General features: G+C 74.6%; 55 protein-coding genes and 2 pseudogenes (1 of these 57 cut by a window edge). 30 read left to right on the forward strand and 27 right to left on the reverse strand.

Annotation, left to right across the window (positions count from 1 at the left end; all coding sequences use genetic code 11):
• On the forward strand, window positions 1-451 hold a 451-nt coding region (locus AB0B76_RS37595), incomplete at its 5' end, for a hypothetical protein (protein ID WP_360384613.1).
• 48 nt (window positions 452-499) lie between these two features.
• On the opposite strand, the gene AB0B76_RS37600 is transcribed toward AB0B76_RS37595, so the two are convergent.
• From AB0B76_RS37600 to AB0B76_RS37610, 3 genes are all read right to left on the reverse strand, one after another.
• Complete coding sequence (locus AB0B76_RS37600; protein WP_360384615.1) at window positions 500-745, reverse strand: hypothetical protein; 246 nt, start codon at window positions 743-745, stop codon at window positions 500-502.
• The gene (locus AB0B76_RS37605) at window positions 742-1,401 is read right to left on the reverse strand and encodes a 2OG-Fe(II) oxygenase (RefSeq protein ID WP_360384617.1); all 660 of its coding nucleotides are present in this window, start codon (window positions 1,399-1,401) and stop codon (window positions 742-744) included. The genes AB0B76_RS37600 and AB0B76_RS37605 overlap by 4 nt, the downstream gene beginning before the upstream one ends.
• A gap of 124 nt (window positions 1,402-1,525) precedes the next feature.
• The gene (locus AB0B76_RS37610) at window positions 1,526-2,440 is read right to left on the reverse strand and encodes an MBL fold metallo-hydrolase (RefSeq protein ID WP_360384619.1); all 915 of its coding nucleotides are present in this window, start codon (window positions 2,438-2,440) and stop codon (window positions 1,526-1,528) included.
• A 141-nt stretch (window positions 2,441-2,581) separates the two neighbouring features.
• Between AB0B76_RS37610 and AB0B76_RS37615 the strand changes: the two genes are divergently transcribed.
• Window positions 2,582-3,487 (forward strand): helix-turn-helix transcriptional regulator, encoded by a 906-nt coding sequence (locus tag AB0B76_RS37615; protein WP_360384620.1) that lies wholly within the window; start codon window positions 2,582-2,584, stop codon window positions 3,485-3,487.
• A 50-nt stretch (window positions 3,488-3,537) separates the two neighbouring features.
• Here AB0B76_RS37615 and AB0B76_RS37620 read toward each other — a convergent pair whose 3' ends face one another.
• On the reverse strand, window positions 3,538-5,160 hold the full coding sequence (locus tag AB0B76_RS37620; protein WP_360384622.1) for a carboxylesterase family protein: 1,623 nt from the start codon (window positions 5,158-5,160) through the stop codon (window positions 3,538-3,540).
• A gap of 728 nt (window positions 5,161-5,888) precedes the next feature.
• On the opposite strand from AB0B76_RS37620, the gene AB0B76_RS37625 reads away from it, so the two are divergent.
• Window positions 5,889-7,904, forward strand: a complete 2,016-nt coding sequence (locus tag AB0B76_RS37625) for an alpha-L-rhamnosidase C-terminal domain-containing protein (protein ID WP_360384624.1) — start codon at window positions 5,889-5,891, stop codon at window positions 7,902-7,904.
• A 19-nt stretch (window positions 7,905-7,923) separates the two neighbouring features.
• Here AB0B76_RS37625 and AB0B76_RS37630 read toward each other — a convergent pair whose 3' ends face one another.
• The gene (locus AB0B76_RS37630) at window positions 7,924-8,664 is read right to left on the reverse strand and encodes an AraC family transcriptional regulator (protein ID WP_360384626.1); all 741 of its coding nucleotides are present in this window, start codon (window positions 8,662-8,664) and stop codon (window positions 7,924-7,926) included.
• 54 nt (window positions 8,665-8,718) lie between these two features.
• On the opposite strand from AB0B76_RS37630, the gene AB0B76_RS37635 reads away from it, so the two are divergent.
• Window positions 8,719-9,828, forward strand: coding sequence for an MFS transporter (locus tag AB0B76_RS37635; RefSeq protein WP_360384628.1), 1,110 nt, complete (start codon window positions 8,719-8,721; stop codon window positions 9,826-9,828).
• 7 nt (window positions 9,829-9,835) lie between these two features.
• On the opposite strand, the gene AB0B76_RS37640 is transcribed toward AB0B76_RS37635, so the two are convergent.
• A complete protein-coding gene (locus tag AB0B76_RS37640) occupies window positions 9,836-10,750 on the reverse strand; it encodes a LysR family transcriptional regulator (RefSeq protein ID WP_360384630.1) in 915 nt (304 codons plus the stop codon).
• Between the two features lie 72 nt (window positions 10,751-10,822).
• Between AB0B76_RS37640 and AB0B76_RS37645 the strand changes: the two genes are divergently transcribed.
• The 4 genes from AB0B76_RS37645 to tsaD all read left to right on the forward strand — a co-directional run bounded on the left by AB0B76_RS37645 (window position 10,823) and on the right by tsaD (window position 16,652).
• Entirely contained in the window at window positions 10,823-11,725 is a 903-nt protein-coding gene (locus tag AB0B76_RS37645; protein ID WP_360384632.1) for a DMT family transporter, read from the forward strand.
• Between the two features lie 538 nt (window positions 11,726-12,263).
• Window positions 12,264-13,022: a hypothetical protein gene (locus AB0B76_RS37650; protein ID WP_360384634.1), complete on the forward strand. Its 759-nt coding sequence runs from the start codon at window positions 12,264-12,266 to the stop codon at window positions 13,020-13,022.
• Between the two features lie 25 nt (window positions 13,023-13,047).
• Window positions 13,048-15,672 carry an FxSxx-COOH system tetratricopeptide repeat protein gene (gene fxsT / locus AB0B76_RS37655; RefSeq protein ID WP_360384635.1) on the forward strand — a complete coding sequence of 875 codons (2,625 nt, stop codon included), beginning with the start codon at window positions 13,048-13,050 and terminating at the stop codon, window positions 15,670-15,672.
• Between the two features lie 8 nt (window positions 15,673-15,680).
• Window positions 15,681-16,652, forward strand: a complete 972-nt coding sequence (gene tsaD, locus AB0B76_RS37660; RefSeq protein ID WP_360384637.1) for a tRNA (adenosine(37)-N6)-threonylcarbamoyltransferase complex transferase subunit TsaD — start codon at window positions 15,681-15,683, stop codon at window positions 16,650-16,652.
• A gap of 15 nt (window positions 16,653-16,667) precedes the next feature.
• Here the strand turns inward: tsaD and AB0B76_RS37665 are convergent, their stop codons facing one another.
• Window positions 16,668-17,648 carry a zinc-binding dehydrogenase gene (locus tag AB0B76_RS37665; protein ID WP_360384639.1) on the reverse strand — a complete coding sequence of 327 codons (981 nt, stop codon included), beginning with the start codon at window positions 17,646-17,648 and terminating at the stop codon, window positions 16,668-16,670.
• Between the two features lie 107 nt (window positions 17,649-17,755).
• Here AB0B76_RS37665 and AB0B76_RS37670 point away from each other — a divergent pair, with 107 nt between their 5' ends.
• From AB0B76_RS37670 to AB0B76_RS37690, 5 genes are all read left to right on the forward strand, one after another.
• Window positions 17,756-18,367, forward strand: coding sequence for a TetR/AcrR family transcriptional regulator (locus AB0B76_RS37670; protein ID WP_360384641.1), 612 nt, complete (start codon window positions 17,756-17,758; stop codon window positions 18,365-18,367).
• Between the two features lie 45 nt (window positions 18,368-18,412).
• Entirely contained in the window at window positions 18,413-19,186 is a 774-nt protein-coding gene (locus tag AB0B76_RS37675) for a phosphotransferase (RefSeq protein ID WP_360384643.1), read from the forward strand.
• A 96-nt stretch (window positions 19,187-19,282) separates the two neighbouring features.
• Complete coding sequence (locus AB0B76_RS37680; RefSeq protein WP_360384645.1) at window positions 19,283-19,630, forward strand: hypothetical protein; 348 nt, start codon at window positions 19,283-19,285, stop codon at window positions 19,628-19,630.
• Complete coding sequence (locus AB0B76_RS37685) at window positions 19,627-19,980, forward strand: hypothetical protein (protein WP_360384647.1); 354 nt, start codon at window positions 19,627-19,629, stop codon at window positions 19,978-19,980. The genes AB0B76_RS37680 and AB0B76_RS37685 overlap by 4 nt, the downstream gene beginning before the upstream one ends.
• The gene (locus AB0B76_RS37690; RefSeq protein WP_360384649.1) at window positions 19,977-20,609 is read left to right on the forward strand and encodes a DUF2306 domain-containing protein; all 633 of its coding nucleotides are present in this window, start codon (window positions 19,977-19,979) and stop codon (window positions 20,607-20,609) included. The genes AB0B76_RS37685 and AB0B76_RS37690 overlap by 4 nt, the downstream gene beginning before the upstream one ends.
• Here AB0B76_RS37690 and AB0B76_RS37695 read toward each other — a convergent pair.
• Entirely contained in the window at window positions 20,548-21,693 is a 1,146-nt protein-coding gene (locus AB0B76_RS37695; RefSeq protein WP_360384651.1) for a hypothetical protein, read from the reverse strand. The genes AB0B76_RS37690 and AB0B76_RS37695 overlap by 62 nt on opposite strands.
• A 671-nt stretch (window positions 21,694-22,364) precedes the next feature.
• On the opposite strand from AB0B76_RS37695, the gene AB0B76_RS37700 reads away from it, so the two are divergent.
• Window positions 22,365-22,634 carry a hypothetical protein gene (locus tag AB0B76_RS37700; RefSeq protein ID WP_360384653.1) on the forward strand — a complete coding sequence of 90 codons (270 nt, stop codon included), beginning with the start codon at window positions 22,365-22,367 and terminating at the stop codon, window positions 22,632-22,634.
• Between the two features lie 99 nt (window positions 22,635-22,733).
• Here the strand turns inward: AB0B76_RS37700 and AB0B76_RS37705 are convergent, their stop codons facing one another.
• Window positions 22,734-23,999: an FtsX-like permease family protein gene (locus AB0B76_RS37705; protein ID WP_360384655.1), complete on the reverse strand. Its 1,266-nt coding sequence runs from the start codon at window positions 23,997-23,999 to the stop codon at window positions 22,734-22,736.
• 422 nt (window positions 24,000-24,421) lie between these two features.
• Here AB0B76_RS37705 and AB0B76_RS37710 point away from each other — a divergent pair, with 422 nt between their 5' ends.
• Complete coding sequence (locus AB0B76_RS37710) at window positions 24,422-24,940, forward strand: hypothetical protein (protein WP_360384657.1); 519 nt, start codon at window positions 24,422-24,424, stop codon at window positions 24,938-24,940.
• 78 nt (window positions 24,941-25,018) lie between these two features.
• Window positions 25,019-25,582, forward strand: coding sequence for a hypothetical protein (locus tag AB0B76_RS37715; protein ID WP_360384659.1), 564 nt, complete (start codon window positions 25,019-25,021; stop codon window positions 25,580-25,582).
• Between the two features lie 50 nt (window positions 25,583-25,632).
• Here AB0B76_RS37715 and AB0B76_RS37720 read toward each other — a convergent pair whose 3' ends face one another.
• Window positions 25,633-26,499, reverse strand: coding sequence for an RNA polymerase sigma-70 factor (locus AB0B76_RS37720; RefSeq protein WP_360384661.1), 867 nt, complete (start codon window positions 26,497-26,499; stop codon window positions 25,633-25,635).
• Window positions 26,500-26,636: 137 nt separating this feature from the next.
• Here AB0B76_RS37720 and AB0B76_RS37725 point away from each other — a divergent pair, with 137 nt between their 5' ends.
• Window positions 26,637-27,110 (forward strand): carboxymuconolactone decarboxylase family protein, encoded by a 474-nt coding sequence (locus tag AB0B76_RS37725; protein WP_360384663.1) that lies wholly within the window; start codon window positions 26,637-26,639, stop codon window positions 27,108-27,110.
• Window positions 27,111-27,129: 19 nt separating this feature from the next.
• Here AB0B76_RS37725 and AB0B76_RS37730 read toward each other — a convergent pair whose 3' ends face one another.
• Window positions 27,130-27,555 (reverse strand): MarR family transcriptional regulator, encoded by a 426-nt coding sequence (locus AB0B76_RS37730; RefSeq protein WP_360384664.1) that lies wholly within the window; start codon window positions 27,553-27,555, stop codon window positions 27,130-27,132.
• Window positions 27,556-27,639: 84 nt separating this feature from the next.
• Here AB0B76_RS37730 and AB0B76_RS37735 point away from each other — a divergent pair, with 84 nt between their 5' ends.
• The gene (locus AB0B76_RS37735; protein WP_360384666.1) at window positions 27,640-28,479 is read left to right on the forward strand and encodes an NAD(P)H-binding protein; all 840 of its coding nucleotides are present in this window, start codon (window positions 27,640-27,642) and stop codon (window positions 28,477-28,479) included.
• On the opposite strand, the gene AB0B76_RS37740 is transcribed toward AB0B76_RS37735, so the two are convergent.
• Window positions 28,476-29,342 carry an aldo/keto reductase family oxidoreductase gene (locus tag AB0B76_RS37740; protein WP_360384668.1) on the reverse strand — a complete coding sequence of 289 codons (867 nt, stop codon included), beginning with the start codon at window positions 29,340-29,342 and terminating at the stop codon, window positions 28,476-28,478. The two genes, AB0B76_RS37735 and AB0B76_RS37740, sit on opposite strands and share 4 nt — an antisense overlap.
• A gap of 66 nt (window positions 29,343-29,408) precedes the next feature.
• Here AB0B76_RS37740 and AB0B76_RS37745 point away from each other — a divergent pair, with 66 nt between their 5' ends.
• Entirely contained in the window at window positions 29,409-29,783 is a 375-nt protein-coding gene (locus tag AB0B76_RS37745) for a helix-turn-helix domain-containing protein (protein ID WP_360384670.1), read from the forward strand.
• Between the two features lie 41 nt (window positions 29,784-29,824).
• Here AB0B76_RS37745 and AB0B76_RS37750 read toward each other — a convergent pair.
• Window positions 29,825-30,094: pseudogene (locus tag AB0B76_RS37750) on the reverse strand (helix-turn-helix transcriptional regulator); the annotation flags it as partial.
• Window positions 30,095-30,407: 313 nt separating this feature from the next.
• Here AB0B76_RS37750 and AB0B76_RS37755 point away from each other — a divergent pair.
• Window positions 30,408-31,688, forward strand: a complete 1,281-nt coding sequence (locus AB0B76_RS37755; protein WP_360384672.1) for an MMPL family transporter — start codon at window positions 30,408-30,410, stop codon at window positions 31,686-31,688.
• Here the strand turns inward: AB0B76_RS37755 and AB0B76_RS37760 are convergent.
• A complete protein-coding gene (locus AB0B76_RS37760; RefSeq protein ID WP_360384674.1) occupies window positions 31,679-34,810 on the reverse strand; it encodes a PH domain-containing protein in 3,132 nt (1,043 codons plus the stop codon). The genes AB0B76_RS37755 and AB0B76_RS37760 overlap by 10 nt on opposite strands.
• 94 nt (window positions 34,811-34,904) lie before the next feature.
• On the opposite strand from AB0B76_RS37760, the gene AB0B76_RS37765 reads away from it, so the two are divergent.
• A complete protein-coding gene (locus AB0B76_RS37765) occupies window positions 34,905-36,077 on the forward strand; it encodes a serine hydrolase domain-containing protein (protein ID WP_360384676.1) in 1,173 nt (390 codons plus the stop codon).
• Here the strand turns inward: AB0B76_RS37765 and AB0B76_RS37770 are convergent.
• Window positions 36,070-36,903, reverse strand: coding sequence for a M15 family metallopeptidase (locus AB0B76_RS37770; protein ID WP_360384678.1), 834 nt, complete (start codon window positions 36,901-36,903; stop codon window positions 36,070-36,072). The two genes, AB0B76_RS37765 and AB0B76_RS37770, sit on opposite strands and share 8 nt — an antisense overlap.
• A gap of 98 nt (window positions 36,904-37,001) precedes the next feature.
• On the opposite strand from AB0B76_RS37770, the gene AB0B76_RS37775 reads away from it, so the two are divergent.
• A complete protein-coding gene (locus AB0B76_RS37775) occupies window positions 37,002-37,568 on the forward strand; it encodes a hypothetical protein (protein ID WP_360384680.1) in 567 nt (188 codons plus the stop codon).
• A gap of 85 nt (window positions 37,569-37,653) precedes the next feature.
• On the opposite strand, the gene AB0B76_RS37780 is transcribed toward AB0B76_RS37775, so the two are convergent.
• A complete protein-coding gene (locus AB0B76_RS37780) occupies window positions 37,654-37,968 on the reverse strand; it encodes a helix-turn-helix transcriptional regulator (RefSeq protein ID WP_360384682.1) in 315 nt (104 codons plus the stop codon).
• 51 nt (window positions 37,969-38,019) lie between these two features.
• On the opposite strand from AB0B76_RS37780, the gene AB0B76_RS37785 reads away from it, so the two are divergent.
• Genes AB0B76_RS37785 through AB0B76_RS37800 form a run of 4 tightly spaced genes read left to right on the forward strand, consistent with a single transcriptional unit; the run spans window position 38,020 to window position 43,629 of the window.
• Window positions 38,020-39,303 carry an enoyl-CoA hydratase/isomerase family protein gene (locus tag AB0B76_RS37785; RefSeq protein WP_360384684.1) on the forward strand — a complete coding sequence of 428 codons (1,284 nt, stop codon included), beginning with the start codon at window positions 38,020-38,022 and terminating at the stop codon, window positions 39,301-39,303.
• A gap of 10 nt (window positions 39,304-39,313) precedes the next feature.
• Window positions 39,314-39,493 (forward strand): hypothetical protein, encoded by a 180-nt coding sequence (locus AB0B76_RS37790; RefSeq protein WP_360384686.1) that lies wholly within the window; start codon window positions 39,314-39,316, stop codon window positions 39,491-39,493.
• Window positions 39,490-39,948, forward strand: a complete 459-nt coding sequence (locus AB0B76_RS37795; protein ID WP_360384688.1) for a metallophosphoesterase — start codon at window positions 39,490-39,492, stop codon at window positions 39,946-39,948. Before AB0B76_RS37790 ends, AB0B76_RS37795 begins: the two co-directional genes overlap by 4 nt.
• Complete coding sequence (locus AB0B76_RS37800) at window positions 39,949-43,629, forward strand: NB-ARC domain-containing protein (RefSeq protein WP_360384690.1); 3,681 nt, start codon at window positions 39,949-39,951, stop codon at window positions 43,627-43,629.
• A 1-nt stretch (window position 43,630) separates the two neighbouring features.
• Here AB0B76_RS37800 and AB0B76_RS37805 read toward each other — a convergent pair whose 3' ends face one another.
• The 6 genes and pseudogenes from AB0B76_RS37805 to AB0B76_RS37830 form a co-directional block, all read right to left on the reverse strand.
• The gene (locus AB0B76_RS37805; RefSeq protein ID WP_360384692.1) at window positions 43,631-44,278 is read right to left on the reverse strand and encodes a DUF4253 domain-containing protein; all 648 of its coding nucleotides are present in this window, start codon (window positions 44,276-44,278) and stop codon (window positions 43,631-43,633) included.
• Between the two features lie 17 nt (window positions 44,279-44,295).
• Complete coding sequence (locus AB0B76_RS37810; protein ID WP_360384694.1) at window positions 44,296-45,132, reverse strand: hypothetical protein; 837 nt, start codon at window positions 45,130-45,132, stop codon at window positions 44,296-44,298.
• A complete protein-coding gene (locus AB0B76_RS37815; RefSeq protein ID WP_360384696.1) occupies window positions 45,129-45,854 on the reverse strand; it encodes a VTC domain-containing protein in 726 nt (241 codons plus the stop codon). The genes AB0B76_RS37810 and AB0B76_RS37815 overlap by 4 nt, the downstream gene beginning before the upstream one ends.
• Window positions 45,851-46,410: pseudogene (locus AB0B76_RS37820) on the reverse strand (DUF4956 domain-containing protein). Before AB0B76_RS37820 ends, AB0B76_RS37815 begins: the two are co-directional and overlap by 4 nt.
• A gap of 35 nt (window positions 46,411-46,445) precedes the next feature.
• On the reverse strand, window positions 46,446-46,874 hold the full coding sequence (locus tag AB0B76_RS37825) for a carboxymuconolactone decarboxylase family protein (RefSeq protein ID WP_360384698.1): 429 nt from the start codon (window positions 46,872-46,874) through the stop codon (window positions 46,446-46,448).
• A complete protein-coding gene (locus AB0B76_RS37830; RefSeq protein WP_360384700.1) occupies window positions 46,871-47,731 on the reverse strand; it encodes a dienelactone hydrolase family protein in 861 nt (286 codons plus the stop codon). The genes AB0B76_RS37825 and AB0B76_RS37830 overlap by 4 nt, the downstream gene beginning before the upstream one ends.
• Between AB0B76_RS37830 and AB0B76_RS37835 the strand changes: the two genes are divergently transcribed.
• The 3 genes from AB0B76_RS37835 to AB0B76_RS37845 all read left to right on the forward strand — a co-directional run bounded on the left by AB0B76_RS37835 (window position 47,730) and on the right by AB0B76_RS37845 (window position 51,165).
• Entirely contained in the window at window positions 47,730-48,557 is an 828-nt protein-coding gene (locus tag AB0B76_RS37835) for a helix-turn-helix transcriptional regulator (protein ID WP_360384702.1), read from the forward strand. The genes AB0B76_RS37830 and AB0B76_RS37835 overlap by 2 nt on opposite strands.
• A 179-nt stretch (window positions 48,558-48,736) precedes the next feature.
• The gene (locus tag AB0B76_RS37840) at window positions 48,737-49,945 is read left to right on the forward strand and encodes an alpha-amylase family glycosyl hydrolase (protein WP_360384704.1); all 1,209 of its coding nucleotides are present in this window, start codon (window positions 48,737-48,739) and stop codon (window positions 49,943-49,945) included.
• An 11-nt stretch (window positions 49,946-49,956) separates the two neighbouring features.
• Window positions 49,957-51,165 (forward strand): PP2C family protein-serine/threonine phosphatase, encoded by a 1,209-nt coding sequence (locus AB0B76_RS37845; protein WP_360384706.1) that lies wholly within the window; start codon window positions 49,957-49,959, stop codon window positions 51,163-51,165.
• Between the two features lie 10 nt (window positions 51,166-51,175).
• Here AB0B76_RS37845 and AB0B76_RS37850 read toward each other — a convergent pair whose 3' ends face one another.
• Window positions 51,176-51,925 (reverse strand): helix-turn-helix transcriptional regulator, encoded by a 750-nt coding sequence (locus AB0B76_RS37850; RefSeq protein WP_360384708.1) that lies wholly within the window; start codon window positions 51,923-51,925, stop codon window positions 51,176-51,178.
• 54 nt (window positions 51,926-51,979) lie between these two features.
• On the opposite strand from AB0B76_RS37850, the gene AB0B76_RS37855 reads away from it, so the two are divergent.
• Window positions 51,980-52,948, forward strand: a complete 969-nt coding sequence (locus AB0B76_RS37855; protein WP_360384710.1) for a zinc-binding dehydrogenase — start codon at window positions 51,980-51,982, stop codon at window positions 52,946-52,948.
• On the opposite strand, the gene AB0B76_RS37860 is transcribed toward AB0B76_RS37855, so the two are convergent.
• From AB0B76_RS37860 to AB0B76_RS37875, 4 genes are all read right to left on the reverse strand, one after another.
• Window positions 52,915-53,412 (reverse strand): carboxymuconolactone decarboxylase family protein, encoded by a 498-nt coding sequence (locus AB0B76_RS37860; protein ID WP_360384712.1) that lies wholly within the window; start codon window positions 53,410-53,412, stop codon window positions 52,915-52,917. The genes AB0B76_RS37855 and AB0B76_RS37860 overlap by 34 nt on opposite strands.
• A 66-nt stretch (window positions 53,413-53,478) precedes the next feature.
• Window positions 53,479-53,691, reverse strand: coding sequence for a tautomerase family protein (locus tag AB0B76_RS37865; RefSeq protein ID WP_360384714.1), 213 nt, complete (start codon window positions 53,689-53,691; stop codon window positions 53,479-53,481).
• 18 nt (window positions 53,692-53,709) lie between these two features.
• Complete coding sequence (locus AB0B76_RS37870; RefSeq protein ID WP_360384716.1) at window positions 53,710-54,552, reverse strand: SDR family oxidoreductase; 843 nt, start codon at window positions 54,550-54,552, stop codon at window positions 53,710-53,712.
• A protein-coding gene (locus AB0B76_RS37875) for an SDR family oxidoreductase (protein WP_360384718.1) crosses the window boundary here: on the reverse strand, window positions 54,552-54,853 show its 3' portion. 442 nt of this gene lie beyond the right edge of the window; the window shows 302 of its 744 coding nt (coding positions 443-744); its start codon lies beyond the right edge, outside the window — the gene reads right to left on this strand; its stop codon occupies window positions 54,552-54,554. The genes AB0B76_RS37870 and AB0B76_RS37875 overlap by 1 nt, the downstream gene beginning before the upstream one ends.

The following is a 54,853-nucleotide window of genomic DNA, read 5'->3' on the forward strand; positions in this document are numbered from 1 at the left end:
CAACTCGTCCATGGGGCTCCTCCCGGATGCCGGTTGGCCACACGAACAAGCCACGGATGACCCGGCCCCTTCGCTCCGACCCCACCGCGCCCAGCTGGGCGAGACCCGGACGCACCAGCGCCGCGACGGGCTGGAGGGCGTGCTCGTCGACGCCCGTGCGCAAGGGTTCGCGGAGTTCGACCCCGCACAGACCGTCTGGATGGAGGTGCAGTACGACCTGGACGGCCACTGGGGAAATGTGGACGACCTCGACCTGCGCAATGCCATCATGGCCCACCTGGATGAGGTGCTCGGCTGGACCGGGCTCGGCCGCTGCGACGGTGGCAGCATCGGATCGGGAGCGATGGAGGTCGCCTGCGTCGTGGTGGACGCCGACATCGCCCAGCGGGTCGTCGGAGCCGCACTCGACGGCTCCCGGTTTCCCCGATTCTCGCGAATCAACGTGAGGTGAGGGCGCGGCGGGCGGCTCTGCTGCACGTCGAACGACGGGGCGGGAAATTCAGTGGTCGCGGGGTCGGATCATGCCCCGGAGAGCCTTGACGACCAGCCGGCCCGCTCCGAGCAGCGGGAGTGCCGCGCCGGCGAGTAGGACCGCGGCGCCCTGTCGTGGGACATCCAGGCGTACGGCGCGCACACCGCCCGGCGCGCTGCTGGAGCTCATCGACGGGGGCCGCGCGACCTCGCTGCAGGAGCCGGCGGCGACGCTCGTGGTCCGCAGCAGCACCGCGGCCGCCCCGCGCCTCACTCGGCGTCGTGGAGGACCAGACCCAGGGCGTGGCGGACCCCCGAGCGGACCACGCTGACCCCGTGGCGCACCGGCGCCGCCGTCCACCCGCGGGCCGAGCGCACCGGCCGGTCCCGCGTCGTGAAGGCCAGGCCGTGGCCCCGCTCGAGCGGCATCGCCGTGCCCCGCGACTGGGCCCGCGGGCGCTGCTCCACGAGGAGGAACTCGCCGCCGGTGTAGTCGCGGCCGTACTCGTCGAGGCCGACGACGACCTGGAGCGGGAAGACGAGCTCCCCGTACAGGTCGCGGTGCAGCGCGTTCCAGTCCCCGGCCCCGTAGCGCAGCAGGATCGCGGTGGACCTGCGCTGCCCGGCGGCGTGGCACATCGCCGTCCACTCGTCGAGCGTGTCGGGCCAGGGCGCCGGGCGGCGCAGGCGGCCGGCCCACTCGCGGGCGATCGGGAGCAGCTGGGGGTACACCTTCTGGCGCAGTTGTTCGATGAACTCGGGATACGGTCGCTCGAAGTAGCGGTAGCGGCCGGAGCCGAAGCGGTGCCGCGCCATGTCGACGGTCGAGCGGAACAGCTCCTCCCGGTCGAACAGCGCGGCGAGCTCGCGGCACTCGGCGTCGTCGAGCAGCCGGCCGATCGGCGCGCAGCCCAGGTCGTCGATGGTCACCGCCCCATCGTGACCCGGGCGGGGTCGCCGGGCTTGCGGGAATCGGACCTCTATTTGTGGTACCGCAAGGCCTGCCACCGCGTACGGCGTCGCCCGGCGACCGGTGTGCGACGCCGCGGCGGCATCATCCGGCGACCGAACTCGTCAGGATCGGCTCCCAGCCGTCGATGGCCGGACGGCCGTCACGGCGGGTGATCCGGGCCACGCCGGTGCCCCGGAAGTGCGCCGGCAGGATCAGGCAACCGCGGTCGGCCGCATCGGCGAGCAGGCGTTCACGGCTTGCGGCAGCACGTGCCGGATCCTCGCAGAAGCAGCTTGCGAGGTGCGGCTGAGTGACCTGCAGCGGGCTGTGCAGCAGGTCACCGGCGAACAGCGCCGACTCTTGCGCGGAGTGCAGTGCCACGACCGCGGAGCCCGGGGTATGCCCCTCGGCGAGGTGCAGCGTGAGCGAGCCGTCCAGACGGTGGCTGTCGCCCTCCCACAGCTGCAGCTGCCCCGCGGCGGCCAGCGGCGCGACACTGTCCTCGAACGCGTTCTGGTTGCCGCGGCCGAAGCCCGGGGTGTGCGGCCCCTGCGGGTCCCAGAAGTCGTGCTCGATGCGGTGGACGAGGTACGTCGCATTGGGAAACGTGGGCACCCATTCCCGCCCGTTCAGCCGGGTGTTCCAGCCGACGTGGTCGAGGTGCAGATGGGTGTTGATGACAACGTCGACGTCCTGCGGCGCGATCCCGAGTGATGCGAGCCCGCCGAGGAAGTCGCTGGAGTAGTGCGACCAGACCGGCACGTACGGGCGTTCCTTGTCATTGCCGAGACCGGTGTCGATGAGGACGACCTTGCCCTCGCTGCGCACCACCCAGGTCTGCACTGCGGTACGCACCTGACCGTCCGGCCCGACGAACTCCGGCACCAGCCAGTCGCTGGCCTCCTGCCACAGCGCCGGGTCGGAGCCCGGGAAGAAGTCCGTGGTGCTCAGCCCCACGGGGGCGGAGAATTCGACCACACGGGCCACCAGCGCTTCGCCGATCTGCAACTCGTCCATCTGTCCTACCTCCGATGCGGCCGCCGCAGTGCGCGGCGGCGCTACCGAGGCTGCCCGGCACCCGGGCCGACGGCCACGCCCCGCTGTGGCTACCCCTGACCGGGGTTGGCTTCGGCCCGCGGCATGCCACACACTCGCAGCATGAGTGATCCCGGGCCCCTCGGCGCCTTCCTGGCCAGCCGCCGTGCGCAGCTGCGGCCGTCGGACGTCGGGCTGGTCGACTACAGCGAGCGCCGCCGGGTGCCCGGGTTGCGGCGAGAGGAGGTCGCGCAGCTGGCCGGGGTCGGGTTCTCGTACTATTCGCGCCTGGAGCAGGGCCAGTCGCTGAACGCCTCGCCCGACGTGCTGGACGCGATCGCCCGCGCGTTGCGGTTCACGGACGTGGAGCGGCGTCATCTGCACACGCTCGCCCGGTCACCGCGGCGCGGGCCGGCGCGCGTTCGCAGCGCGCCGGAGCGCATGGCGCAGGAGACGGTGCACCTGCTCGCCGCGATGGGCGACGCACCGGCACTCGTGCTGGGCCGCCGCAACGACGTGCTGGCCTGGAACCGGTGCGGCCATGCCCTCTTCGCGGGGCATCTGCCGCTCGAGGCACCCCGCCGCGCCGACACTCGCCCCAACATGGCCCGCCTCGTGTTCGGCGATCCGCATGTGCGCGACCTGTACGCCGACTGGCCGGCCAAGGCCCGCGCCGTCGTCGGCAACCTCCGCCTGCTGGTGGGTGACGACCCGGAGGACCCGGCCCTGCGTGAGCTCGTGGGCGCCCTGTCCATCGAGAGTGCCCAGTTCGCCCAGCTGTGGGCCGACCACCGCGTCCGCGACTGCGACATCGCCGAGTACACCATGCGCCACCCGCTCGTCGGCGAGCTGACCGTCACCCAGCAGACCCTGGCCGTCCCGCTCGCGCCGGGCCAACGGCTCGTTGTCGCTACCGCGGCGACCGGCAGCGACGCCGCCGTGAGCCTGGCGTTGCTCGCGCACCTGGTGTCCGCAGCGCCGGGCGGACCTGCCGCACTGGACGAGCTGGCGGGCCTCGGCGGGTTCTGAACCGAGGCTCCGGGACGTATCCTCCGTGGCCTACCGGCCCCTTGGGCCGATCAGGCGCGGTTCAACCAGTACAACCTCTCGTCCTTGTCCGGATCGGCGACGATCCGGCACTCGGCGTCGATCCACATCGTGGCACGGTCCTTCAGGGTGTAGGCGGGCCATCTCGGCACGTGCGCCGCGGTCGGACGGCCCGTGCGGGCGAAGCCCGCCCACAGTTCGCTCATGTGCCGCGCGGTCGCCAGCCGCCCCGGCGATTGATCCGCGTAGAGGAAGAAGTCGAGATTCTTGTCCGTGTTGGCGAACTTGAGGTTGATGTCCGACGCGTGCGGCGAGCCGAGCGGGAAGTCGGTGCCCGGCACGAGGGTCGGGTTCTTGTAGGCGAGCTGGTACATGTACACGGGCGCGGCGCGCTGCGCCACCTTCGCCTCGGCGATCTTGATCGCGTCGCGCCAGATGGGCGAGGTGGTGATCGCGAAGTAGAGCTGAGCCGGCGTCGCGCCGGGCCGCGACGTGCGGAAGGTCCGGATGATCCGGTCGAGCTCGGCGCCCGGGTAGGTGCTGCTCAGCTCCCGGCGCAGGCCGGCCTCGTCGATCCGGAAGATGTCGGGCGGCCCGAAGAGACTGAAGAACACCGTTTCGTCGCGGCAGGTGCCGCACATCAGTGGTTTACCGGCCGAGAAGGGCGCGACGCCGTCGGCGAAGGGGTGCCGCGGGATGACGCTGCCGTCGACGAACGCGCCGAAGCCGGGGAGCGGGTCGGGGTCGCCCCAGGGCGCGACGCCGTTCGCGGCTTCGGACTGCTGGATCTCCAGCAGTCTCGCGGCGGGAATTTCGTGCAGCCGGGGAATGTCGGCCGTCGTCAGTCCCAGGAGCTCCAGCGTCCGCCTGGCCCGGGCGGTGGCGCCTTCGCGGGTGGGGAACCGCAGCGGCGCGGCGCTTTCGATCGAGGCCTTGTGGAACAACGGCGTGGCGCCCGGCATGGTGTAGATGGCCGCGGTCTTGGCGCCGCCACCACTCTCGCCCCAGACCATGACGTTGTCGGGGTCGCCCCCGAAGTTCTCGATGTTCTCCCCGGTCCAGCGCAGCGCCGCGAGAATGTCGAGCATCCCCTGGTTGGCGGCGTAGTCACCGCCGGCGAGATCTTCCAGGAACAGGTAGCCCAGCAGGCCCAGCCGGTGGTTGGACTCGACCACCACCACGTCGTAGCGCTGCGCCAGGTGGGTGCCGTCCTGCCCCGTGGCGGAGCCGGAGCCGATCATGTAGCCGCCACCGTGGTTGTAGAACATCACCGGTCGCCGCCTGCAGTCGGCGGCGGGGGTCCAGACGTTGAGATAGAGGCAGTCTTCGGACGGGGCCGGCATCCGGCCGTTGCCGTTGGCGCCCATCTCGTTGCCCGCGGCCTGGAACGCCGGGTTGGGAAAGGCCACCGCATCGCGCACGCCGGACCAGCTTCTGGGCGGCCGGGGAGCCTTGAACCGGAGTTCGCCGAGCGGCGCCGCGGCGTAGGGCACGCCGAGGAACTTGACGATGCCCTCCTCGCGTCGGCCGCGCACCTTGCCGTAGCGGGTGGCCGCCTCGTCCGTTCTCCCGGAGCCCCGGGCGGCGGCCGGGAACGGAATGCTCATCCCGGCGGCCAAGGACAGCGACCGGCCGATCATCGTTCTGCGGTTCATCCCCGAGCCTGTCATCAGACCTCCCGCTGGTGTTCCGTGGCGAGCCCGTGCCGCTACCGCCGGACCATGAAACGATTCATTCCGGCCTGCTCTTCGCTTCTCCGGGTGAGGCCACGCGGAGACTGGGTAACGTTTCCCAGATGTTGCGGCTGACGTTAGGAGCACACCCCGCACGCGGTCAAGACTTCGAGGGAAATCACTGTCCAAGTCTCGCGGTGGCGCGGGTAACGTTCTCCAGAAGCACCCAGAAGCACCCAGAAGCGCCGGGCCGCTGGGCGCGGTGTTCGGCGCGGCGGTGCAGGCACCACGGTTCCGCCGGCCGGCTCTGGCGCGACGCCCCGGGCCGCCGTGGACACCTCGTCGGGCCCGGTCACCGGCCGGCATGGCGCGGCCACGGTGCGCCGAGCCGATCCGCCGGCATGATGGGCAACGTTTGCCGCATGGTGTGCCTGTGCTACTAGGCAAGTCAAGAATTCGACCGGATCCTTGCTCATCTGATCGTGCAACGTTTCCCGCGCCGGGAGGAATCCGGCGGAACCGTCCACAGCGCCCCGCCCGCCCGGACGTGCCGCTCTTGACGAGGTTGCCGCGCCGCTCGTAGCGTAGTGACTATCACCGATGTGAAACGTTTCATACCGCCGCTGATGAACGTTTTCGCGTCTCCCGAACCCCTGTTCTGGCCGGCGACCGCATCTGCCGGTGGCCGGTCCCGCCCTCATGGAGGTTCAATGCGCAACAGAGCCGTCCCCGGACTCCGCGCCCGACGGGCCACGGCGGCCTTCGCCGCCATCGCGACCGGCGTCGCCGCGACCACGATCCTGTCGGTGCAACCGGCCCAGGCCGCCCCGCCGACATGGCCCGCCGACCCCGGCTGGCAAAGCCTCGTTCCCGGCCCGAGCAGCGACAACGTCCGCCCCGTCACCGTCACCCGCACCAGCGGATCGGTCACCAACGCCGGTGCCCTGACCGGTCAGAGCACCGGCTCGACCACGCTGAGGACCACCTCGGCCACATCGCCGGCGACGATCGTGCTCGACTTCGGCAAGGAGGTCGGCGGCACACCGAACGTCACCGTCGCCGGATCCACACCGTCGAGCGGATCGGCCAACTCCGTGCGGATCACCACCAGTGAGGCGCTGCCGTACCTCACCACCAGCAATGGGCTCTACAACAACGACAACGGCTCCCCCATCACCGTCGCCGTCAACGCCGCCCGGACCTACACGGGGGCGCTGCGCGGCGGCTTCCGCTTCATGGCCGTCCAGCTGACCACGCCGGGCACGCTGACGCTGACCGCCGCCGGCGTCGGCTTCAAGGCCTACCGGGCGGGCGCCGACCGGTACCAGGGCTGGTTCATGTCCAGCGACGACCAGCTCAATCGCATGTGGTACGCCGGTGCATACACCGCCCAGATGGACATGGTGCCGACCGGCGTCGCCTCGTGCTTCACCGCGCCCGTCATCTTCGACGGCGCGAAGCGCGACCGCGCGGTCTGGTCCGGCGACCTCATGATCACCAATCCCGTGGTCCAGCTGTCACTCGGCAGCGGCAGCGTTCCCTACGTCAAAGGATCCATCGACAGCATCTTCAACCTGCAAGCCTCAAACGGGCGGCTCACCAGCGCCGTGGGCTTCCGCGGCTGCGGCACGTTCGACTACGCGATGACGTACTCGGCGTACTCGGCCATCCTGGCCGTGCAGTACTACCGCTACACCGGCGACACCGCCTACATCACCGCCCTGCGCCCGAAGCTCGAGTCGGCCACGAGCTACCACGCGACCCGGCTCGACGGGTCCGGCCTCGTCGTCACCAACGACCCCGACTACTGGCAGACGACCCAGAGCGGCGAGGTCACCGAGTACAGCCTGGCCTACTACGAGCTGCTGCAGAACATGATCTGGATGGAGGGCAAGGTCGGCACCACGGCCAAGGTCACCGAGTACACCACCAAGGCGAACACGCTCAAGAACGCCATCAACACCCGGCTGTGGAACCCATCCGCCGGCCTGTACCAGCACACCGACAGCCGGCCCGGCGTCTTCCCGCTCGACGCGAACATGAACGCCGTCCGGCTCGGTGTGGCCCCGCCGGACAAGGTGGCCGGCATCCTCAGCTACTTCAGAAGCCGCTGGCAGGCCCACGGCAGCACCATCACCCAGCCCTCGCCGAGCATGGCCGATCCCTCCGGGCACACCATCGAACCGCTCAACAACACCTGGGAGGCCATGGCCAGGTTCTCCAGCGGCGACCCGGCCGGCGCGATCGAACTCATGCGACGGCTCTGGGGCATCCAGGTGGATCCGGACAGCGGCTACTACACCGGAACCCTCTGGGAGTTCGTCAACGGCAACGGTCTGCCGTCCCGCGGCTTCGACAGCCTGGCGCACGCCTGGGGCGCCGGCCCGACCCAGCTGCTCACCGAGTCGGTCCTCGGCCCCACGGCGGTCGACCCGGGGTACGCCGTCTGGCAGGTCAAACCGCAGCCGGGCCCCTTGACGTGGGCGCAGGGCCAGGTGCCGACCTCCAGAGGCCCGCTCACGGTCCGATGGGCCCGGGATGCCGCCGGCCAGTTCCGTCTGCAGGTGGCGGCGCCGGCGGGCACGAGCGGTCAGGTCTGGGTGCCGCTGCTGACGACATCCGCGACCAGCACGGCACCGTCCGGCGCCACATTCGTACGACGCGACGGCACCTACGACGTCTACACCGTCGGCGCGGGGACGTTCGAGTTCGCCTCGGCACCGTAGCCGAGACCCGAACCCACGCTCAGCGCAGGTGCGTGCCCGGGGTGTGCCCGAAGGCGCGGCGGAACACGTCGATGAACGCGCTCGCCGACGACCAGCCGCACCGGTGGGCCACCACGGTCACCGGGGTGTACTCGGCGAGCAGCACCAGCGCGTGGTACAGCCGCAGCTGGGTCCGCCACTGCGGGAACGTCATGCCGAGGTCCGCCTGGAACAGCCGCGTCAGGGTCCGCCCGCTCGCCCCCGCCGCGGCGCCGAGCGCGGCCAGGGTCCGGTCGTCGGCCGGGTCGGCCCGCAGCATCGCGCACACCGCCCGCAGCCGCGGATCGGAGGGTGCCGGCAGGTGTACCGGCTGCTGCGGGGCGGCGCGCAGCCGGTCCAGCAGCACGGCCCGCAGCCGGCGGCGCGGCGCCGACTCGTCGTGCGGCGGCCGGGTGTACTCGACGATGAGCTCCCGCAGCAGCGGCCCGACGGCGAGCACGGTGGGCTCGCGCAGCCGCAGCGGGTTCGTGGCCGCGGGCAGCCCGAGCAGGTGCAGCTCGAGCTCGCCGTGCGCGTGATGGGCGTGCACGGTGCCGGCCGGCACCCAGATGGCCCGTGTCGCCGGCGCGATCCACGACCCGCGGTCGGTCGTGATCGCGAGCGTGCCCCGCGCCGCGTACACGATCTGGTGGTCGTCGTGGCGGTGCGCGGTGATCCCGGTCCCACGGGCGAGCGTCTGCACCCGCGTCGGCGCCGCGGCGACGTGGCGGATTTTCGTCATTGATTGGCATTCTATCGGAAGCGGGACACGGCCCCGGGCCGCGAGCATGGTGCAGTGATCAGATTGTCCGCCGGGCACGCGAGCGTCGACATCTACCAGGGCATGGTGGCCGCCCTCGTACCGTTCTTCGTGGCCGAGCGCGGCTACGGCTACGCGGCCGCCTCCGGCATCGTGCTCGCGGCGTCGCTGTTGTCCTCGGTGGCCCAGCCGGCGTTCGGCGCGCTGACCGACCGGTGGGCGCTGCCGTGGCTGCTCCCGCTCAGCACCGTCCTCGCCGGCCTGGGCATCGCCGTCAGCGGCCTCGGCGACTCGTACGCGCTGACCCTCGCGGCCGTGGCGGTGTCGGGCCTCGGCGTCGCCGCGTACCACCCCGAGGCGGCCCGGGTCGCCCGGATCGCCAGCGCCGGCCGGCACACCGGGATGGGCTGGTTCTCCTTGGGCGGCAACCTCGGCTTCGCGGCCGCCCCGCTGGTCGTCGCCGCGGTCATCGGCGCCGGCGGCCTGCGCTGGTCGCCGCTGCTGGTCCTGCCCGCCCTCGCCGGTGCGGCCCTGGGCCGCCACCGGCCCACCGGGAAGAGCACCGCCGTTGCCGCCGCGGCCCCGATTCCCGACGACAAGGCCGCGTTCGGGCGGCTGTCCCTGGTCGTGGTCCTGCGCTCGGTGGTGTTCGTCGGGCTCAGCGCGTTCGTCGCCCTGTACGCCCCGCAGCGCACCGCGGGCGGCGTCTGGGCGGGCGGCGCCGCACTGTTCCTGCTGTACCTCGGCGGCGCCGTCGGCACCGTGCTGGGCAGCCGCCTGGCGGAGCGGTTCGGCCGGGTCGCGGTGCTGCGCTGGTCGTACCTGACGGCGGCGGTCGCGGTGGCGGGGGTCGTGCTGGTGCCGGGGCCGGCGTTCTTCGCGTTCGTGGCGCTGGCGTCGGCCGGGTTGTACGTGCCGTTCTCGCTGCAGATCACCCTGGCCCAGGACTACCTGCCGTCGCGCGTCGGCACGGCGAGCGGGGTCACCCTCGGCCTGGCGGTCAGCGTCGGCGGGGTCGTCAGCCCGCTCATCGGTACCGTCGCCGACCGCACGTCCCTGCAGACCGCCCTCGCTCCGCTGATCGTGCTGCCGGCCGCGGGCTGGCTGGTGGCCCGCACCCTGCGCGAGCCGTCCCGACCGGCGTGAGCGACCGTCACCACCGGCCCGGACGGCTCCTCTCCACCGCGTCGAGCAAGGCGATCAACGCGGGCGCAAGCGGGCCGTCCCGGGTCACGGCGACCAGGCGGCGCCGGAGCGTGGCCTCGGCGATGTCCCGGACGGCCAGCGCCGGGTCGGCGCCGGGCAGGGCCAGCGGCGGCATCAGGGCGACGGCGGCCCCGGCCCGCACCAGCTCGAGCTGGACGTCGGCGTCGTTCGAGCGGTGGCGCAGGTCCGGCTCGTAGCCGCCGAGCGACCGGCAGGTCCCGACGACCATGGCGTGGTGCCCGGTGCCCTCGGCGGACACGGCCCAGATGTCGCCGCGCAGGGCGGCCACCGCGACGGGCCCGCCCGCCCGGGCCAGCGGATGGGCGGCCGGCAGGACGAGCTTGAGCGGCTCCTCGAGCAGCGTCGTGAAGCGCAGCCCCGCCGGGCGGGGCCGGGGATGGCCGTCGTACTCGTCGCCGATGACCAGGTCGACCGAGCCCAGCCGCAGCCCGGGCAGGGACTGCTCGAGCTCGAGCTCGAACACCTCGACCCGGACCCGCGGGTGCTCGGCCATCATCGTCGCCACGGCCGGCACCAGCAGGCGCCGGGCCGCCGACTGCAGGCCACCGGCGCGGACGGTACCGCGGATGTCACCGGCGAGCGCGGCCAGGTCGGCCTCGGCGGCCTCGGCCGCCGCGAGCAGCACCCGCGCGTGCTGGGCCAGGAGCCGCCCGGCGTCGGTCAGCCGCACCCCGCGCCCGGCCTTGTCGAACAGCCGCGCCCCGGCCTCCTTCTCCAGCAGCGCCAGTTGCTGGGACACGGTGGAGGGGCTGTAGCCGAGCGCGGCGGCGACCGCGGCCAGCGTGCCCCGCTCCTCGAACTCCCGCAGAAAGCGCAGCCGCCGCAGGTCCAGTGCGGTCATGTAGAAATCCTAACGAATCAGCTCCACAAATCATCGCTGGACCCGATGACTCCGGTCGCCGACCCTCGACGGATGGGATCACTGCTGTGCCTCGTCTCCGCGGCGTGCTTCGGCGCCCTGGCCATCTTCGGCAAGCTCGCCTACGACGCCGGCGTCTCCCCCGGCGCGCTGCTGCTGGTGCGCTTCACCCTGGCCGCCGCGCTGATGGGCCTGGTCCTGCTCGCGCGGCCGGACCTGCGCCGGACGGGCCCGGGTCCACGGGGCCGCCGGGTGCTGGTCGTCGCCGTCGGGCTGGGCGCCGTCGGGTACGCCACCCAGGCCGGCCTGTTCTTCTCGGCCCTGCGGATGATGGACGCCACGCTGCTGTCGCTGATCCTGTACACGTACCCGATCCTGGTCACCGTGGCCGCGGTACTGCTGGGCCGGGACCGCCTCACCCGCGCGCGCGGCGCCGCCCTGATGGCCGCGTCGGCCGGGACGCTGCTGGTCCTGCTCGGCGCGGGCGGCGGGAGCTTCCACCCGCTCGGGGCGCTGCTGGGCTTCGGCTCCGCAGTCGTCTACACGGTGTACATCCTCGTGTCCGACACCGTCGTGGACCGCCTGCCCCCGGTGGTCCTGTCGACGCTGGTGATGACCGGCGCGGCCGGCTCCTTCGGCGCGCGGGCCCTGCTGACCGGCGGCGTGGACCTGGGCTTCGGGCCGCAGGGCTGGTTCTGGCTGGCCGGTATCGCCGTGGTCTCCACGGTGGCGGCGATGCTGACGTTCTTCGCCGGCCTGCGGCGCACCGGCCCGTCGACGGCCGCGATCCTGTCGACCTTCGAGCCGGTGGTCACCACGGCGCTGGCCGCCCTGACCCTCGGCGAGCTCCTCACCCCGGTCCAGTTCGCCGGCGGGCTGCTGGTCCTGTCGTCGGTCGTCGTGCTGCAGCTGCGGCCGGCCCATCGAAGTATTGACATGGAACGAAGTTTCACGTGAGGTGTCGGCATGCTCCGACGTGTGCAACGCACCATCGCAATCAGTGCGGCCGGCCTGACCGCGCTGGCCCTGGTACCGCTGGGCAGTTCCCCGGCCGCCGGCGGACCGCTGCCCGACCCGGCGGTGGCGGTCGACGGCAACCTGCTCGCCAACTCCTCCTTCGACGTCGGCGACCAGGATCAGCACCCGGTCGGCTGGACGATGACGAAGACCGGCGCCAATGACGCCGTCCTCATCAGTACCGAGGCCAACCGCCACGACGGCTGGGAGGCGCTGCGGGTCACCGACGCCACCGCGGCCGACAACATCTACGTCCGGCACTACGTGACCGCCTACGCGGGCGTGAGCTACACCGCGAAGGCCTGGCTCAAGGGCGCCTCCGGCACCGAGGCGTCGCTCTACCTCGAGTTCTACGACGCCACCGGCGCCCGGATCGGCGCCAGCAGCACAACCCCCGAACGCCCCGCACGGCCGCCTCATCGCCACCACCAAGCAGCGCACCGTCGACATCTCCGCGTCGCCGGGCACGAACGACCGCATGGCGTTCGTGTCCACCAGCACCGACTTCGTGACGTGGACCGCGCCGCGCCTGGCCGTCGAGGGCGACTACCGCGACGCCGAGGCGGCGCGCGGGGCCGGCGGCCTCGAGGCCCAGGTGTACGGCATGCCGGTGTACCCGTACGAGGGCGTGTACCTGGCGCTGCCGTGGATGTTCACCATCACCGACGCCGGCGCCAACGGGGCCGGCGGCGGCCCGATCGTGCCCCAGCTCGCCACCTCCCGCGACCAGGACCTGCTGCGCTGGTCCCGCCCGGCCCGCGACCCGATCCTGCCCCTGGGCGACCAGGGCGCCTGGGACGACTCGATGATCTTCACGTCGAGCACCCTGCAGACCACCGCCAGCACCGTCTCGGTGTACTACGGCGGCTTCAACGTCGACCACGGCGGCGGCCCGGGCCAGTCGGCGCGCATCGGCCTGGCCACCTGGCGCCGCGACGGCTTCGTGTCACTGCGCAACGCGGGCGACGAGCCGGGCACCGTGACGACGAAGCCGGTCACGTACACGGGCAGCGCGCTGCACCTGAACACCGACGTGTTCGCCGGCGGCAGCGTGAAGCTCGAGGTGCTGAACGCGTCCGGCACCGTTGTCGCGACGTCCGACCCCGTCACCGGCGACCAGCTCGACACGACGCTCACCTGGGCGAGCGGCGTGTCGCTGGCCAGCCTGGCCGGCCAGCAGGTCAGGTTCCGCTTCACCGTGGACGGCGCCGACCTGTACTCGTACTGGATCGCCTGACCGGGTTCGGTACATACTCGGCGGTGTGGCGCCAGCACCCCTGAACTTCGACCGGTCTCAGGGCATTCAGATCGGTGACTACAACCAGCAGGACGTCACGGTCGTACAGATTCCGGCGACGGCCCTCCCCGCACCGGACACGGTTGAGCCGCCCGCGGGCACGCACAACCTGCCCGAACCGGGGGCCGGGCCGTTCGTCGGCCGGGCCGACGACCTTGCCGAACTGGCCGATCGGGCCGCCACCCGTGGCGGCCCGATCGGCGAGGCCATCCACGGGCTCGGCGGCGTCGGCAAGAGCGAGCTCGCACTGCGCTACGCGCGCGCCGACCGTGACCGGTACCGGGTGATCTGGTGGATCACGGCGGACGGCCGCGACGACATCGCGCTGGGCCTGGCCGCCCTGACCCGCCGGCTGCATCCGGCGCCGTCGTACACCGACCCGGAGAGCTGGGCCGTCGGCTGGCTGCAGAGCCACGACGACTGGCTGCTCATCCTGGACAACGTCGAGGATGTCGCGGACGTGGAACGCCTGCTGGGCGCCGTCCGGGGCCACGGGCGGGTCCTGATCACCACGCGACGCAACCTCGGCTCGGCGATCTGGACCCGCCTGGGCCTGCGGCCGGTCGAGCTGTCCGTGCTGGAACCGGCGGACAGCGCCGAGCTGGTCGTCCGGCTCACGGGCCGGCCGGACGAGGCCGACGAGGCCCGCCTCCTCGCCGACGACCTGGGCGGTCTCCCGCTCGGGCTGGAGCAGGCGGCCGCCTACATCGCCCAGCGCGACATCACGATCGCCGAATACCGGCGCCGGCTGGCCGAGCAGCCCGGCCGCATGCACGCCACCGCCCCGGAAGGCGGCCGTCCCGACCGCATCGTGCAGCGCGTCTGGGCCGTGACGATGGAGACCGTCGTCGCCCGATCCCATCTCGCCTACCACTTGATGGGCGCCCTCGCGTTCCTCGCCCCGGAGCCGGTACCGGTCTCGTTCCTGAGCCCGCTGGCCAAGGGCGACGAGCTGGCCGTCGAGGACGGGCTGGCGACGCTGGTGGCGTACAGCATGGTGCGGCGCAGCGGCGGCGACGTGCAGGTCCACCGGCTGGTCCAGGCCGTCGTCCGGGCCCAGCTGGCGCAGGTGACGCACCCCGAGCCCGAGGGCTTCGACGACGCGGCGCTGCACCAGCGGTACGCGCTGGAACTGGTCCTGCTGGTCATGCCGCTGAACCCGTTCGACAACACGGCCTGGCCCTGGTGGAGCCGGTTCCTGCCGCACGTCATCGCGTTGGCCCGGTCGCTGCGGCCCGGAACGATGCTCCTGGAGCGGCGCGACGACGCCGTGGTGACCGCCGATGCCGGATACCTGCTGGACCGGTCCGCCACGTACCTGTTGTCCCAGGGCCGGTTCGCCTCGGCCGTCGACCTGTTCGACGAGGCGGTGAGCCGGCAGCGCCTGTTCGGTCCGGACGACGTGCTGCCGCTGAGCTCCCGGTTCAACCTGGCCGACGCGTGCCGGCGCGCGGGCCGCTACGACCGTGCCATCGCCCTGTTCGTGTCCCTGGCCGCCGACTCCGCCCGGATCATGGGCGCGCAGCACCAGCTGACCCTCGATGTCCGGGACTCGCTGGCCGGAATCTACGGGGAGGTGGGCCGGTGGCCGGACGCGCTGACCCTGCTCCGGGCCACGGCCGCGACGCGGGCCGAGGCCTTCGGCCCCGACAGCGACGAGTCGCTGCGGGCCAGGAGCCGGATCGCGGCCGTCCTGAGCCAGGCGGGGCGGCACGCCGAGGCCATCGCCGACCTCGAGCAGGTGGTGCGACGACGCGAACAGCTGCACGGTGCCGAGCACCCGGCCACGCTGAGGGCCGGTGCCGACCTGGCCGGAATGCAAACTCTGGCGCACCGTCACGACGAGGCCGTCGCGCTGTACGAGACGGTGCTGGATCGCTACGAGGGACTCTTCGGCGCCGACGATGCCCGCACGCTCATCGCCCGGCACAACCTGGCCTTCGCGTTGCACCGCGCGGGCCGGATGACCGAGGCCACCGACCGGTTCGAGGCCCTGCTGCCCGACCTCGAGCGCGTCCTCGGCGCACGGCACCCCAGCACCCTCGACGCCCGTGAGGTCCTGGCCGACGTGTACTGGCAGACGGGGCGTGACGTCGAGGGGGCCGAGGCGCTGATGAGCGTGCTGAAGGCCTTCACGGACGTCTACGGCTGGTCCCACCCCCGCACCATGACGGCGCGGACGACCGTCGCGGGGCATCTGCTGATGGGAGGTCTGTACGCGGCCGCGGTGCCGATCCTGGAGGCCCTCCTGAGCGACTACGAGGCCACGTCGCCGGCCGACCACCCGCACCGGCTGGCCACCCGCGACAACCTGGCGGCCGCCTATCTGTACGACGGTCGGCTGGACAAGGCCATCCCCCTCGTGGAGAGCGTGTACGCCGACTACCGCCGCGTGTACGGCGACGCCCACCCCGACACCGTGGTGTGCCGGAACAACCTCGCCCAGGCCCGCCTGAACGCCGGCCGGACCGAGGAGGCGATCGCCCTGCTCGTGGAGAACGAGCGGATCTGCGCGGACGCCTTCGGACCGGCCCACCCCACCACGATGCAGGCCCGCGAGGCTCTCGCCCACGCCCGCGGCGCCCGCTGATGCCGGCCATGATCCTCGGTATCGCGACGCCGTACGACGCCACGGCGGTGGCCCTGGTCGGCCCGGACGGAGAGGTTGTCGCGGAGAGCGCTGCCGCGCAGTGGCACGTCCACGCCCGGTACGGGGGCGTCGTTCCGCGACTGGCGGGCGACGAGCACCGCGCAAACATCCTGCCGGCCGTACGAACGGTGATCGACCGGGCCGGGGCCGACCCGCGGACACTGACCGCCATCGGCGTCGCCCGTGGCCCCGGCCTGATCGGATCGCTCAGGATCGGACTCGACACGGCCGCGGCACTCGGCCTCGGCTGGCAGGTTCCGGTGTTCGGCGTCAACCAGCTGCGCGGGCGTGTCCGCAGCGCCGAGCTGGGGCGTCCGTCGATCCGGTACCCGGCGCTGATCCTGCTGGTGTCCGGTGGGCAGACCCTGCTCGCGCACATGCCGAGCATCGGCGAGATCGCGGTGATCGGGCAGACGCGGGACGACGCCATCGGCGACGCCTACGAGAAGGTGGCCAGGCGGCTGGGGCTGGGATACCCGGGCGGCCCCGCGGTGGATCGAGCGGCGCAGTCGGGCTCGGCGAACGTTCCTCTTCCCCGCCCGCTGCTGAACAAGGGCTTCGACTTCTCGTTCTCCGGCCTGAAATCGGCGGTGATGCGGCAGCTGCACAGCAGCCCGGAGGACCTCTGCGCCTCGTTCGTCGCGGCCTGCACGGAGGTGCTGTCGGCCAAGACACGCCGGGCGCTGCGGGCGTACCCCGCCGAGTCACTCGTGGTCGTCGGCGGCGTCGCAGCGAGCCCGCAGCTGCGCGCGGCCGCCCGGGAACTGTCCGCCGACGCCGGCATCGAGCTCTGCCTGCCGCCCCGCCGGTGGTGCACCACCAACGCGGCGATGACCGCCATGACGACCTGGGACTACCTCGCGCACGACATCCAGCCGCTGCCCGTGCCGAGCCCCCGGCTGAGCATCGCGTCCTGGTGACGGGCGGCCCGGAGCTCAGGGCCGCAGGGCAAGCTTGCCCACGGTGGCCCGCGCCTCCAGCTCCGCGAGCACCTTCGGCCCCTGCGCCAGGTCGTGGACGGTGGGCTGCGCCGGCCCGAGGACCCCGGCGGCGAGCAGCCCGGCCATCTCCCCCATGACCGCGCCGAACACCTGCGGTGCGGCCTGGATCAGGACGCCGATGTTCAGGCCGATGACGTGGACCTGGTGCTTGTACACGAGGTCCCAGTTGCTGACCGTGGCCTCCCCGCCGGCCAGGCCGTAGACGACGACCCGGCCGGTGACGCGCCTGGTCGCGGCCAGGCTCGCCGCGAGGGTGGCGCCACCCGCCGACTCCAGCACCAGGTCGGCGCCCGCGCCGCCGGTCAGGCGCAGGACGTCGGCGGCGAGGTCGGGGCCGTGGGAGTCGATGACGTGGTCGGCGCCGAGGGCGCGTACCGCCTCGTGCTTGCCCGGCGCGGCCGCGGCGATCACCGTCGCCCCGTAGTGCTTGGCCATCTTCACCGCGGCCTGGCCGGTCGCGCCGGCCGCGGCGTGGATCAGCACGGTCCGGCCCGCCTCGACGCCGCCGAGTGGCTTGAGGGCGGCCAGCGCGGTCGGCCAGTTCACGACCAGGCCCAGCGCCTCGTGGTCGGCCCAGCCCGCCGGCACCGGTACCGCGGCGGCCGCCGGCAGCACCAGGTACTCGGCGAACGCGCCGCCGGCGATGGCGACGCCGATGACGTGGGCGCCGGGCTCGGGGCCGGTCACCCCCTCGCCGGCGGCGACGACCTCACCGGCCGCCTCGATGCCGGCCACGTACGGCGGCCGCGGCCCGCCGGCGAACGTGCCCCGGGCCTGCGAGAGGTCGACGAAGTTGACCCCGGCCGCGGTGACCCGGACCAGGACCTCCCCCGGGCCCGGGCTCGGCACGGGGGCGTCGCCGATCAGCCGCAGGTCCTGCGGGCCGTTCAGGGACGTCTGCTGCAGCGCGCGCATGGGAGCTCCTCGTTGTTTATCGAACGACCAACAAATGGTGCATGGCCCCTCGGCGCCGGGTCAAGCTAAACTTGGTCGATCGACAAACAAAGTACGGAGACGCACCGATGGCCAGTCGCGGCAGACCGCGCACCTTCGACCCGGACACCGCCCTGCGCCAGGCGCTGGACGTCTTCTGGGAGCGCGGCTACGAAGGCACCTCCCTGCACGACCTGGCCCAGGCCATGGGCATCGCCTCGGCCAGCATCTACGCCTGCTTCGGCAGCAAGGAGGACCTCTTCCGCAAGGTCATGATGTTGTACGGCCGGACCGCGGGCGAGCCGCCCCGGCGCGCGCTGCGCGAACAGCCGACCGCTCACGCCGCCGTCCACGCCATGCTGCGCGCCACCGCCGACCAGATCACCGGCCCGGACACCCCGCACTACTGCATGCTGATCCTCGCCGCGCCGACCGGCGCCGTGGAGAACCACGCGGTGCGGGAGTTCCTGGCCGACCGCCGGCGCGACATGCACACCACCATCAGGGACCGCCTCGCCCGGGGCGTGACCGACGGCGACCTCGACGCGCCGCCCGCCGGCCTCGACGCCCTGGCCCGCTACTACACCACGGTCGTGCAGGGCCTCTCGATCCAGGCCCGCGACGGCGCCACGCGGGCCGAGCTGGAAACGGTCGTCACGTGCGCGATGGCCGCGTGGGACACGCTGACGGCAGCGGCCTGAACAAACCGGTATCGCGGCCCGGTCGAGGCCTGGTACACACGGCGGATGCGCGAAGAGGCCCTGCCCGGCGGCAACACCACCGGCGCCGTCCTGATCGACGGCACCATCCGCAAGCCGGCCGCCGCGTGGACGGCGACGGTGCACGCCCTGCTGCGGCACCTCGAGCGGGCCGGCTTCGACGCGGCGCCCCGCGCGCTCGGCTTCGACGAGCAGGGCCGCGAAATGCTCACCTACCTGCCCGGAGAGACGCTCGGCGGCCGCGTACCCCGGCCCGCCTGGGCGTCGGCCGACGCGATGCTGACCCAGGTCGGCCAGTGGCTGCGCCGGGTGCACGACCTGACCGCCGGCTTCACCCCGCCGGACGACGAGCACTGGTTCATCGGCGGCGCGATGGCCCCCGGGCTGGTCGTCGGGCACCAGGACGCGGCTCCGCACAACGCGGTGGTCGACGGCGACCGGCTGGTCGGCTTCTGCGACTGGGACATCGCCGGTCCGTCCACACGGGAGTTCGACCTGGCGTTCTCGGCGCTGACCTGGGTACCGCTCGCGTCGCCGCACGACCGCACGCCATTGAGCGACGACGACCGGCGCGAACGGTCCCGGCGCCTGCACCTGCTCCTCGACGCGTACGGCTACGACGGCGACCGGGGCGTCTTCGCGACCGTGGTACCGCAGCGGGCCCGGCGACAGGCCGGCGTGATCCGCCGCACGGCCGACGCCGGCGACCCGGCGTCGATCGCCCTGCTACCCGTCGCCGAGCTTCTCGAGCGCTCCGCAGCCGACGCCGAGACCCTGCCGGACACCTTCTGGCGGCGCTGAACGCGCGACCGGCGTAGCGCGCGTACGCAGGTTTGCGTACGCGCGGGCCGCTGTGCGGGGGACGCCGATCGATGCCGCGCCGCGAATGATCGGGGCATGACCAACAAGTCCGCGACCTGTGTCGCGCTCGTGCTGGCGGCGGTCGGCGACGCCGGGCCGGAGATCGTCGCCTCGCGGAGTCTCTTCGCCGGGTACGACGGGCCCGGGCCCCTCATCTACCTCGGCGTCGCCGTGGTCGTGGCCGCCGTGCGGTGGCGGTTCGCGCCCCTGCTCGCCGTGGCGATGTCCGCGCTCTTCCTCGCCGGCGGGTTCGCCAGCGCGGAGTTCGCCGGCCGGCTCACCGGCCCGCCCTCCGTCGGCTTCTTAGCGGGCTGGCTGCAGGTGCTCGGTTTCGCGGCCGCGATCCTCTTCGGGACGGCCGCCGTCGTGAGGAGGAACGCGTGAACGCGAAGACGAGACTCGCCCTGGCCGGGCTGGCGGTCGGCATCGCCGGGCTCGTCGTGCAGTGGATCGCGGACCCGGTCAAGTTCGGCGGGTTCCCGCCGGGGATCGCCTTCATCGCGGTGTGCGGCACCCTGACCGCCGTGCTGGCCCGGCGCTGGTGGGCCCCGATCTTCGCGGTGCTGGTCTCGCTCTGGATCGCCTTCGGCGGGTGGGCGGCCGGCCAGATGACGCCGAACCTCACGTCGGACAACCCAGGAACCGTCGTCGGTACCTCGGTGATGACGCTCGGCCTGCTCTTCGCCGCGGTCACAGGCGTCGCCGCGATGGTCGCCGCCCGGCGGGCCCGGTGAGGCGAGCGCTGCTGATCGTCGTCGCGCTCGGTTTCGCGCTCGGGCTCAGCTACCCGTACCTGGGCCTGGACCCCGGCGACAGCCGCATCGAGGTCCCCGGCGGCCTGCAGTACGCGGTGCTGGTGACGCACATCTTCGCGGCCGCGGTCGCGCTGGTGCTCGGCCCGTTGCAGCTGCTTCGCCAGACAAAAGGCAGACGGCACCGAACGCTCGGGCGGGTGTACCTGCTCGCCGGCGTGCTGCCCGCGGCCGTCGCGGCCGTCCCCGTCGCGCTGTGGTCGGGCCGCCTCCTGACGCAGGTCGGGCTCATCACCGCGGCCGTGCTGTGGCTCGTCACCGGCGGCCTCGCGTACCGGGCGGCGCGAAGGCGCGACTTCGCCGCCCACCGGGCCTGGATGCTGCGCAACTACGCGCTGACGTTCCTGGCCGTCACCGCGCGCGTCCTCGTCCCGTTCCTCCTGCTGGTCCGGATCCCGTTCGGCGGCGCCGACCCGGCCCGCGTGCCCGAGCTGATCCCGATCGGTCAGACGCTCGGCTGGATCGTCAACCTGGCGCTCGTCGAGCTGTTCATTGTCCGACGCACCGCCCGATCGCGTACCAGGCCACCGCCGCTGCCGCCGCCCCCGTGACGAGCGCGACGGCCACGAGCGTCAGCGTCGCGACAGGCTCCACGCGCCGGGTCACGCGCGCGGGAACGCCCTGGCGGCGCAGGGCGACGAGGTCGGCCCGGCTCGCGCCGAGCGTGGTGACGGCGAGACCGGCCGCGCCCAGCAGGATCGCGGCGACGCCGGCCAGCAGCGAGAAGCGCGTGCCGAGCGCTCCGCCGGAGCGGCTCAGCACCGCCCGCTCGGCGGCGACGGTGCGCTCGCCGGTGACGGTCAGGCCGCCGGCGGTCAGGGCGTCCACAATGGACTGCGGGGTACCCGGGGCGAGCCACACCTCGGCCTGGTCGGCCGCGCCGGAGTCGCCGGCGAGGCGGTCGGCGTACTCGAGGTCGACGAGTGTGCCGTGGGAGCCGAGACGGGGCAGGGTGTGCACGGTCGCGGCGGCCGTCACGGGCAGCGGGGTGTCGTCGAAGGCGTCGAGGAGGCCGTCCGGGGGCGGCGGCGCGGTCGACACCACCGGGATGCGGTCGGGGACGCCGGCCGGGCGCAGCAGTCCCACGCCGGGCGCGGCGCCGGCCTGCAGCGTGAACGTGACGCCGTCGGGGGCGGCGGTGACCGATCCGTCCGGCGGGGTGCGCCAGTCGCGGGTGGGCGGGTCGTGCAGGGTGAACGTGACCGTCGGGCCGGCGGTGCCGGGCAGGCCGACCTCGAGGCCGGCGAGGCGGCAACCGGCGGTGCAGGCCGCTCGCCCGGAGTACACCTGGCGGCCCGTCCGCAGCGTGCCGAGGCGCACCTCGAACCCGGGTGCGCCGTCCAGCGGAGCCAGGCGGGCGACGAGGTCCGGGGCCAGGCCGTCGAGGCGGGTGGCCGTGACGGTGAACGCCACGGTGTCGCCCCGCATGGTGACGGGCGGCGCGGCCGGGATCGGGTGCAGGGCGCGGGCCAGGCCGGGCAGCGACTCCTCGGCGTACGAGGGGTGCCAGACCGCCACCGTGGACAACCGCGTGGCGTCGACGGCGAGCAGGTCCGGGCCGGGCACGACCGCCATCGCGTAGCGGGCGTCCGGGTCGGCGGCGCGGGCGACGGCGAGCAGGCGCTGGCGGGACACCGGGCCGAGGGTCAGCACCCGGCTCGCCGACCGCGACGTCGGCCCGCACGGCCCGGTCCGCGGCGGCGGCGGCGGCGGCGGCGAGGACGGTGCTCGCGAAGCCCAGCAGTGCCACCGCGACGACGAGCACGGTGAGCAGGCGCCGGCCGGCCGGCTGGCGGGCCAGGCGCAGCGCGGAGAGCGCGGTGACCGGGCGGCCGCGGTGCAGGGCGGCCGCGGCGGCGCGGGCGGCGAGGACGGGCACGACCCGCGCCGCGAGCAGGGCCACGGCCAGCATCAGCAGCGCCGGGGCGAGGGGCGCCACGCCGTAGACGCTGTCGCCCGACGTGTGGAAGTGCACGACGGCCACGACGGCGAGCAGCCCGCGGGTACGCGTCGAACGTCTGCAGCTCCGACGGGCGCTCGAACCCGTCGAAGGTGCGCCGGTCGACGAAGACGGCGGTGTCGGTGCCGGCCCGGCCCCAGTAGGGGGCGGCGACGGGGCGCACGATGCCGACGACGGTCAGGTACCCGGGCCGGCCCGCCGGGACGAACTGGCTCGTGGACGAGGTGTAGGCGGATGCGGTAAGCGACAGCGGGTCGCCGAGCCGGACCCCGATCCGGCGCGCGGTCTCGTCGGTGACGACGGCGTCGCCCAGGCTCATCAGGCACCGTCCTTCCCGGACGGTCACGTGTTCGCAGATGTCATCGCGGTACGTCACCTGCCGTGTCCCGTCCAGGAACACCTCGGGCCGGTCGGCCGGCTGCGCGACGAACGACGCCGAGAAGACGCGCGTGTATCCGGGGGCGTCGAGCAACCGGGCGCCGCCGCGCTGGAAGCGGTCGTCCATCTTCCGCTGTTGTCCGGCTCGACGGTCGCCGTGACGAGCATGCTGCGCTCCTCGGGCCGGGCCCCGGCGACCTCGTCGGCGACGATGCCGTCCTCGGTACGGGCCAGGTAGGCCGGAGCGAGCGCGACGCCCCCGAGGCGAGGGCCGCGAGCAGGAACAGCGCCACGGCCGGGCGCCACCGGGCGCGCAGCATCGCGAGGGTCAGCGCGATCATCGCGGCCCTCCGGTGCGGCCCGAACCGAGCGCGGCCGCGGTGAAGCCGACCGTCGCGGCGGCGAGGGCGACCAGCAGTGCCGGTACCGTCACCGCGGGCTCGTCCACGGCCCACCCGTCGGTGAAGGGCCGCACCGGCGAGCGGAGCAGCCACCGGGCCGCCGCCGCGGCGACGAGCCCGATCGCCAGGGCCAGCGCCACGGGGGCCAGGGCCGACCAGCGGGCCGCCGCCCGCAGTGCGCGCGCGGGCACACCCTGCCGGCGCAGCACCCCGACCTCGGCCTGCCGCTCGCGCCGCTGCACGGCCGCCACGACGGTGAGCGCCGCGCTCGCCAGCAGCAGCATCAGGACCGCGGCGAGCAGGTGGAAGCGCAGGGCGGCGGCGGGGCCGAGCCGGGCCAGGCGGTCCCGGTCGGCCGCGACCGAGTCGCCGCCGATGACGGTGAGGCCGGCCGCGGTGAGCCGGTCGACGAGCCCGGGCGGAGCGCCGGCGGCGAGCCACACCTGGTCGACGTCGGTGGCGGACGGCGGGCCGGCGAGCCGGTCGGCGGACTCGAGGTCGACCAGGATCACCCCGCCGGACCGGGCCGGGAGCGCGTCGGCCGTTTCCGCCCGGACCGGCACCGGCGCGCCGCCCAGGGCGAGCTCGGCAGTGCCGCTCCGGTCCGGGTCGCGCACGGCGCCCGGGGTGGCGAGCAGCGGCAGCGGCAGCGGCGCGTCGATGGCGTAGATGTGCCGGTCGGCCGGTTCGCCGTCCGGGGTCGCGACCGCGGCCAGCCGCATCCGCCCGTCGCCGCGCAGCCGCTGAACCCCCGTGACCGCGTCGCCGGCGGCGGCGCGCCACCGGGCCGGATCGGCGAACCCGGCCCCGTCGACGACCACCCGCCCGCCGGCCCGCAGCTCCAGCAGGTCCAGGGTCGCGCCCGGGTCGCCGCGCAGGTCGAGCGCGACGAGCCGGCAGCCGTCCGCACAGACCGGAACCTCCGCACGGTACTCGCCGTCGCCGCCGATCGCCCCGAAGTCCGCGTGCACGACGTCGCCGGTGCCGGTCACCGCCAGCGTCATGCCCAGCGCCACCGGGCCGCCGCCCGCGGCCCGCAGCGCCAGCGTCGTGCCGGTCACCGCGACCGGGGCCGGGGCGGGCGGGTGCAGCCGGGCGATCGCGGGGCCGGGGTCGGCCGCGGCGACCGCGCGCAGCCGGGGCGAGTCGACGGCGAGGATGCGCGGGCCGGGGCCGGACGCGTTCGACACGACGACGGCCATCGCGGCGCGGCCCTGCGGGTCGGCGGCGCACGGCCTGCCGCAGCCGCTGCCGGGGTACCGCCGCCACCGCCAGCACCCGATCGGCCCCGATCTCGGCCTCGGCCCGGTGCAGGCGCGCGGCGTCGGCCCGCGCCCAGTCCTGCGCGGCGACCCCGCACACGCAGGCGGCCGCGGCGAGCGCCGGCACGATCCGGTACGCCGACGTGCGCCGCGCCAGGAACAGCGCGGTGAGTCCGGGCGTGAGGCGGCCCCGGGCGAGGGCGGCGCGCCCCGCGGCGACGGCGGGCGGGAGCAGCAGCCGGGTCAGCAGGACGGCGCCCGCCGTCGCGAACAGGACCGGGGTGAGCAGTTCGAGGCCGAACCCGTCCACCGGCGCCTCGCCGGTCACCGCGGACTGGTAGCCGGCCGCGACGGCCAGCGCGATGACGGTGCAGTCGAGCGCGGCGGCGGCCAGCGCGGCCCGGCGCGGCGGCGCGGACTGCAGCAGCCGCTGGACCGGGGCCCGGCTCAGCCGCCAGTCGGCCGCGGCGATGAGCACGAGCGCGCCGGCGCCCACGACGACCGCGGCGGCGGTGGAGATCGCCAGGGTGGCCCCCGCGCCGAGGATCGCCGGCAGGGCGCTCTGGCGCGACGGGGCGAGCATGACCCGCCAGCGCCGCGCGCCGCGCAGCGCGAGCCGGGCCGCGTCGGCGCGCCGCGACTCGGCCGCGTACCAGGCGCCGACCCCGATCGCGATCCACCCGACGGCGACGAGCTGGACGGCGGCCACGACGATGCCGTGCGTGACCGCGTACCGCTCCTCGGCGATCGCCTTGCTCAGCGCCGGCGCGCCCGTGCTGACCTCGAGCGCGTCGCGGGCGAGCCGGGCCTGCGCGGCGGTGGTCCGGTCGTCGCCGCTGAGGAACACCTCGGCGGCCAGCAGCAGGTCGTACGTCGCGTAGGCGGGCACCCCGGCCGCCGCGATCGTGCCGAGCGTCGTGAACGCGGCGTCGCCCGGCGGTTCGGATGCGCCTGTCCTCGTGAGCGCGGCGGAGGCCGGTGGCTCGAACGTGCCGACGACGGTCAGCGTGAGCGGCTCCCGGCCGACGCCGTTGAAGTGCCGCAGGCTCGTGCCCACGCCCGCCCGCAGCCGCCGGGCCAGCGCCGCCGGGAGCGCGACCTCGCCGGTCCGGGCCGGGCAGGCCCCGGTGAGGGCGAGGCCGGCGCACGCGTCGTCGCGGTACCGCAGCTCGGCCACGATCCGGTTCCCGTCGGCCGCCTCGAGCGTGCCCGGCAGCTGTACCCCGGCCGCCGCCCGCTCCACCGGCAGCGCCAGAGCCGACTCGGCGGTCGCGCGGAAGCGGCTCAACGCCTGGCCGGGGTCGGCGCCCAGCGCGATCCCGCCGCGCACGGCGACCGTGCGCCGGGCGGGCGGGGCGGCGTCGATGAGCGCCCGGGCCGCGCGGCCGGCGTCGCGCTCGGCGAGCCGGCTCGCGGCCCCCAGCCCGGCAACGGTGAGCGCGACGAGCAACGCCATGACGACGGCGGGCCCCCGGCGGGCCCGGATGGCACTGAGGACGACGGCCAGCACCCGGCGACCCTAACCGCCGCGCAGCGCCCGCGTGGGACCGCTCCCACGACGTGGATGGAGCGGTCAGCGGCTCAGCTGACGCTCCTGCTCGATCCGCGACAGCTTCCCGGGACTGCGGACGGCGTAGAGCCCGCTCACGAGGCCGTCGTCGATGTGCAGCGCGATGACCGTGTCGACCTCGCCGTCGAGCCGCACGATCAGGGCCGGGCCGGCGTTCACCTGGGCCGTACGCAACGACGCGGTACCGGCGATCCGCCCCAGGACGGCGGCGACCAGGCCGGCGCCCACGACCGGCGCCAGCGCGGCCGGCTTGACGCCTCCACCGTCCGTCAGGAGTACGACATCCGGCGCGAGGACGTCGAGCAGGCGCTGCAGATCGCCCGTCTCGACCGCCCGGCGAAACGCCTCGAGGGCGGCATTGCTCTCGTCCGCGGACACGTCGCCGCGCGGCCGGCGCGCGGCCACGTGCGCCCGGGCGCGGTGCGCGATCTGCCGGACCGCGGCCGGGTTCTTGTCGACGGCCCCGGCGATCTCGTCGTACTCGAGGCCGAACACCTCCCGCAGGACGAAGACCGCCCGCTCGGTCGGGTTCAGGGTCTCCAGCACCAGCAGCATCGCCATCGAGACGCTGTCGGCCAGCTCGACGTCCTCGGCCACGTCGGGCGCGGTCAGCAGCGGCTCGGGCAGCCAGGGCCCGACGTAGGACTCCCGGCGGCGGCTGAGCGTGCGCAGCCGGCCCAGCGCCTGACGTGTCGTGATCTGCACCAGGTACGCCCGCTGGTCCCGCACCGTGTCGAGGTCGACGTCGACCCAGCGCAGCCAGGTCTCCTGGAGCGCGTCCTCGGCGTCGGCGACCGACCCCAGCATCTCGTACGCGACGGTGAACAGCAGGTTGCGGTGGGCGAGGAACGCCTCGGTGGCCGGGTCCATACCCACACGATGCCGGTCACCGCCGCCCTGTGACACCACCGGTGCGTGGCGCGGGCCACACTGCCGCACCGTCACAGGGGTCGCGCCGCCGGCATCTTCATGTCCGACCGAACACCAACGACCGGTGAGGACAGCCCATGGAACCCCGCTTCGACCTGATGACCAACGAGCTCGGCGCGAAGATCGGCAAGCGCTTCTCCAACGTCAGCCTGGCCATCCTGCAGTCGCCGCTGCCCCGCGACGTGCAGGACCTGGTGATGTTGCGCGCGAGCCAGATCAACGGCTGCGGCTTCTGCGTCGACTACCACACCAAGGACGCCGCACACGCCGGCGAGACGCCGGTGCGGATCAACCTCGTCGCCGCCTGGCGCCACTCGACCGTCTTCACCGAGGCCGAGCGGGCCGCGCTCGCGCTCGCGGAGGAGGGCACGAGGCTGGCCGACGCCCACGAGGGCGTCTCCGACGGCACCTGGGCGCAGGTGCGCAAGCACTACGACGACGACCAGATCGCCGCGCTCGTCTACCTGGTCGCCATGATCAACGCGGCCAACCGCCTCGGCGTGATCGTGAACAACCCGGGCGGCTCCTACGAACCCGGCATGTTCGGCTGACCCGAGCGGCGGATCGCCGTCAGTCGCCGGCGAGGGCGCGCGCCGCGGCGTGGACCTTGGCCAGGGCGGCGATCAGGTCGCGGCGCTCGTCGGCGGTGAGGTCCGCGGTGATCTGCTCGTCGACCCAGCGGCGCTCGGCCTCGACCGGCTCCCGCAGGGCCCGGCCGGCGTCGGTGAGCCAGAGCCGGACCAGGCGGCTGTCGCGCTCGTCGCCGCGCTTGGCGATCCAGCCGGCCTCGACCATGCGGCCGGCCATCTTCACCACGGCGGGGGTCGTCACGCCGACGGCGGTGGCGATCTCCCCCGGGGTGCGGCCGTCGCGCTCCCACAGCTCGGCGAGCAGGCGGTCCTGCCCCAGGTGCAGGCCGTGGCGCTGGAGGCGGGCCTCGGTCAGCGCCCGCACCTGCTTCGACGTGCGGCCGTGCAGGTCCAGAAAGTCCGGCATCCCGCCCCCTCGTTGACGAACAGATCGTTAACCGGTTAGCGTTCGTGATCCGAAGTCATTAACCGGTACACGAACAGGAGTCCCATGCTACTGATCACCGGCGCCACCGGGAACGTCGGCCGCGAGCTGGCCGCGATCGTCGGGCCCTGCCGCGCCCTCGTGCGCGATCCCGCCCGCGCCGCGGCCCTCCCCCGGACCGCCGAGGTCGTCGTCGCCGACCTGGACCGGCCCGGGACGCTGCCGGCGGCGTTCGCCGGCGCGTCCGCGCTGTTCCTGGTGACGCCGGGCATCGGCCGGCAGCACACCGAGCACGCCGTGGCCGCGGCGCGCGCGGCCGGCGTCGGGCGCATCGTGCACCTGTCGTCGTTCAACGTCCTCGGCGACCCGATGCCGGCCATGGGCCGGTGGCACCACGAGCGGGAGGAGCTCATCCGCGGCTGCGGCATACCGGCGACGTTCCTGCGCCCCGGCGGCTTCATGACCAACGCGCTGGACTGGCGGGGGACGATCCGGGACGAGGGCTGCGTGCTCGACCCGACCGGGCCGGGCCGGTACGCCCCGATCGACCCGGCCGACATCGCCGCCGTGGCCGCCCTGGCCCTGACCGAGGACGGGCACGCCGGCGCCGAGTACGTGCTCACCGGGGAGGAGACGTTCACCGTCGCCGAGCAGGTCCGCGTGCTCGGCGCCGCGCTCGGCCGCGACCTCGCGGTGCGTACCGCGGCCACCCCGGCCGAGGCGGTGCGGGCCCGCTTCCCGAACGGCGCCCCACCGGCCCTGGCCGAGGCGATCCTGGAGGGCTTCACGCTCATGCGCGCGGACACCCAGGGGCTGCGCACCGACACCGTACGGCGGCTGCTCGGCCGGGCCCCGGGAACCTTCGCGGACTGGTGCGAGCGCAACGCGTACCGATTCCGGAACTAACCTCCGATCTTGTCCAGCTCGGCGCGGTCGTCGTCGGAGAGCGACAGTCCGGCGCCCGCGGCGTTCTCGCGCAGGTGGGCCACGGACGACGTACCGGGGATCAGCAGGATGTTCGGCGAGCGCCGCAGCAGCCAGGCCAGCGCCACGGCCATCGGGGTCGCCTCCAGCCGCGCGGCCACGGCCGACAGCGCCGAGGACTGCAGCGGGCTGAACCCGCCGAGCGGGAAGAACGGCACGTAGGCGACGCCCTGGCCGGCGAGCGCGTCGACCAGGGCGTCGTCGTGGCGGTACGCGAGGTTGTACATGTTCTGCACACACACGATCGGCGCGATCGCCTGCGCCTCGGCGACCTGCTCCGGCGTCGCGTTGCTCAGGCCGAGGTGGCGGATCAGGCCCTGCCCCTGCAGCTCGGCGAGCGTCCCGAACGCCTCGGCGAGCGACCCGGCCTGGGGCCCCTCGGCGTTGCCGAGCCGGAGGTTGACCAGGTCCAGTGCCTCGAGACCGAGGTTGTCGAGGTTGGCGTGCACGGCCCGGCGCAGGCTCCGCGGGTCACGGGCCGGGGGCCAGCCGCCCTGCGGGTCGCGGTTCGCGCCGACCTTCGTCACGATGTGCAGCTCGCCGGGGTACGGGTGCAGCGCCTCCCGGATCAGCCGGTTCGTGATGTGCGGCCCGTAGGCGTCGGACGTGTCGATGTGGGTGATGCCGAGCTCGACGGCGGCCCGGAGGACGGCGAGCGCCCCGTCGTGGTCGGCCGGCGGCCCCATGACCCAGGGGCCGGCGAGCTGCATGGCACCGTAGCCGAACCGGGTCACGGTCAGGTCGCCCAGGGTCCAGGTGCCGCCGGGAAGTGCAGTCGTTTCCATGCCGCAACTCTTGAGGAGTAGCTTCCTATTGGGAAGAAGGCACCTCAAAGTTCGTAAGGAACCCAGATGGAGTACGACGCTTTCCTGGCGCAGTGCCCGAGCCGCCAGCTGCTCGACCGGATCGCGAACAAGTGGGTCACGCTGGTCCTGGCCGCCCTGCGCGACTGCGACGGCGAACCGCGACCGCTGCGGTACTCGGAGCTGGCGCGCCGCCTCGACGGCGTCAGCCAGAAGATGCTGACCCAGACGCTGCGCGCCCTGGAGCGCGACGGCCTGGTCACGCGGACCGTGGTGGCGACCGTGCCGGTGACGGTGTCGTACGAGCTGACCGGCCTCGGCCACTCGCTGCACGACACGATCCGCGGCCTGAAGGCCTGGGCCGAGACGCACATGGACGACGTGCACGCCCACCGCGAGACCTACGACGGCCGCGTCGCCTGAAGGCTCCCCGCACCCGGCGCGCCGGGGCGCCGTGGCGGCCCTCAGGGCAGCCGGTCGCCCGCCTGGACCAGGCCCCTCTGGTACGCCAGCACCACCAGCTGCGCCCGGTCCCGCACGCCGAGCTTCGTCATCGCCCGGTTCACATGGGTCTTCGCGGTCAGCGGCGACAGGAACAGCCGGGCCGCCACCTCCTCGTTCGACAGCCCGTGCGCGGCCAGCACCATGATCTCCCGCTCGCGGTCGGTGAGCGCCGCGGCCAGCGCGACCAGCAGCGCCGGGACCGGCCACCGCCGCCGCGCGAGCACCGTGGCGACGCTCACCCCGGCGATCGCGACGGCCCGCCAGGCACCGAAGGGCCACTCGACCTGCACCGCAATGGCACCGAGCCCGGCGGCCAGCAGCCCGTCGAGCAGCAGCGGCCGGCCGGACGCGAGTGGTTGCACCCTCCCGACGGTAGGCGAGCCGGGGGCCGCATGCCGTCGTACCCGCGCAGTACCCCGGCCGCCGCGCGATTACTGCGTTCGTGGTAGCCGCGGCCTGCGCCCGGACGACGATCTTCGCCCCGATCCCGCCGATCGTGGACTGGTACCCGTGGCCAACCGACGATCACCCGAAGGACTTCCCGTGGCGACCTTGTTGTACCGGCTCGGCCGGTTCTCGTTCCGCCGGCGCCGCCTGGTGGCGCTGCTGTGGCTGGCCGTGCTCGTCGCGTTCGGCGTCGGGGCGGCCAAGCTCTCCGGCCCGCTGGGCGACACGCTGTCGATCCCGGGCACCGAGTCGTCGCGCGCGATGCAGGTCATCGAGGCAAAGATGGGCGGCGGCGGTACCGGCGACAGCGCCTCCGCGAAGGTCGTGTTCACCGCCTCGGGGGCCACGAAGCTCACCGACCCGGCGCAGCAGGCCGCGGTCGAGCGGGCCGTCGCTGCGCTGGCCAAGGCGCCGCAGGTCGCCCAGGTCGCGGACCCGTTCCAGGCGAAGACCGTCGCCCCGGACGCGCGCACGTTCGTGCTCGCCATCACCTTCGGCGCCCTCGTCGCCGCCGGCCTGCCGCTGCTGACCGCGCTGCTCGGCGTCGGCGTCGGCATGCTCGGCATCCAGATCGCCACCGGCTTCTTCGACCTCAACGACTCCACCTCGGCGCTGGCGACCATGCTCGGCCTCGCCGTCGGCATCGACTACGCGCTGTTCGTCGTGTCCCGGTACCGCCACGAGCTCGCCGCCGGCCGCGAATCCGAGGAGGCCGCCGGCCGCGCCGCCGGTACCGCCGGCTCCGCGGTCGTCTTCGCCGGTCTCACGGTCATCATCGCCCTCGTCTCGCTGTCCGTCGCCGGCATCCCGTTCCTCACGTCCATGGGCATCGCCGCCGCGGGTACCGTCGCCGCCGCCGTGCTCATCACGCTGTCGCTGCTGCCCGCCCTGCTCGGCTTCGCCGGCCGGCGCATCCTTCCCCGGCGGCGGCGCTCCGGCATCGCCGGCCACGCGCGGGCCGCGAAGACCCCGTTCGGGGAGCGCTGGGCCCGTCTCGTGCTGCGCCACCGCGTCCCCGCCCTCGTGCTGTCCCTGGGGGTCGCGCTGCTCATCGCGGTACCCGCCATGAGCCTGCGGCTGTCACTGCCGGACGACAGCACCGCCGGCCCGGCCACCACCCAGCGCAAGGCGTACGACCAGCTCGCGGCCGGCTTCGGCCCCGGCTCCCAGGGCCCGCTACTCATCGTCGTGGAGACCGGCGCGGGCCGGGCACAGGCCGCCGCCGCGCAGGTCGGCAAGACCATCGCCGGGCTCGATGACGTCGTCGCGGTCACCCAGCCGGTCGTCAACCCGGCCGCCGACACCGCCATCCTCACCGTCGTACCCGCCAGCGCCCCGGCCGACCCGGCCGGCCGCTCGGAGCCCGCTCACGTATGAACGGGCACGAGGTCGACGATCTCCTTCAGGGCCCGTGCGGGGTCGCGCAGGTGCCGCAGCTCGTACAGTTCGGTGTCCGACCCGTCGCCGAAGCCGATCTCGAGGCGCGCGTAGCCCAGCAGGCGGCCCAGGACCGAGGTCGTGTAGCCGACCTGGTACCGGGTCGGGTCGTGGGCCAGGCTGAGCGTGCCGTAGTCGAGGAGGCCGCCGACCGGGCCGCTGTGTGCGCCGGCATCGGTGATCGCGGCCAGCCGCCACGACGTGGTGTGGCGCCGGAGCAGCCCGGTCGTCACGATCACCCGGCGGTCCGTCACCACGGCGCGGTCGGTCGCGTGCCGGGCGGCCCGGTACGCGACCCACCACACCAGGCTCAGGCCGGCCAGCAGGGTCACCGGCCAGAGCCACCGCTCGGCGACGGTGATCCAGGCGAGTGCGAGCGCGGCGGCGACGCCGGCGGCGAGCGCCCGGACGACCCGGACCGGACGCGGCCGGAGTTCGTGGCGCTCCGCCTCGCCGTCCGGCCGGGGCACGCCGGGCAGGGCGGGCAGAGCGTCGGGCCACTCGAACCCGGCCGCCTCCGGTGGCGCCCCGGCGGCCAGGTCGTCCGGCCATTCGAGCGGTTCCGCGTGCCGGGCAAGGTACCGGCGGGCGCGCGCCGCACCGTCCACGATCAGCACGGCGACGGCACCGGCGATCCGCCACCGGCCCGGACGCCGGCCGAGCGCCCGGGAGCCGGACACGACCAGGTCGACCGTCCGGATCGCCATGTCCCGCCCCACGGCGGCGTCCGGCTCCTCCGGGCGCGGCCACCGGTCGGCCCGCGGGTCGAGGTACTCCCGCGACAGCCCCTGCTGGACCACGCGCACACCGTCCGCCGAGAGCCACTCCGTGCGCCGGGCCGACCTCCGGCGCTCGAGGTAGCGCTCCGCGCGCGAGCCGAGGGCCTCGACGCGCCGGCGGACCGGCTCCAGCCTGCGCAGGAAGGGTTCGTACGGCGCCTCGGCCCCGGCGAGGTGCTCCAGCAGCCGCAGGTGCCGGAACCGGTACACGGCCCCCGACTGACGCAGGACCCCACGGGCATGCGCGTCGGCGAGGAACTCCCCGACGCGCCACGGGACGGTCCCGGTCGCGCCGGCCACGAGCCGCGCCGCGGCGAGCCGCTCATGGGCGGGCGCTCCCGCGCGGCGGCTGCCGAACGCGCGCCGGACGGCGACCAGCGCCGCGCCGATCGCGAGCACGACGACGCCGGCGAGCCAGCCCAGGAACAGCGCCGCCAGCCCGGCGTACAGCACGGTGCGTGTCGCGGCCACCGCGAGGCCGGCGACGCGGTCGGCTCGCAGTGACGCGGCCGGGCTCGGCGCCTCGGTGGCCTCGGCCGGGCCGACCAGGTGGGCCGGGACCGCCGCCACCAGGGCGATCAGCACGCCGATGACCATCAGCTCGAGCAGCCCGGCGGGGTCCCCGGCATCCGGCACCGGGAACATCGCCAGGAACAGCACGATCGCCGCGGCGATCCCCGCGTTCCGGACAATCAGGCCCCACCGCGGCCGGACGATCCGGGGCGACAGCTCGTCCTGCAGAAATCGGCGCCAGCCGACCACCACGGCCAGCCCGGCCGTCCAGGCCACGATCGAGCCGGTGCCGCCGGGCAGCAGCCACAGCGCGGCCTCGCCCGGATGCGGGACGAACAGCTTGACGAACTCGTCCGCCCAGCGCGTGTCGGCCTGGGTGACCTCCCCGAGCGGCGCGCGGCTGACGTGCCGCCCGGCGAACGCCGCGAAGCCGGCCCGGTCGGCGCGGTACGCCCCGGCGAGCCAGGCCAGCCCGAGTGCCGCCGAGGCCGCGAAGAACCAGGTCCGCACCACGCCGAAGGCCCAGACCGGCAGCTCCGCGAAGCCCAGCCGCAGCCGCCACCAGGCGACCTCCTGGGCCGAGTCGCCGTCGCCGTCCCAGAACGTCCACGCGGCCTGGTGGCGCAGCCACGCCTCGGCGCGGTCGGCCCGCCAGCGGCCGGGGCGGCCCTCGGCCGGGCGGTAGACAGCGGGCACGAACTGGCCCAGCAGGTGCGCCTCGAGCGCGGCCGCGTCTCCGACCGCGTTCAGCCGGGCCGGGTCGGTGCCCGGAGCCTCGTACCCGGCGCGGGCCAGCCACAGCATGAGCGGGTTGGTCAGCACGGCCGCGAGGTCGGGATCGGCGGCCAGGCGGTCGAACACCGGCTGCCAGCGCGACGGGCCGGCCCCGGTCGCCTCCCGCAGGTACGCCTCGGCGTCCTCCAGCCCGAGCGGGCACACCGTGACGGTCGCGGCGCCGGCGACCGGGCGGCCGAACACCCGCACGGCCTCCTCGAACTCCTCGACGCGGCAGGTCAGCACGAGCGGATGGTCGGAGCCGTGCGCGTTGAGATCGGCGATCGCCCGCACACGCAGCGGCTCGGGCAGCTCGTCCAGGCCGTCCACGATGGGCAGGATGCCGGCGCCGGCCAGCCAGCGAGCGGCCGACACGGGCTCACCGGCGCCCGCGACCAGGGCGGCCAGCTCGGGGTACACCCGGATCAGCTCGGTCTCGATCCACGACGTGACGCTCTGCTCGCGGCGCCAGGTGACCGCGTCGAGCACGACCGGCACCGGGTCGTCGGCGGCGCGGCGGGCGAGCAGGTCACGGGCGAGCTTCAGGACGAGCACGGTCTTGCCGGCGCCGGCCGGGCCGAGAATCACCAGGCGCCGGCCCGGCAACGCCAGGAACCGGTCGGCGATGTCGGCGTACGAGCCGGCGTGGGCGCCGTCGGCCGAGCGCCAGCGCACCGGCAGCGGCCGCGGGTCGTGCGTGCGGCGCCACCGGTCCTCGCGCGCCAGTTGCCGGCCGAGCGCCGCGGCCAGGTCCGCCCCGGCCCCGGGCAGCTCGTCGCGGCGGATGCGCGCGGTACCCCGCACCCAGCGCAGGGCCCCGGCGAGCAGCGGGTGCAGCAGCGCGACCGCGGCGATCATCAGGGACGCGGCGCTGCCGAACTTGTCGGCCCAGTCCAGCCCGCGCCGCTGCAGCAGCAGCCCGAGGCCGAAGATCGCGCCGGCGGCGACGATCAGGACGGCGGTACCCGTCAGCCGGTGTCGATTCCTCCGTCGCACGCGACCATCTTGGCGTACCCGCGCTGGCAAATCAGGGATCTCGATCGGGGTATCCCTGGATGTCCGTGCGCCGGTGGGCTGTGAGGCTCGGCGCATGACGACGTTGCCCCGCAGAAGCCTGCTCGCCTTCGCCGCGCTCGGCGGTGCCGCCGCCGCCACCGGCCTCGGTACCGCCTCGTGGGCCGCACCCGCGGCCGCGGACCCGCAGTGGTACGCGCCGATCCGCGACGCGCTCGCCGGCCTGCCGGACGGGGCCGCGGGTGCGCCGCCGACGGCCACCGCGGCGCAGGTCCTGGCCACCGGCCCGGCCGGCCGCTGGGAGGGCCGCTCGGGCGTCGCCGACGTCGAATCCGGCCGGCCCGTCCCGCACGGGGCCCGGTTCCGCATCGGCAGCGTCACCAAGACGTTCACGGCCACGGTCGTGCTGCAGCTGGCCGCGCAGGGCCGGCTGCACCTGGACGCGCCGGTCGCCCGGTACCTGCCGGGGCTGCTGCCGGCCGCGTACGCGAACGCGACGGTGCGGCACCTGCTCGACCACCGCACCGGCCTGCCCAGCCCCACCTGGCCGGACGGCGTGGCGTGGCAGGTCGAGCACCGCTTCGACCGGTACACCCCGGAGCAGCTCGTCCGGCTGGCGCTGGCCAACGAGCGCGAGTTCGAGCCGGGCACGCGGCAGCACTACACGAACATGGGCTACATCGTCGCGGCCGTGCTCATCCGGCGGCTCACCGGCCGGTCGTACGCCGAGGAGATCGAGCGCCGCATCGTGCGGCCGATGCATCTGGCGGACACGCTGGTGCCCGGCGACGATCCCGGGATCGCCGGGCCGCACGCCCACGGCTACCAGGTGCTCGACGGCGCGCTGGTCGACGTCACCCGGTGGAACCAGTCGTCGACCCCGGGCGCGGGCGACATGATCTCCAGCCTGCGCGACCTCGACGCGTTCACGCAGGCGCTGTTCCGCGGCAGGTTGCTGCCGCCGGCGCAGCAGCGGGACCTTTTCGCGGTACCGGACGTGCCGGACTGGGAATCCGGCGAGCCGGCCACGTACAGCGCCGGGCTGACGCGGATGGTCATGCTGCCCGACGGCCGGACGGTCTGGGGTAAGTCCGGCGCCCGCTACGGCTACAGCGCCGCGATCGCCGCCACCGCCGACGCCGCGACCCGCCTGGTGTACTCGGTCAACGCGACGGACGCGAAGGCCGAGTCGCAGGCGCCGACCATCCAGCGGCTCATCGCGGCGGGCACGAAGCTGCTCCTCACGTGACCGGGAAGTTGTAGTAGGTGTCCGGGAACGGCTCGCCGTCGAGGGTGTAGTGCCACCACTCCTTCGGATAGTTGATGAAGCCGCCCGCCGACATCAGGCCGGTCAGCAGGGTCCGGTTGGCGCGCTCGGCGGCGGTCACGCCCGTCGCCGCCGTGTGCGCCAGCGGGTCGAAGCAGTCGAAGCCGGTACCCATGTCGATGCTGTTGTCCGGGAACCGCGTGCCGGCCGGAGCGGTGCACGACACCAGCGGGTCATCCGCGCGGAACGGCGGCTGGGTGCGGGCCGGCGTCGCCACCAGCGTCAGGTCGAGCGTGCTGCCCCGGCTGTGCGCGGTGGGGCCGCCGATGTACCCGTCGTCGAACAGCGCGGACTTGTCCTCCCGCGGGTAGAACTCGCCCTTCATGCGCTGGTCGGCGTCGCCGGACCAGGCCACGAAGTCGTCGACGGCCTGCTGCGGGCGGTAGCAGTCGTACACCTTGAGGCTGTACCCGCGCGCCCGGGCGCTCTGCTGCACCCGGTGCAGGGCCTCGGCCGCCTGGCGCGCGAGCAGGCAGCGCGGCCGCAGGTACCCGGTGACGGGCCGGCCGACGAAGTTGTGCGGGGTGGCGTACCGGATGTCGGCCAGGATGCTGTCGTCCACGTCGGCCAGGTCCACGAAGCCGGCCGGCAGCGTGGCCGACGACGGCGTGACGGACGGGCTCGGAGCCGGCGGCGACACCGGAACCGGGGCGGAGGACGGCGACACCGGCGCCGACACCGGCGGGTCCGCCGGGCCCGCGCACGCGGCCAGCAGCAGGCAGGCCATCACGGCGATCAGCAGGCGCATCCGGGGAGTATTCGGCGTACGCGCCGGTCGATGCGGCCCCGGGCACCGCGGAAGCCACCCGGCGGACGTCCGCGCCGCGTGGTGCGAGACTCGGGTCCATGGGATTCTTCGACCAGCGGCCCGAGCCGCCGCCGCCCCCGCCGGAACCGCGCCGCCCCGCTTGGGCCCGGCCCGAGACGGTCCTGCCCGGCGCCGTCGCGGACACGGTGATCCTCGCCCGCACCGGCGACCTCGTGCTCACCCTCGGCGACCTGCAGGCCTACCCGAACGGCTTCCAGCTCGCGGTGACGGCGTACACGCGGGAGCCGCTGCGCCACCGCAGCGCGTTCGGGTCCGGCGGGTTCCTGCGCCGCTTCGGCCCGGGGCCGGTGCCGGAGGACTTCCTGCGCTTCGGGCTGCGCTTCGCCGACGGCAGTGTCGTGACGAACCTCGACCCCGGCCCGTCCGACGAGAGCGATGCCGGGCCGCGGCTGGTGCCGCAGGGCGGGCACGGCGGCCTGCACCGGCACGAGCAGTCGTACTGGGTGTGGCCGCTGCCGCCGCCCGGCCGGCTCGACGTGGTCTGCGAGTGGCCGGCCCGCGGGATCGCCGAGACGACCGCCGAGCTCGACGCCGCCCTCGTCCTGGACGCCGCGAGCCGGGCCACCACACTGTTCGACGACTGAGGCGGGCCTCGCCGCGCCTTCACCCGGTGCCGGTGGTCAGGGCGTCGATCAGGCCGGGAAAACGGGCGTCGAGCTCGTCGCGCCTTCACCCGGTGCCGGTGGTCAGGGCGTCGATCAGGCCGGGAAAACGGGCGTCGAGCTCGTCGCGGCGCAGCTCGATGGTGTGCGTGCGGCCGGCCACGACGGTGCGGGTCAGGCCCGCCTGCCGCAGGGTGCGGAAGTGGTGCGTCATCGTCGACTTGTGCACGCCGAAGTCCCAGTGGGTGCCGCACTTGCCGTGCGCCCGGCCGTCGGCGAGCGTCTGCACGATGCGCAGGCGGATCGGGTCGGCGACGGCCCGCAGCACCTCGACCATCGTCACGTCGGCGATGTCCGGCATCGCGTCGTCCTCCCGGGCCATGCCCCCACCCTACAGTTGGATATCCGTCATACCATCGCCTATGTTGACGGTATGACGGATGTCCAACAGTCTGGCTCGGCGCGCTGGTCCTGGGGCGCCGACGGCGTCGTCACCGTGACCCTCGACGACCCCGGCCGCACCGCGAACATGCTCAACCGGCGCCACTACGACGGGCTCGGCGCCTGCCTCGACGACCTCACCCGGCAGGTCGGCCGCCTGCGCGGCGTCGTGCTCACCTCCGCGAAACGCTCCTTCATCGCCGGCCCCGACTTCGCGCCGGACGAGATCACCCCGGACGAGGCGGCCGGCACCTACGACCTGCTGACGCCGCTGCGCGACCAGGCGCGCCGGCTGGAGACCCTGGGCCGGCCGGTCGCCGCCGCGCTCAACGGCTCCGCGCTCGGCGGCGGCTTCGAGCTGGCCCTGGCCTGCCACTACCGGGTCGGGCCGGACGACCCGTCGGTCGTGTGGGCGCTCGCCGAGACCGGCATGGGCATCCTTCCCGCCGGTGGCGGCACGGTCCGGGCCACCCGGATGTTCGGGATCGCCGCGACGGTGCTGGAGATCGTCGGGCCGGGCACGGCGTACCACCCCGCGCAGGCGCTGGCCGCCGGCCTGGTGGACGAGCTGGCCGACGACGTTGTCGCGGCGGCGCGGGCCTGGGTGCTGGCCCAGCCGGCCGGGCACTTCGTGCAGCGGTGGGAGCGGCCCGGCTATGCGATTCCCGGGGGTACCACGGAGCCGCCGGGCCTGGCCGCACAGGTGCGGCGCCGCTCGGCCGGGTCGCCGGTGCGCGCGCTCGCCGCGGTGCTGGAGGTGGCGGTGCGCAGCGCGGCCGCACCGCTGGACGAGGCCTTCGAGATCGAGACGGCGGCCTGCCGGGCGTTGCTGACTGCGCCCGAGTTCCCGGACCTGGCGCACCTGTTCTATGCGATGCGTGCGGTCGCCGGGGCACCCGCCGGCGTTCCCGCGGCCGGTGGGCCGGCCGCCCGGCGCGAGTTCCCGCAGATCGTCGCCGACCCTCTCGCCGCGGTGTTCTTCGCCCCCGACGCCCCGGTCGTCGAGATCACCGACGCCGGGCTCGTCCGCGAGGTCCGCGCGAAGGGCGGCATCCCCGTGCTGATCCACGCCGGCCGCGTCTCGTTCGTGCAGACCCTCCTGGACGCCGGCCCCGACCCCGCCGCCATGGCCGCCGCCGCCCGCCGTGCCCTCGCCGACGGCCTGCGGATCGACCCGGCCGGCGCCGACGTCGCCTCCGTGCTCGCGGCCGGCTTCCCCGCCTGGACCGGCGGCGTCCTGCACGCCGAAGACCGGCGGCCGGACCGGCACCCATAGACTGCGCCCTGTGGATCACGTGTGCGTGGTGTACAACCCCCGCTCCGGCGCCCTGCTCGGCCGGGAGCGGCTCGCCGGGCCGTTCGAGCGGCGCGGGGTGACCGCCGAGCTGCGCGCGTTCGGCCCCGCCACGCTCGGGCGCTACGTGACCCGGGCCCGGGCGGTGCTCGCGCCGAAGGCGTCCGCGTGAGCGCCGTGCGCATCGCGCAGATCTCCGACCTGCACTTCGGCCGCGACGTGCCCCGGGTCGCGCGGGCGTTGCCGGCCGAGCTGCGCGAGGCCGCGCCGACGCTCGTCGCGGTCTGCGGCGACCTGACCCAGACGTTGCGGGCGGCGCAGTTCCGGGCCACCCGGGCGTTCCTCGACGAGCTGCCGGCGCCGGCGCTGGTCGTGCCCGGCCACCACGACCGGCCCGGGTGGCGGGTCTGGTCCCGGTTCGCGCGGCCGGGGCGGCGCCGACGGGCGCACATCGGCACCGACCCGCTCGGCGCGACCGTGCACACCGCCGCCGGGCTGGTCGCGGTCGGGGTGAACACCGCCCGGCGGTGGACCTTCCACACCGACTGGTCGCGGGGCCGGATCGACGCCCCGCAGCTGGCCGCGATCGTGTCGGCGTTCGAGGCCGCACCCGCGGCCGGGGCGTAGATGGCGGTACCGGTCTCCGAGCAGCGCAAGCTGTTCCAGCGCTCGGGCGACATGTGCGCCTTCCCCGGCTGCCGCGCCGCGCTGACCGCCGAGGCCTCCGGCGCCGACCGCGTCGCCGCGCTCGGGGAGATGGCGCACATCGTCGGCGAGAGCCCCAACGGCCCGCGCGGGGGCTCGCCGCTGACCCGGGCCGAGCGGGACCGGTACGAGAACCTCGTCCTGCTCTGCGGCCACCACCACGAGCTCGTCGACTCCCAGCCGCACACGTGGACGGTCGAGGAGTTGCACGCGATGAAGGCGGCGCACGAGACGTGGGTGCGGCGGCGGCTCGGCGGCGTCGACGCCGCGGGCCGCCGGGCCGGGGCCGGCTCGCCGTGGATGGTGCCCGAGCCGGTGCGGCTGCTCGTCGAGCGGCCCGAGGACCGGCAGCGGCTGGCCGGGCTGGTGCTCGAGGACGGCCGCGGCGCGGTGGTGGCCGTGGCCGGGGCGGGCGGCTTCGGCAAGACCACGCTCGTCGCGCAGGTCTGCCACCAGGTCCGCGACGCGTTCCCCGGCGGCGTGCTGTGGGTGGCCGTCGGCGAGCAGGTGCTCGAACGCGCGCTCGCCGAGAAGGTCAACGACCTGTCCGAGCTGGTCGGCGGCGCGCGGCCGGCGCTGAGCGACCCGGCCGCGGCCGGGCACCGGCTGGCCGCGCTGCTGGCCGGCCGGCCGCCGACGCTGCTGGTCGTCGACGACGTCTGGACGGCCAGCCAGCTCGCGCCGTTCCTGCACGGCGACGCACGGGTCGTCGCCACGTCCCGCTCGCGCGGCGCGCTGCCCGCCAACGCCCGGGTCCACACGCTGCGGCCGCTCGGCCCGGCCCTGAGCCGGTCGCTGCTGCGCCTCGGCGTGCCCGGGCTGACCGACACCGAGCCGCTGGTGCGCCGCACCGGGGGCTGGCCGATCCTGCTCGCCCTGGCCAACGGCGCGATCCAGCGCTCCGTGGAGGACGGCCTGACCCCGGACGCGGCCGCCGGCCTGGTCGCCGAGCAGCTGCACACCGACGGGCCGGACAGCCTCGACCTCGACAGCGCCGACCGTCGCGACCATGCCGTCCAGGCCACCGTCGACGCGAGCCTGCGGCGCCTGGACGCCGACGCCCGGGACCGGTTCCTCGAGCTCGGCGTGTTTGCCGAGGATGCCGATGTCCCGGTGTACGTCGTGCAGGTGCTGTGGGCCGCGAGCGGCACCCCGGCCCGCGTCGCCCGGCGCCTGATCCGGACCCTCGCCGACCTCGCCCTCGTGTCGGTCGCGGGCGAGGCGCTGCGCCTGCACGACGTGCTCCGCGCCCACCTGCGGCAGATGCTCGGCCCCGAAGGGCTCGCCGCGGCGAACCGCCGGCTCGTCGAGGCCGTGCGCGCGGAGGCGGACACCGACCGTACCGCGGTCGCCGGCTACGCCCGCGTGTACCTGGCCGACCACGCCGCCGACGCCGGGATGCTCGACGAGCTGCTCCTCGACGCCGGCTACCTGCTCACCGCGTGGGCGCCCGGGCTGCTCGCCCGCCTGTCCGCGGTGCGCACCGAGGCGGGCCGCGCGGCGGCGCTGGCCTACCGGCGGGCCGTGCACCACTTCCGGGACCGGCCGACGCCCGATTGGCCGGCCTACCTGGAGCTCGCCGCGCGCCAGGCCGGCGCCCCCGACCTCGCCGACGACGCGGGCCGCCGGGCCGTTACGAGCCGGTGGCGGTGCCGGTGGACGGACTGGTACGTCGAGCCGCCGCACACCATCCTGACCCGCCACCCCGGCCCGGTGATCGACGTGGCCGTGCTGCCCCGGCCCGACGGCCGGCTCCTGGTCGCCAGCCTCGACGGCGACCAGATCCGGGTGTTCGACGGGCAGCGGGGCACGGTCGCCGACCTGCCGTGGCGGCTGCCGCCCGACCACGTGCCGACGGCCCTCACCTGCGTGGCGCTGCCGGGCGGCGACCACGCGTTCCTCGTCGGCACGGACCACGGCCACGCCCTGGCCTGGCACGCCGGCACCGGCGAGCGCCTGCCCTGGGACCTGCCGTTCGATCCGGAGCGCCCGCAGCCGGCCGCCGACCCGTGGGACGACGCCAACCCGCCTCCCCCTCCACCGCCGGCGCCGGAGGCGGTCGATCCCTGGGACGACTCCGCGCCGACACCACCGGCGCGGGCGTGGCTCGCCGGGACGCCCGAGCCCGGCGAGCTCGACTGGTCGACCGAACCACCCGACGAGGAGCTCCCAGCGCCGGCGCGGTGGCGGCCGGTCGCGCCGCCCGAGCCGGACGAGCCGGACGACCCGGAGCCTGGGACTGACGACTACGTGGACGACCTGATCGACCAGGAACCCTTCGAGCCCGACACGGGCGTGCCGGACAAGGACACGTGGACGACCAGGCACCCGCCGGAGCCCCGCATCCGCTGGTTCGAGTCGGACGGCCCGATCCTGCGCATCGTGCGCCGCCGGTCGGTGTGGGCGGTCGACACCCGCACCGGCCGCCGGGCCGCCGGGCCGGACGACGTGGCCGCGGGCCAGGGGCAGCTGGTGACCCGGTTGCCGGACGGCGGCCGGGTCAGCGGCTTCACGGACGGCAGCATCGAGATCGCCGGCCGCCCGGGGACCCCGGCGACGGTCGTGGACGTCCACGCGGGCCCCGTGCAGGCGCTCGGCGCGGGACGCGCTCCCGACGGCCGCGCGCTGCTGGCCACTGGCGGCCACGACGACGGGACCGTGCGCCTCTGGGAGGTCGGCGACCTGGTCGAGTACGGCCGGCGCACCCGGCCGACCGCGGTCGAACGGCTGGCCGCGGCGGGCGGGATCGTGGCCGCCGCGCACGGAGGGCCGGTGATCCAGGTCTGGGCCGGTGGGCGGGTCGAGCGCGAGCTGGTGCACGAACGGCGGGTCACGGCGCTGTTCGCGGCCGGCGACGTGGTGCTCGCCGGGGGCGCCGGCGGACCGCCCCGGGCGTGGAACCCGGCCACCGGCGAACGGATCGACAGCGGCCTCGGCGGGGTCACCGGGCGGGTCGTCGCCTGCGCCGCCACGCCGGACGGGGCGGTCCTGATCACCACCGACGAGACCTCGGTGCGCGCCTGGGACGTCGTCGACGGCCGGCCCCGGTGGCACCTGGACGCCCGCGGCGCCGACGTCATCAGCCTGCCGGACGGGGGCCTGCTCATCAGGGACGACTACGACCGGTACCGCTGCGGCGATCCGGCCACCGGACGGACCACCGGGCTGCGCGCCGGCGAACTCATCCCCGAATGGTCATCGAAGACCGGGACCGCGAAGCATCTCGACCAGGCGCTGGCTGTCCTGTTCACCGGCCGGGGCGTCCGGGAGCGGGCCGGAGCCGAGCGCCGGCCCGGGAGCCGGCGGCCGGACCGTGGCTACCGGTACGGCAATGACCTGCAGGCGGTACACGCCACGCTCGTACGGCTGTCGGACGGCGCCACGCTCGCCGCGCTCGGGGGCCGGGCGTTGCGGCTGCGCCGCCCCCACGCCGACGAGTCGACGTGGGGGTCCGAGCGAACCGTCTGGTACGACTGGCACACGCTGAGCGACGTGCACCTCGACACGCCGGTCACCGCGCTCGCGGCCGACGGGGACGAGCTCGTCGTGGGCACCGCCCGCGGGCTGGCCCGGCTGCGGATGCGGGTCGAGCCGCCGGTGTAGCTCAGTCCCACCAGGCCCGCCATACGGTCGCGCCGAGCAGGGCGGCGGCCAGCTCCGGCAGGGAGTCCACGCCGTACAGGTCCGCCGCGTCGCTGTACGTCGCGAAGTCCCACGCCAGGGTCAGGGCCGATCGGCGGTCCAGCGGCGGGCGGGCCACCGTGAACTCGATGCTGTCGCGGGTCAGGATCACCGGCTCGGCGCCGTAGCGGGTGTGGAAGTGGTGCAGCATCGCGGCATGGGCGGGCGGGGCCGGGTAGCCGTTCCAGTCGCCGTACCCGAGCAGCAGCGGAATCCGCCAGGGCGCCGCGACCGGGAGCAGGGCGACCAGCGCCGTGCCCTCGTCCGGCTCCGGCGGCCGGTCGTACACCGCCGGCCACTCCCCCGCCTCGAGCTCGTCCAGGTCGAGCTCCGCCGGCGGCCGGCCCAGCGTCGCGGGGCGCCCGGGCGGCTCCTCCCACGGCTCGGGGCCCGGTTCCCCGGCCATGGCGGCGAGCTCCGCGGGCGTGTCCGGGTCCATGAGCAGCGGCCACAGGCCCGTCGTGGCGTGCCGGGGCCGCAGCCGCCGCCACCACGAGCGGGCCTGCGCGGCCGGAACCTCGAAGCCGTGCACAGGGGTGCCGTCCGGGGTTCTCAACACTTGGTGCAGCACCCCGGCACGGTACCGGGTCAGCGCCGCCCGCCGCCGAAGCCGTTGCCCGCCGGGGCCTGGCCGGCGGTGACGGTCGCGGCGAGCGTCGCCGCGCCGAGGGAGCCGGACCGGGCCAGTCCGCCGGTGCTCGTGCGGGTCGCGGTGCCGCCGGTGTAGACCTTGTACTGCGCGCCGCTGGTGATCTTCGGCCCGGAGTGCACCACGTTCTGGGTCGTCTTCGAGGTGACGAACGTGGCCAGGACGGTCCCGCCCGCGTCGGTGATCTGGACGGTGGTGCCCGCCGCCACCGCGCTCGTCAGCGTCGCCGACAGCCAGCCCTGTGCCGAGCCGGTGCCGGGCGCGACCGCCATCCCGGCGCTGCCCGCCGCGAGCAGGACACCGCCGCTGATGGTGAAGCTGCCGTTGACGTCCAGCGCGCCGTTGCCGCTGCGGGCCGGGCCGTTGACGACGACGGTGCCGCCGGTGATCTCGGCGGTACCGTTGGAGTCGAACCCGTCGCCCTCGGCGTTGAGCACCAGCGTGACGTCGGCGTCGCCGGCGTCGACGACCACCTGGCCGTCGAGGGTGCCGGTGAGGCGGTAGGTGCCCGCGGCGGTGATGCCGACCGTGCCGTCCTCGGCCGCGGTGGCCAGGTTCACGGTCGTGGCCCTGGACGCGTCCCAGGTCGGATCGGCGGCGTCGGCGGCGGAGTTTTCCGCGAGTACCGCCGCCGCGTCCGCAACGACGTCCACAGTGGACGCGGCGGACGCGGCCGCGCCGCCGGGCTGAGCCGTGTTCGTGCCACGGCAGCCGGCTGGCACCGCGGCAGCGAGGACGGCGGCGAGGACGGCGGCTTTCCTGCGGGGCGTCTTCATCGGGACTCCTGACGGGGGAAGTGGCGGCGCAGCACCGGCCGCCAGCGGTTGGCGGGCAGGTCGGGGCGCAGGGCGGCGAGGCCGGTGGCGTACTTGGAGATGGGCCCGGGCCGGTGCCCCAGCCGCCACAGCAGCCGGTCGACCTCCCCGGCGGCGTGCGGGGTCTTCGTCTCCACCACGGCCCGGCCGGGCAGGGCGAGCGCGGGGCCGCCGGGCAGCGCGAAGGACAGGCCGGTGTCGATCGTGACCCGGCTCGCCGAGGCCGGCAGGTACAGGGTCACGCGCTGGTAGCAGGTGACCAGGGCCGCGCCGAGGAGTACGCCCCGGCCCAGGACCGCCGCGGCGTACCGGCCGGCCGCCTCGGGCCCGGCGTAGGGCGTGCGGTGCTTGACCGTGACGCCGCGCGGGCCGCGGGTCTTCACCTCGGTGAACCGGTCGCCGCTGTCGAGGTAGGTGCGGACGCGGACCTTGAACCGGCCGCGGCGCCGGCGGGCCGCGCCCAGGTAGGCGTCGAGGCCGGGGGTGTCGAGGTACTCGGAGCAGTACCCGAAGCGCCGCCGCTCCCCGATCTGCAGCACCCGGGCGCCGGCCGGCAGCCGCCGGAGCAGATCCGGCACGAGGTCCTCGGGCAGCACGTACTTGCGGTCGGCGCGGGTCAGCAGCGCCGCGCGGGTCTGCAGCTCCTCCAGGCGGACCGGCTCCAGCACGTCCAGCGCGGTCACGCCGCACCCGCCGGCTCGCGGACGGCGCCGGTCGCGACGTACCGGACCTCGACCAGCGTCGTGTCGTTGACGGTGTCGACGTGGCGGACGGTCAGGTTCACCACGCGGGCGCCGAGGCTGCCCTCGAGGTGCGCCCGCAGCGCCGTCTCGTCCAGGTAGGCGCGGTCGAGGAGCATGGTCTGCTGGCGGTACCGGCCGAACAGCGCCGGGTGGTCGCCCACGAACAGGGCCGCGATGACCAGCGCCATGAGTCCGGCGGTGAGCCCGCTCCGGGTGTCGCTCAGCCCGGCGAGCAGCCCGAGCGCGAGCGCGGCGAAGTAGTAGGCGATCTCGTGCTGGAGCGCAACCGGATGATCGACAGCACCCCGAACAGGCCCAGCCCGAGCCCGGCGCCGACCGTGGAGGAGCCGAGCACCATCGTGGTGGCCAGCACGCCGACGTTGATGCCGAGGAACGCGACAACGAGATCGCGGCGGTGATGGCGGGGAAAGTAGACCCCGAACGCCAGCACCGCGATGGCGACGAGGTCGACCCCGATGATCAGTAGCTGCTCCACGGCACGCCTTCAGTTGCGCTTCACGTCCCGTTCATCTAGCCGGGCGTGGCCGTGCGCTCCCTGTGTGGCGGCTGCGCTGCGCTCGTGACTTGAGCGGGGGGACCGATCCCGGACAGCACCTCCATGGCGTTGATGGCGCGGGGGAAACCCGCGTACGGCAGCGTCTGCAGGACCGCCTCCACCAGCTCGTCCCGGGTCAGCCCGACGTTCAGGGCGCTCCTCAGGTGCGAGGCCAGCTGCTGCCGCGTGTCGCCCAGGCCGACGAGGACGCCGAGGATGACGAGCTCGCGGCGGGCCGGGTCGAGGCCGGGGCGGCTGTGGATGTCGCCGTACGCGAACTCGACGGCGAACCGCGGCAGGTCCGGGGCGATGCGGGCCAGCGCCGCGTAGGCCTCGTGGCGCCGGCTGGGATCCTCGCCGTCGAGCTCGCGGATGCGGGCGGCGCCACGCTCGTAGCGGCTCATGCGTGCGACCCGTTGCGCTCGGTGAAGTCGAGGACCCGGCGCCAGGCGTCGTCGCAGGCGGCGGACCACTCGGCCGGCGAGCGGTCGAAGAACGAATGGGGCGCGCCCTCGTACGTGTGCAGCTCGTGCTCGGCGCCCGCCGCGGTCAGGCGCCCGGCCAGGGCCCGGAAGTCCGCCTGCGGCGTGGCGGCGTCGTCGCCGGCCAGGAGCAGCAGCAGCGGCCGCCGCAGCCGGTCGAGCACGTCGGTGACCTGCTCGGGTCGCCCGTAGAAGCCGATCGCGCCGGCCAGGTCGAGGTCGCTCGCCGCCAGCCGCCAGGAGAGGCCGCCGCCGAAGCAGAACCCGACCGTGAACGTCGCGCCGGGGTTGGCCTTGTCCAGGTACGACATCGCCGCCCGCACGTCGAGGGTGACCTCGTCCGGCTGGACGAGCGGCAGGTGCGACGGCCAGTCGAAGTCGTCCCCGCGGGCGCCGGCGCCGGCCGTGCGCCCGTAGTAGTCGACCGCGACCGCGCCGAAGCCGGCCTCGGCGAAGCGCTCGGCGAGGGCGCGGTAGTACGCGTGCACGCCGCGCACGTCCGGCAGGATCACGACGTTGCGGCCGTTGGGCGCGGCGGGCACGGCCGCGTAGGCGCCGAAGACGGTCCCGTCGGCGGCGGTGAGCTCGATGGGCGCGGCGTGCTCGACGGCGCCGGCGTTCGGCGCGGCCGGCGGCCGGCTCTCGTTGGTGTGGCACATGGGCCCAGCCTGGAGCCGGGCGGCGACGGCCACCAGACCCCGGCCGAGCAGGGGAATCGGCGATACTGGTACTGGCCGGGCCAGGATCGCGGGGCGCCGGGTCGGCATACTGGTCGGCATGGACAACGGCCGTGAGCTGGGCGACTTCCTCAAGTCCCGGCGGGCCCGGACGCGCCCGCCCCTCGCCGGGCCCCGGCGGCGGGTGCCGGGCCTGCGCCGGGAGGAGGTCGCGCAGCTGGCGGGCATCAGCGTCGAGTACTACGTCCGCCTCGAACAGGGCCGCGCCCAGCGCCCGTCGGACGAGGTCCTCACCACCCTCGCGGCCGCGTTGCGGCTCGACCACGACGAGCGGGCCCACCTCTTCGACCTGGGCCGCTCCCGGGGCGCCGCCCCGCGACCCCGGCCCGCCGAGCGCGCCCGCCCGGAGCTCGTGCGGCTGCTGGTGACCCTGGACCGCGTCCCGGCGCTGCTGATCGACCACCGCCTCGACGTCCTGGCCGGGAACCGCCTCGCCGCCGCGCTCTTCTTCGACTTCGACGCCGCCCCCGTCCGGCAGCGCAACCTGGCCCGCTTCGCGTTCCTCGACCCGGCCGCCCGGGAGCGCTTCGCGGACTGGCCGGAGGTGGCCCGGGCCACGGTGGGCCAGCTGCGCCTGGCGGCCGGCCGGCATCCGCACGACGAGCCCCTCGCGACGCTGCTGGGCGAGCTCACGATGCGCAGCGAGGACTTCCGCACCCTGTGGTCGCGGCGCGACGTGCGCGAGCGGACCCACGGCACGAAACGGTTCCGCCACCCCGCGGTGGGCGAGCTGACGCTGCGCTTCGAGAACATGGACCTGCCGTCGGCGACCCAGCGCGTCGTGATGTTCTTCGCCGACCCGGGCACCCAGGCGGAGCAGTCCCTCGAGCTCCTGGCCATGTGGTCCACGCCGGCGCTGCTTGAGTAGCTGTCCTGCGACGACGGCACCACGACCACGATCACGCGCGTCGAGCGCACCCACTACCTGATGCAGGACGCCGACGGCACGGCGTACCGGATCCTCGAGGTCCCGCATCCGCCCGCCGAACTCGAACGGCAGCTCGACGCGGCCGGTCGTCGGTCTGGTCCACCGCGTACCCGCCGTCGATGATCACGAAGCCCGGGCACAGCTTCCTGAGCACCCTCGCCGACACCGGCCTGTGGCGGGCCTTCGCGGCGATCGGCGTCAGCGCGGTGCACACCGGTCCGCTGAAGCGGGCCGGGGGCCTGTTCGGCCGGGAGTCCACGCCGAGCGTGGACGGGCACTTCGACCGGATCAGTACCGACATCGACGAGGTGTTCGGCACCGAGGCCGAGTTCCAGGGCATGTGCGCGGTGCAGCGGGAGACGTGGACGTACAGCGACCAGGCCGGCGCCTGGTACCACCACCGCTTCCACGACTTCCAGCCCGACCTCAACGTGCTCAACCCCGAGGTCCGCGCCGAGCTCAGCAAGGTCGTCGCGTTCTGGGAGCGGCTCGGCGTCAGCGGCTTCCGCGTCGACGCCGTGCCGTTCGTCATCGAGCGGACCGCGCCCGGCGTCGACCCCCGCGACCGCGACTACGGCTTCCTCACCGAGTTACGCGAGCAGACGTCGTGGCGCCGCGGCGACGCCGTGTTTCTCGCCGAGGCCAACGTGCCGAGCGACGAGCTGCGGCTGTTCTTCGGCGACGCCGACGGGGCCGCGAACCGGCTGCAGATGCTGTTCGCGTTCCGGCTCAACGAGGCCCTCATGCTCGCGCTGGCCCGCCAGGACCCCGGCCCCCTCGCCGACGCGCTGCACACGCTGCCGCCGCTGCCGCGCCACGGGCAGTGGGCCACGTTCCTGCGCAACCACGACGAGGTCGACCTGTCCGGCCTCACCACCGCCGAGCGCGACGAGGTGTTCGCCGCGTTCGGCCCTGACCGGCGCCAGCAGCTGTACCGCCGCGGGATCCGCCGCCGGCTGGCCCCGATGCTCGCCGACGAGCGGCGCCTGCGGATGGCCTACAGCCTGCAGTTCACGATGCCGGGCACGCCCGTGCTGCGCTACGGCGACGAGATCGGCATCGGCGGCCATACGATCGTCCCGGTCGACGCGGCCGGGGTGCTGGCGCACGGCACGGAGGCCCCGGGCGGCGCGATGGTCTTCGTGCACAACCTCGCCGACCGGCCGGTGCGGGTGGGCCTGCCACCCCACCCGAGCGAGGACCACGGGCCGGTGGAGGTGCTCAGCAACCGCGAGTACCCGGAGTGCGACCTCCGGGACCTCGAGCTGGACGGGTACGGATACCGCTGGATCCGTCTTCGCCGCAGCCACGGACCGGGGCGGCACTAGGATGGTGCGTCGTGGGTGTCACCGAAGCGCTGCTCCGACTGCTCACGGCCGCCCACCGCGCCGTCCCGGAGGACCTGCCCGCGCTGGCCACCGAGGGCGTCCGGCTGGTCGGCGCGCTCGACGCCGACATCTTCCTGATCGACTACCGGCAGTCGTACCTCGTGCCGCTGACCGCCGTCGACGCTCCAACGGCCGCGGCGGTACCGGTGGAGGGCACTCTGGCCGGGCGGGCGTTCGCCTACACGGAACTGTGCGAGGCGCCCGAGGACGGCGGGTACCGGATGTGGGTGCCGCTGCTCGACGGCACCGAGCGGCTCGGCGTCATCGCGGTGCACACGGCCGCCGAGCCGACCGACCGGTTGCGGGACGACTGCCGGCACATCGCCTCCGCGCTGGCCGAGCTGCTCATGACCCGCCGGCACTACGGCGACGGCGTGGAGCGCACCCGGCGCTTGGAGCCGATGCAGCTCGCCGCGGAGATCCTGTGGAACCTGCTGCCGCCGCTGACGTTCGTGAGCCACGCGGTCTCGGTCAGCGCGATCCTCGAGCCGTGCTACGACGTCGGCGGCGACGCGTTCGACTACGCCATAAACGGCAACGTGCTGCACGTGGCGGTGTTCGACTCGGTCGGGCACGGGATCGAGGCCAGCGACACGACGTCGCTGGCGATCAACGCGTACCGCAACGCCCGGCGCACCGGCCTCGACCTCGCGGACACGTGCCGGTCGATCGACACCTGGCTCAGCGCCCGCCACCCCGGCAACTGGGTCACCGCGCTGCTGCTCGAGCTCGACACCGTCACCGGCCTGGCCCGGCGCATCTCGGCCGGCCACCCGGGCGAGCTGCTCCTGCGCCAGGGCAAGGCGGTCAAGTCCCTGCCGGCCCCGACCGCGATGCCGCTGGGCCTGCGCCGCCTCGCCGACCGCGAGCCGGAGGTCACCCAGGAGCAGCTCCAGCCGGGCGACCAGCTCCTGCTGTACACCGACGGCGTCGTGGAGGCCCGCACCGCCGACGGCGAGTTCTTCGGCCTCGACCGCCTGGGCGACTACGTGACGCGCGCCCTGGCCGACCGGCTCCCCGCCCCGGAGACGATGCGCCGCCTGGTCCACGCGATCCTGACCCACCAGAACGACCGCCTCCAGGACGACGCGACGGCGGTACTTGTCGAATGGCGCCCCACGGCGGCCCCGACCGCCGACCTGCTGCCCCGCGTCGAGTAGTAGCCCGGGTTCAGGTCGTGGCCCGGTAGCGGCCCGGGGTCGTGCCGACGAGCCGGGTGAAGGCCGCGATGAAGCCGCTCGGGTTCGCCCAGCCGCACGCGTGGGCCACCCGCGTGGTGTCGTGCCCGTCGGCCAGGAGCACCAGGGCGTGGAAGATGCGCAGCTGGGTGCGCCACTCGTAGAAGGTCATGCCGAGCTCGTCGTGGAACAGCCGGCTCAGGGTACGGGCACTCGCCCCGGCCGTCCGGCCCAGCGCGGCCAGGGCGGCGTTGTCCGCGGGGTCGTCGTACAGGATCCGCGCGACGGCCCGGAGGCGGTCGTCGCGTGGCTCCGGCAGCCGCAGCGCCAGCTCGTCCGCCTCCTGGAGCTCGTCGACGAGCACCCGGTGGAGGCGGGCCTCGGCGGCGCGGGCGTACCGGCGCGGGCCCGTCAGGGCGAGCAGGACCTCGCGGGCCAGGCCGGACGCGGTGAACACCGCGGGGCGGTCCGGGGCGAGGCGGGCCAGGGCGGGCGGCAGGAAGACGATCCGCATGTCGGTGTCGCCGTGGGCGCGGTGCTGGTGCGTGAACCCGGCCGGCGTCCAGGCGACCCGGTTGGCGGGGACGATCGAGGTGCCGCGCTCGGTGTGCACCGACAGGACGCCGCGGGCCGCGTACACGAGGTGGCCCCGCGGATGGGAGTCCGTCGAGCCGGACCCGCCCGACGGCCACAGGTGCACGCCGCCGGACGGCCAGATCCGGGATTGGCGGGCAATGGGCACAGCTTGGCATTCTATCGGTGGGCGGCCAGACCGTCGGGCGGCGATCGTGCAGGTATGACGACGATGCGAGCGGCGGTATGTGTGCGGGCCGGCGGCCCCGAGGTCCTGGAGGTTCGCGAGCTGCCGGTGCCGGCGGTGCGGCCGGGGTGGAGCCTGGTCCGCGTGCGGGCGGCGGGCCTGAACCGGTCGGAGCTGCGGACCCGGCAGGGGCACTCCCCGAGCGTCGAGTTCCCGCGGGTGCTGGGGATCGAGTGCGTGGGGGTCGTCGCGGCGTCGACGGACCCGCGGCTGCCGGAGGGGGCGACCGTCGCGGCGGTGATGGGCGAGATGGGCCGGGCCTTCGACGGCGGCTACGCGCAGTACGCCCTGCTGCCCGACGCACTGCTCATGCCGGTCACCACCACGTTGCCCTGGGACGTGCTGGCCGCGCTGCCGGAGACGTACCTGACCGCGCTGGGCGCGCTGGACGCGCTGGGGGCCGGGCCCGGCGACCGGCGGCGGCTGCTGATCCGGGGCGGGTCCTCGTCGGTGGGGCTGGCCGCGGCGTCGATCGCGTCCGCCTACGGCCTGGAGACCATGGCCACGACCCGGCGGCCGGGCAAGGCCGGCACGCTGAGGGCCGCCGGCGCCGCCCACGTGCTCGTGGACGGCGCCGGGAGCGGTCCGGCCGTGTGGCCGGAGGGCCCCGATCTGGTACTCGACCTAATCGGGGCGGACACGGTGGTGGACTCGCTGCGCCTGGTCCGCCGCGGCGGGACGGTGTGCGTGGCCGGGTCGCTCAGCGGCTGGCTGGTCCGCGACTTCGAACCGATCGCGATGATCCCGCCGGGCACGAAGCTGACCGCGTTCCACAGCGACGCCGTCAAGGGCGCCGCGGGCATGCTCCAGCGCGTGGTCGACCAGGTCGAGGCCGGCGTCTACCGGCCCAACATCGACCGGGTGTTCGGCCTCGACGACATCGTCGCCGCGCACCGGTACATGGAAGGCGATCAGGCCGCCGGCAAGCTCGTGCTCGTGCTGTAGTTCTGCCCGAGCGGGGCGCCCGGGATGGGCTTGGCGATGAGGCCCACGGGGACGAAGAACATGATCTGGCCGATCGCCAGCGTCAGGGTCCACAGGGCCTTGTCGTCGTAGTGCTCGGACACCCGCGCGAACAGCTCGCCGGGCACCCGGTCCCCGGCCGGGTTCGGGGTCAGGACCGCCTCGAGGAGCTCGAGGGCGGCGCGCTCGGCGTCGGTGAAGTACGGCGAGTCGTGCCAGCTGGCGAGGGAGTCGATGCGCTCGTCGGCCTCCCCCGCCTTGCGCAGCTCGGCGGCCTGGCGCACGGTGTGGTACGTGCTGCCGACGATCTGCCCGGCCCGCAGCGCCACCAGGCCGACCGTGCTCTGCGGGACGGTGCCGTTGGACACCACCTTGGACATGCCGGCGGCGACCGGCGGGAAGTCGGGGAAGAAGGGGATCGGGTCGGGCAGGCGTGACTCGGGCATGGTGTCGTGTTCCTTTCGGCCTTCGATTGGCGTTCGGGAAGTACGACGAAGCAGGCCGTCGAAACGTCAGTGGGCCTCGCCGTTGATCATGGCCGCGGTGAGGACCCGGCCGCCGATGCCCCAGCCGCCGTCGACGACCTCGTCGACGAGAATGAGCGTGTTGGGCCGGGCGATCTCGCCGTACAGCCGGACGTACAGATCCGTTGCGGTGTCGACGATGTGCTGCTTCTGCTCGTTGGAGAGGGTGCCCGCGGGAACCTTGAAGTTGGCGAACGGCATGGGAATGTCCTTTCGGAATCAGATGAGTTCGGAGATACCGATGCGGTGGTAGAACTCGGCCCGGATGCGGTCGTAGACGACGGAGACGACCTCGCTGCCGTCCTCGCTCGGGTCGACGTGCACGCGGAACGGGCGCTCGCCCGCGGGGAGGTCCACGACGCGGACGATCGCCTCGGCCACCTCGTCGGCGGTGCGTCCGGCCGGGAAGATGGCGGCGAGGGCCGGGGCCATCGCCGCGCGGATCTCGCCGTACCGCGGGTCGTACTCCGCGGCCCGGGCGGAGTCGGCCGGGGTGCCCGCGTGCGCGAAGTGGTTGGTGCCGCTCGGATACGCGCCCGGCACGACGATCGTGGTACCGATGCCGAAGCGGACGAGCTCGGCCGCATAGCTCTCGGCGAGCGCGTCCATGCCGGCCTTGGCGGCGAAGTACGGCGCCAGGAACGGCGGGTGCCCGCCACGCGTCGACGACGAGCCGACCCACAGGAGGTGGCCCGAGCCCTGGGCGCGCAGGATCGGCAGCACCGCCCGGTTGACGCGCTGGGTCGAGACGACGTTCACGTCGTACAGCTCCGCGATCTGCTCCGGGGTGAACGCCTCGGCCGGGCCGAGCACCATGTGCCCGGCGTTGTGCACGACGACGTCGATGCGGCCCTGCTCCCGCATGATCTGCGCGACCGCGGCGTCGACCGAGGCCTGGTCCTGCACGTCCAGGTCGACGGCGTGCTCGAAGGCCGCGGCGGCCTGCGCGTTGCGGCCGGTGGCCGCGCGCATCCCGGCGTACACGACGTGTCCACTGTGGACCAGGGCCAACGCCGTCAGGTTGCCGAAGCCGCTCGACGCGCCGGTGATGAGCACGATCATCAGATGATGCCCCCGTTCGCGCGGATGGTCTGGCCGTTGACCCAGTGCCCGGCCGGCGAGGCGAGGAACGCCACGACCGCGGCGATGTCGGCGGGCGTGCCGAGGCGCTCCAGCGGCGGCTGCTGGGCCAGGTGCCGGATGGTGGCCTCGTCCTTGCCGTCGAGGAACAGGTCGGTCGCGGTGGGGCCGGGCGCGACGGTGTTCACGGTGACGTCGCGGCCGCGCAGCTCCCGGGCCAGGATCAGGGTGATCGCCTCGACGGCGCCCTTGGTCGCGGTGTACGGGGCGTACGTCGGGAACT

Source organism: Dactylosporangium sp. NPDC049140, assembly GCF_040648435.1.

Excerpts from the sequence above, each read along its gene's own strand:
- AB0B76_RS37640 (WP_360384630.1), bottom strand. The coding sequence starts at position 10,750 with ATGACCGCACTGGACCTGCGGCGGCTGCGCTTTCTGCGGGAGTTCGAG.
- AB0B76_RS37610 (WP_360384619.1), bottom strand. The coding sequence starts at position 2,440 with ATGGACGAGTTGCAGATCGGCGAAGCGCTGGTGGCCCGTGTGGTCGAA.
- AB0B76_RS37780 (WP_360384682.1), bottom strand. The coding sequence starts at position 37,968 with ATGGCCCGGGAGGACGACGCGATGCCGGACATCGCCGACGTGACGATG.
- AB0B76_RS37740 (WP_360384668.1), bottom strand. The coding sequence starts at position 29,342 with ATGGAAACGACTGCACTTCCCGGCGGCACCTGGACCCTGGGCGACCTG.
- AB0B76_RS37785 (WP_360384684.1), top strand. The coding sequence starts at position 38,020 with ATGACGGATGTCCAACAGTCTGGCTCGGCGCGCTGGTCCTGGGGCGCC.
- AB0B76_RS37665 (WP_360384639.1), bottom strand. The coding sequence starts at position 17,648 with ATGCGCGCGCTGCAGCAGACGTCCCTGAACGGCCCGCAGGACCTGCGG.
- AB0B76_RS37675 (WP_360384643.1), top strand. The coding sequence starts at position 18,413 with ATGCGCGAAGAGGCCCTGCCCGGCGGCAACACCACCGGCGCCGTCCTG.
- tsaD (WP_360384637.1), top strand. The coding sequence starts at position 15,681 with ATGATCCTCGGTATCGCGACGCCGTACGACGCCACGGCGGTGGCCCTG.
- AB0B76_RS37625 (WP_360384624.1), top strand. The coding sequence starts at position 5,889 with ATGCGCAACAGAGCCGTCCCCGGACTCCGCGCCCGACGGGCCACGGCG.
- AB0B76_RS37630 (WP_360384626.1), bottom strand. The coding sequence starts at position 8,664 with ATGACGAAAATCCGCCACGTCGCCGCGGCGCCGACGCGGGTGCAGACG.
- AB0B76_RS37620 (WP_360384622.1), bottom strand. The coding sequence starts at position 5,160 with ATGAACCGCAGAACGATGATCGGCCGGTCGCTGTCCTTGGCCGCCGGG.
- AB0B76_RS37765 (WP_360384676.1), top strand. The coding sequence starts at position 34,905 with ATGACGACGTTGCCCCGCAGAAGCCTGCTCGCCTTCGCCGCGCTCGGC.
- AB0B76_RS37670 (WP_360384641.1), top strand. The coding sequence starts at position 17,756 with ATGGCCAGTCGCGGCAGACCGCGCACCTTCGACCCGGACACCGCCCTG.
- AB0B76_RS37840 (WP_360384704.1), top strand. The coding sequence starts at position 48,737 with ATGATCACGAAGCCCGGGCACAGCTTCCTGAGCACCCTCGCCGACACC.
- AB0B76_RS37725 (WP_360384663.1), top strand. The coding sequence starts at position 26,637 with ATGGAACCCCGCTTCGACCTGATGACCAACGAGCTCGGCGCGAAGATC.
- AB0B76_RS37810 (WP_360384694.1), bottom strand. The coding sequence starts at position 45,132 with ATGAAGACGCCCCGCAGGAAAGCCGCCGTCCTCGCCGCCGTCCTCGCT.
- AB0B76_RS37830 (WP_360384700.1), bottom strand. The coding sequence starts at position 47,731 with ATGCCGACCAGTATGCCGACCCGGCGCCCCGCGATCCTGGCCCGGCCA.
- AB0B76_RS37860 (WP_360384712.1), bottom strand. The coding sequence starts at position 53,412 with ATGCCCGAGTCACGCCTGCCCGACCCGATCCCCTTCTTCCCCGACTTC.
- AB0B76_RS37770 (WP_360384678.1), bottom strand. The coding sequence starts at position 36,903 with ATGCGCCTGCTGATCGCCGTGATGGCCTGCCTGCTGCTGGCCGCGTGC.
- AB0B76_RS37735 (WP_360384666.1), top strand. The coding sequence starts at position 27,640 with ATGCTACTGATCACCGGCGCCACCGGGAACGTCGGCCGCGAGCTGGCC.
- AB0B76_RS37730 (WP_360384664.1), bottom strand. The coding sequence starts at position 27,555 with ATGCCGGACTTTCTGGACCTGCACGGCCGCACGTCGAAGCAGGTGCGG.
- AB0B76_RS37855 (WP_360384710.1), top strand. The coding sequence starts at position 51,980 with ATGACGACGATGCGAGCGGCGGTATGTGTGCGGGCCGGCGGCCCCGAG.
- AB0B76_RS37835 (WP_360384702.1), top strand. The coding sequence starts at position 47,730 with ATGGACAACGGCCGTGAGCTGGGCGACTTCCTCAAGTCCCGGCGGGCC.
- AB0B76_RS37720 (WP_360384661.1), bottom strand. The coding sequence starts at position 26,499 with ATGGACCCGGCCACCGAGGCGTTCCTCGCCCACCGCAACCTGCTGTTC.
- AB0B76_RS37705 (WP_360384655.1), bottom strand. The coding sequence starts at position 23,999 with ATGGCCGTCGTCGTGTCGAACGCGTCCGGCCCCGGCCCGCGCATCCTC.
- AB0B76_RS37645 (WP_360384632.1), top strand. The coding sequence starts at position 10,823 with ATGGGATCACTGCTGTGCCTCGTCTCCGCGGCGTGCTTCGGCGCCCTG.
- AB0B76_RS37800 (WP_360384690.1), top strand. The coding sequence starts at position 39,949 with ATGGCGGTACCGGTCTCCGAGCAGCGCAAGCTGTTCCAGCGCTCGGGC.
- AB0B76_RS37680 (WP_360384645.1), top strand. The coding sequence starts at position 19,283 with ATGACCAACAAGTCCGCGACCTGTGTCGCGCTCGTGCTGGCGGCGGTC.
- AB0B76_RS37710 (WP_360384657.1), top strand. The coding sequence starts at position 24,422 with ATGACGGTGCAGTCGAGCGCGGCGGCGGCCAGCGCGGCCCGGCGCGGC.
- AB0B76_RS37745 (WP_360384670.1), top strand. The coding sequence starts at position 29,409 with ATGGAGTACGACGCTTTCCTGGCGCAGTGCCCGAGCCGCCAGCTGCTC.
- AB0B76_RS37650 (WP_360384634.1), top strand. The coding sequence starts at position 12,264 with ATGGCGTTCGTGTCCACCAGCACCGACTTCGTGACGTGGACCGCGCCG.
- AB0B76_RS37870 (WP_360384716.1), bottom strand. The coding sequence starts at position 54,552 with ATGATCGTGCTCATCACCGGCGCGTCGAGCGGCTTCGGCAACCTGACG.
- AB0B76_RS37825 (WP_360384698.1), bottom strand. The coding sequence starts at position 46,874 with ATGAGCCGCTACGAGCGTGGCGCCGCCCGCATCCGCGAGCTCGACGGC.
- AB0B76_RS37615 (WP_360384620.1), top strand. The coding sequence starts at position 2,582 with ATGAGTGATCCCGGGCCCCTCGGCGCCTTCCTGGCCAGCCGCCGTGCG.
- AB0B76_RS37865 (WP_360384714.1), bottom strand. The coding sequence starts at position 53,691 with ATGCCGTTCGCCAACTTCAAGGTTCCCGCGGGCACCCTCTCCAACGAG.
- AB0B76_RS37775 (WP_360384680.1), top strand. The coding sequence starts at position 37,002 with ATGGGATTCTTCGACCAGCGGCCCGAGCCGCCGCCGCCCCCGCCGGAA.